This window comes from Candidatus Eisenbacteria bacterium, assembly GCA_035577985.1.
GTDB lineage: Bacteria > Desulfobacterota > Binatia > DP-6 > DP-6 > DATJZY01.
Window position 1 is genome coordinate 1 of sequence record DATJZY010000136.1, and the last position, 49,146, is coordinate 49,146.

The 49,146-nt window shown below is 72.0% G+C and carries 54 protein-coding genes; 40 read left to right on the top strand and 14 right to left on the bottom strand.

Annotated elements, in window-relative coordinates; translation table 11 throughout:
- Positions 1–468: 468 nt before the first annotated feature.
- Both VMS22_19820 and VMS22_19825 read right to left on the bottom strand, forming a co-directional pair.
- Positions 469–2,217, bottom strand: a complete 1,749-nt coding sequence (locus tag VMS22_19820) for a thiamine pyrophosphate-binding protein (GenBank protein HXJ36288.1) — start codon at positions 2,215–2,217, stop codon at positions 469–471.
- A 7-nt stretch (positions 2,218–2,224) separates the two neighbouring features.
- Positions 2,225–2,458, bottom strand: coding sequence for a hypothetical protein (locus VMS22_19825; GenBank protein HXJ36289.1), 234 nt, complete (start codon positions 2,456–2,458; stop codon positions 2,225–2,227).
- A 101-nt stretch (positions 2,459–2,559) separates the two neighbouring features.
- Here VMS22_19825 and VMS22_19830 point away from each other — a divergent pair, with 101 nt between their 5' ends.
- Together VMS22_19830 and VMS22_19835 are read left to right on the top strand one after the other, a co-directional pair.
- Positions 2,560–2,925, top strand: coding sequence for a hypothetical protein (locus tag VMS22_19830; protein HXJ36290.1), 366 nt, complete (start codon positions 2,560–2,562; stop codon positions 2,923–2,925).
- Positions 2,926–2,989: 64 nt separating this feature from the next.
- Positions 2,990–3,481, top strand: a complete 492-nt coding sequence (locus VMS22_19835) for a hypothetical protein (GenBank protein ID HXJ36291.1) — start codon at positions 2,990–2,992, stop codon at positions 3,479–3,481.
- Between the two features lies 1 nt (position 3,482).
- Here the strand turns inward: VMS22_19835 and VMS22_19840 are convergent, their stop codons facing one another.
- A complete protein-coding gene (locus VMS22_19840; protein HXJ36292.1) occupies positions 3,483–3,749 on the bottom strand; it encodes a hypothetical protein in 267 nt (88 codons plus the stop codon).
- A 132-nt stretch (positions 3,750–3,881) separates the two neighbouring features.
- Here VMS22_19840 and VMS22_19845 point away from each other — a divergent pair, with 132 nt between their 5' ends.
- Together VMS22_19845 and VMS22_19850 are read left to right on the top strand one after the other, a co-directional pair.
- On the top strand, positions 3,882–5,360 hold the full coding sequence (locus VMS22_19845; GenBank protein HXJ36293.1) for a sigma-54 dependent transcriptional regulator: 1,479 nt from the start codon (positions 3,882–3,884) through the stop codon (positions 5,358–5,360).
- 202 nt (positions 5,361–5,562) lie between these two features.
- Positions 5,563–5,754: a hypothetical protein gene (locus VMS22_19850; protein HXJ36294.1), complete on the top strand. Its 192-nt coding sequence runs from the start codon at positions 5,563–5,565 to the stop codon at positions 5,752–5,754.
- Here VMS22_19850 and VMS22_19855 read toward each other — a convergent pair.
- Both VMS22_19855 and VMS22_19860 read right to left on the bottom strand, forming a co-directional pair.
- Complete coding sequence (locus tag VMS22_19855; GenBank protein ID HXJ36295.1) at positions 5,745–6,440, bottom strand: HAD-IA family hydrolase; 696 nt, start codon at positions 6,438–6,440, stop codon at positions 5,745–5,747. The two genes, VMS22_19850 and VMS22_19855, sit on opposite strands and share 10 nt — an antisense overlap.
- Positions 6,437–7,108, bottom strand: a complete 672-nt coding sequence (locus VMS22_19860) for a metallophosphoesterase family protein (GenBank protein ID HXJ36296.1) — start codon at positions 7,106–7,108, stop codon at positions 6,437–6,439. The genes VMS22_19855 and VMS22_19860 overlap by 4 nt, the downstream gene beginning before the upstream one ends.
- Positions 7,109–7,241: 133 nt before the next feature.
- Between VMS22_19860 and VMS22_19865 the strand changes: the two genes are divergently transcribed.
- The 7 genes from VMS22_19865 to VMS22_19895 all read left to right on the top strand — a co-directional run bounded on the left by VMS22_19865 (position 7,242) and on the right by VMS22_19895 (position 11,767).
- A complete protein-coding gene (locus VMS22_19865; GenBank protein ID HXJ36297.1) occupies positions 7,242–7,847 on the top strand; it encodes a hypothetical protein in 606 nt (201 codons plus the stop codon).
- Between the two features lie 96 nt (positions 7,848–7,943).
- Positions 7,944–8,156, top strand: coding sequence for a hypothetical protein (locus tag VMS22_19870; protein HXJ36298.1), 213 nt, complete (start codon positions 7,944–7,946; stop codon positions 8,154–8,156).
- A 4-nt stretch (positions 8,157–8,160) separates the two neighbouring features.
- On the top strand, positions 8,161–9,303 hold the full coding sequence (locus tag VMS22_19875) for a DNA recombination protein RmuC (GenBank protein ID HXJ36299.1): 1,143 nt from the start codon (positions 8,161–8,163) through the stop codon (positions 9,301–9,303).
- A gap of 16 nt (positions 9,304–9,319) precedes the next feature.
- Positions 9,320–10,447, top strand: coding sequence for a DGQHR domain-containing protein (locus VMS22_19880; GenBank protein HXJ36300.1), 1,128 nt, complete (start codon positions 9,320–9,322; stop codon positions 10,445–10,447).
- Between the two features lie 19 nt (positions 10,448–10,466).
- Entirely contained in the window at positions 10,467–11,183 is a 717-nt protein-coding gene (locus VMS22_19885) for a glutathione S-transferase family protein (protein ID HXJ36301.1), read from the top strand.
- A 46-nt stretch (positions 11,184–11,229) separates the two neighbouring features.
- Positions 11,230–11,532 carry a Rieske (2Fe-2S) protein gene (locus VMS22_19890; GenBank protein ID HXJ36302.1) on the top strand — a complete coding sequence of 101 codons (303 nt, stop codon included), beginning with the start codon at positions 11,230–11,232 and terminating at the stop codon, positions 11,530–11,532.
- Between the two features lie 55 nt (positions 11,533–11,587).
- Positions 11,588–11,767 carry a hypothetical protein gene (locus tag VMS22_19895; protein ID HXJ36303.1) on the top strand — a complete coding sequence of 60 codons (180 nt, stop codon included), beginning with the start codon at positions 11,588–11,590 and terminating at the stop codon, positions 11,765–11,767.
- Here VMS22_19895 and menB read toward each other — a convergent pair.
- Positions 11,756–12,547, bottom strand: a complete 792-nt coding sequence (menB, locus tag VMS22_19900) for a 1,4-dihydroxy-2-naphthoyl-CoA synthase (protein ID HXJ36304.1) — start codon at positions 12,545–12,547, stop codon at positions 11,756–11,758. The genes VMS22_19895 and menB overlap by 12 nt on opposite strands.
- Positions 12,548–12,611: 64 nt before the next feature.
- On the opposite strand from menB, the gene VMS22_19905 reads away from it, so the two are divergent.
- The 9 genes from VMS22_19905 (at position 12,612) to VMS22_19945 (ending at position 20,085) form a co-directional block, all read left to right on the top strand.
- Positions 12,612–13,646 carry a glycine cleavage T C-terminal barrel domain-containing protein gene (locus VMS22_19905; GenBank protein ID HXJ36305.1) on the top strand — a complete coding sequence of 345 codons (1,035 nt, stop codon included), beginning with the start codon at positions 12,612–12,614 and terminating at the stop codon, positions 13,644–13,646.
- 32 nt (positions 13,647–13,678) lie between these two features.
- A complete protein-coding gene (locus VMS22_19910; GenBank protein ID HXJ36306.1) occupies positions 13,679–13,822 on the top strand; it encodes a hypothetical protein in 144 nt (47 codons plus the stop codon).
- 75 nt (positions 13,823–13,897) lie between these two features.
- A complete protein-coding gene (locus VMS22_19915; protein ID HXJ36307.1) occupies positions 13,898–15,268 on the top strand; it encodes an amidohydrolase family protein in 1,371 nt (456 codons plus the stop codon).
- Positions 15,256–15,987, top strand: coding sequence for an enoyl-CoA hydratase/isomerase family protein (locus VMS22_19920; GenBank protein ID HXJ36308.1), 732 nt, complete (start codon positions 15,256–15,258; stop codon positions 15,985–15,987). The genes VMS22_19915 and VMS22_19920 overlap by 13 nt, the downstream gene beginning before the upstream one ends.
- On the top strand, positions 15,984–17,531 hold the full coding sequence (locus tag VMS22_19925) for a long-chain-fatty-acid--CoA ligase (protein HXJ36309.1): 1,548 nt from the start codon (positions 15,984–15,986) through the stop codon (positions 17,529–17,531). The genes VMS22_19920 and VMS22_19925 overlap by 4 nt, the downstream gene beginning before the upstream one ends.
- Entirely contained in the window at positions 17,528–18,292 is a 765-nt protein-coding gene (locus VMS22_19930; protein HXJ36310.1) for an enoyl-CoA hydratase/isomerase family protein, read from the top strand. The genes VMS22_19925 and VMS22_19930 overlap by 4 nt, the downstream gene beginning before the upstream one ends.
- A 21-nt stretch (positions 18,293–18,313) precedes the next feature.
- Positions 18,314–18,433, top strand: coding sequence for a hypothetical protein (locus VMS22_19935; GenBank protein ID HXJ36311.1), 120 nt, complete (start codon positions 18,314–18,316; stop codon positions 18,431–18,433).
- Positions 18,434–18,508: 75 nt separating this feature from the next.
- Positions 18,509–19,006, top strand: coding sequence for a pantetheine-phosphate adenylyltransferase (coaD, locus tag VMS22_19940; GenBank protein ID HXJ36312.1), 498 nt, complete (start codon positions 18,509–18,511; stop codon positions 19,004–19,006).
- Positions 19,003–20,085, top strand: coding sequence for a PLP-dependent aminotransferase family protein (locus tag VMS22_19945; protein HXJ36313.1), 1,083 nt, complete (start codon positions 19,003–19,005; stop codon positions 20,083–20,085). The genes coaD and VMS22_19945 overlap by 4 nt, the downstream gene beginning before the upstream one ends.
- Before the next feature lie 64 nt (positions 20,086–20,149).
- Here VMS22_19945 and VMS22_19950 read toward each other — a convergent pair whose 3' ends face one another.
- Positions 20,150–20,329 carry an alanine-zipper protein gene (locus VMS22_19950; protein HXJ36314.1) on the bottom strand — a complete coding sequence of 60 codons (180 nt, stop codon included), beginning with the start codon at positions 20,327–20,329 and terminating at the stop codon, positions 20,150–20,152.
- Between the two features lie 307 nt (positions 20,330–20,636).
- Between VMS22_19950 and VMS22_19955 the strand changes: the two genes are divergently transcribed.
- A complete protein-coding gene (locus tag VMS22_19955) occupies positions 20,637–21,131 on the top strand; it encodes a CarD family transcriptional regulator (protein ID HXJ36315.1) in 495 nt (164 codons plus the stop codon).
- A 49-nt stretch (positions 21,132–21,180) separates the two neighbouring features.
- Here VMS22_19955 and larE read toward each other — a convergent pair whose 3' ends face one another.
- Entirely contained in the window at positions 21,181–22,014 is an 834-nt protein-coding gene (larE, locus tag VMS22_19960) for an ATP-dependent sacrificial sulfur transferase LarE (GenBank protein HXJ36316.1), read from the bottom strand.
- Positions 22,014–22,958: a cysteine synthase A gene (gene cysK, locus VMS22_19965; protein ID HXJ36317.1), complete on the bottom strand. Its 945-nt coding sequence runs from the start codon at positions 22,956–22,958 to the stop codon at positions 22,014–22,016. Before cysK ends, larE begins: the two co-directional genes overlap by 1 nt.
- Positions 22,959–23,000: 42 nt before the next feature.
- Here cysK and VMS22_19970 point away from each other — a divergent pair, with 42 nt between their 5' ends.
- The 6 genes from VMS22_19970 to mutM all read left to right on the top strand — a co-directional run bounded on the left by VMS22_19970 (position 23,001) and on the right by mutM (position 28,773).
- Positions 23,001–23,921 carry a glycosyltransferase family 9 protein gene (locus VMS22_19970; protein HXJ36318.1) on the top strand — a complete coding sequence of 307 codons (921 nt, stop codon included), beginning with the start codon at positions 23,001–23,003 and terminating at the stop codon, positions 23,919–23,921.
- Between the two features lie 244 nt (positions 23,922–24,165).
- Positions 24,166–24,588: a DUF1844 domain-containing protein gene (locus VMS22_19975; protein HXJ36319.1), complete on the top strand. Its 423-nt coding sequence runs from the start codon at positions 24,166–24,168 to the stop codon at positions 24,586–24,588.
- Positions 24,585–26,093 (top strand): DegQ family serine endoprotease, encoded by a 1,509-nt coding sequence (locus VMS22_19980; GenBank protein HXJ36320.1) that lies wholly within the window; start codon positions 24,585–24,587, stop codon positions 26,091–26,093. The genes VMS22_19975 and VMS22_19980 overlap by 4 nt, the downstream gene beginning before the upstream one ends.
- The gene (tsaD, locus tag VMS22_19985; protein HXJ36321.1) at positions 26,094–27,113 is read left to right on the top strand and encodes a tRNA (adenosine(37)-N6)-threonylcarbamoyltransferase complex transferase subunit TsaD; all 1,020 of its coding nucleotides are present in this window, start codon (positions 26,094–26,096) and stop codon (positions 27,111–27,113) included.
- Complete coding sequence (rsmA, locus tag VMS22_19990) at positions 27,113–27,955, top strand: 16S rRNA (adenine(1518)-N(6)/adenine(1519)-N(6))-dimethyltransferase RsmA (protein HXJ36322.1); 843 nt, start codon at positions 27,113–27,115, stop codon at positions 27,953–27,955. The genes tsaD and rsmA overlap by 1 nt, the downstream gene beginning before the upstream one ends.
- Before the next feature lie 5 nt (positions 27,956–27,960).
- Complete coding sequence (mutM, locus tag VMS22_19995; GenBank protein ID HXJ36323.1) at positions 27,961–28,773, top strand: bifunctional DNA-formamidopyrimidine glycosylase/DNA-(apurinic or apyrimidinic site) lyase; 813 nt, start codon at positions 27,961–27,963, stop codon at positions 28,771–28,773.
- Here the strand turns inward: mutM and VMS22_20000 are convergent.
- From VMS22_20000 to VMS22_20010, 3 genes are read right to left on the bottom strand one after another with little or no spacing between them, the layout of a single operon-like run.
- Positions 28,715–29,569 carry an ABC transporter permease gene (locus VMS22_20000; GenBank protein HXJ36324.1) on the bottom strand — a complete coding sequence of 285 codons (855 nt, stop codon included), beginning with the start codon at positions 29,567–29,569 and terminating at the stop codon, positions 28,715–28,717. The genes mutM and VMS22_20000 overlap by 59 nt on opposite strands.
- Positions 29,562–30,470 carry an ABC transporter permease gene (locus VMS22_20005; GenBank protein ID HXJ36325.1) on the bottom strand — a complete coding sequence of 303 codons (909 nt, stop codon included), beginning with the start codon at positions 30,468–30,470 and terminating at the stop codon, positions 29,562–29,564. The genes VMS22_20000 and VMS22_20005 overlap by 8 nt, the downstream gene beginning before the upstream one ends.
- Entirely contained in the window at positions 30,470–31,972 is a 1,503-nt protein-coding gene (locus VMS22_20010; GenBank protein ID HXJ36326.1) for an ABC transporter substrate-binding protein, read from the bottom strand. The genes VMS22_20005 and VMS22_20010 overlap by 1 nt, the downstream gene beginning before the upstream one ends.
- Before the next feature lie 78 nt (positions 31,973–32,050).
- On the opposite strand from VMS22_20010, the gene VMS22_20015 reads away from it, so the two are divergent.
- From VMS22_20015 to VMS22_20065, 11 genes are all read left to right on the top strand, one after another.
- A complete protein-coding gene (locus VMS22_20015) occupies positions 32,051–33,436 on the top strand; it encodes a transglycosylase SLT domain-containing protein (protein ID HXJ36327.1) in 1,386 nt (461 codons plus the stop codon).
- Positions 33,437–33,505: 69 nt separating this feature from the next.
- A complete protein-coding gene (locus tag VMS22_20020; protein ID HXJ36328.1) occupies positions 33,506–34,165 on the top strand; it encodes a bifunctional precorrin-2 dehydrogenase/sirohydrochlorin ferrochelatase in 660 nt (219 codons plus the stop codon).
- Positions 34,166–34,168: 3 nt separating this feature from the next.
- A complete protein-coding gene (gene ccsA, locus VMS22_20025) occupies positions 34,169–34,987 on the top strand; it encodes a cytochrome c biogenesis protein CcsA (protein ID HXJ36329.1) in 819 nt (272 codons plus the stop codon).
- Positions 34,987–36,285 carry a glutamyl-tRNA reductase gene (gene hemA, locus VMS22_20030; protein ID HXJ36330.1) on the top strand — a complete coding sequence of 433 codons (1,299 nt, stop codon included), beginning with the start codon at positions 34,987–34,989 and terminating at the stop codon, positions 36,283–36,285. Before ccsA ends, hemA begins: the two co-directional genes overlap by 1 nt.
- Before the next feature lie 5 nt (positions 36,286–36,290).
- Complete coding sequence (gene hemC / locus VMS22_20035; protein ID HXJ36331.1) at positions 36,291–37,205, top strand: hydroxymethylbilane synthase; 915 nt, start codon at positions 36,291–36,293, stop codon at positions 37,203–37,205.
- On the top strand, positions 37,202–38,779 hold the full coding sequence (gene cobA, locus VMS22_20040) for a uroporphyrinogen-III C-methyltransferase (GenBank protein ID HXJ36332.1): 1,578 nt from the start codon (positions 37,202–37,204) through the stop codon (positions 38,777–38,779). The genes hemC and cobA overlap by 4 nt, the downstream gene beginning before the upstream one ends.
- Positions 38,776–39,756, top strand: a complete 981-nt coding sequence (gene hemB, locus VMS22_20045; GenBank protein ID HXJ36333.1) for a porphobilinogen synthase — start codon at positions 38,776–38,778, stop codon at positions 39,754–39,756. The genes cobA and hemB overlap by 4 nt, the downstream gene beginning before the upstream one ends.
- Positions 39,753–41,186, top strand: coding sequence for a M48 family metalloprotease (locus tag VMS22_20050; GenBank protein HXJ36334.1), 1,434 nt, complete (start codon positions 39,753–39,755; stop codon positions 41,184–41,186). The genes hemB and VMS22_20050 overlap by 4 nt, the downstream gene beginning before the upstream one ends.
- The gene (locus VMS22_20055) at positions 41,183–41,983 is read left to right on the top strand and encodes an SDR family NAD(P)-dependent oxidoreductase (protein HXJ36335.1); all 801 of its coding nucleotides are present in this window, start codon (positions 41,183–41,185) and stop codon (positions 41,981–41,983) included. Before VMS22_20050 ends, VMS22_20055 begins: the two co-directional genes overlap by 4 nt.
- Positions 41,984–41,986: 3 nt before the next feature.
- On the top strand, positions 41,987–42,382 hold the full coding sequence (locus tag VMS22_20060) for an NFACT RNA binding domain-containing protein (protein HXJ36336.1): 396 nt from the start codon (positions 41,987–41,989) through the stop codon (positions 42,380–42,382).
- Positions 42,382–44,184, top strand: a complete 1,803-nt coding sequence (locus VMS22_20065) for a sulfatase (GenBank protein ID HXJ36337.1) — start codon at positions 42,382–42,384, stop codon at positions 44,182–44,184. Before VMS22_20060 ends, VMS22_20065 begins: the two co-directional genes overlap by 1 nt.
- On the opposite strand, the gene VMS22_20070 is transcribed toward VMS22_20065, so the two are convergent.
- Both VMS22_20070 and VMS22_20075 read right to left on the bottom strand, forming a co-directional pair.
- Entirely contained in the window at positions 44,185–46,851 is a 2,667-nt protein-coding gene (locus VMS22_20070) for a hypothetical protein (protein HXJ36338.1), read from the bottom strand.
- Positions 46,852–46,899: 48 nt separating this feature from the next.
- Entirely contained in the window at positions 46,900–47,184 is a 285-nt protein-coding gene (locus VMS22_20075) for a hypothetical protein (GenBank protein HXJ36339.1), read from the bottom strand.
- Positions 47,185–47,320: 136 nt separating this feature from the next.
- Here VMS22_20075 and VMS22_20080 point away from each other — a divergent pair, with 136 nt between their 5' ends.
- Positions 47,321–47,734: a hypothetical protein gene (locus VMS22_20080; protein HXJ36340.1), complete on the top strand. Its 414-nt coding sequence runs from the start codon at positions 47,321–47,323 to the stop codon at positions 47,732–47,734.
- A gap of 62 nt (positions 47,735–47,796) precedes the next feature.
- Entirely contained in the window at positions 47,797–48,858 is a 1,062-nt protein-coding gene (hisC, locus tag VMS22_20085; GenBank protein HXJ36341.1) for a histidinol-phosphate transaminase, read from the top strand.
- Positions 48,859–49,146: the final 288 nt, after the last annotated feature.

A 49,146-nucleotide genomic window follows, 5' to 3' on the forward strand; every position in this document is an offset into this window, starting at 1 on the left:
TGGCCGGCTCCTCCGTATGCGGCTCTAGCCGCGGGTGGCGAGACTCCCGAGACTAATCCGCGAACGTGCGGATGTGAGCCGGCCGTTCATTTGGTCTTAGTTCGCCGCGCGGCGATCCCAGCCTGCCGAGCATCGCGACGACGGAGCGCCGCGCGGCTCAAGGGCGCTCCGCCCTCGCCGCCCGCCCCGCGCAGCCTCGCTACGCCTCGGCAGCTCCCCCCGCCCCAGCGCACTCGCGCGAGGGAATGTCGCGCTCCGGCTTCTGCCCCGGGGAATGACGAAGGGGAAGGGGACTGACGGTGTGCCGTGCGTCGCGAGGTCGGGGGCGAAGCGGAGGCGCCTGCGAAGTGGCGCGACGAAACGTTCGGTGCTGACGTCGGGAGTGTGTTTTCGCGCGGCGTAGCCGAAGCCGCAGCTTCGCCCTCGACCTCGCGGACCCACCGGCACCGACGCCCGCCGCCTTCGCCGTCAGACCTTCGTCGATCCCAGGAGGTTCCCGCCGAGCCGCGCGTGCCCGACGCGCGGGTCGCCGATCACGTTGATGACGGACGCTCGCCCCGAGCGGAAGGCGCGTTCGAGCGCGGGCCGGATCTCCGCCGGCCTGGTCACGTGCTCGCCGTGGCAGCCGATCGCCTCGAACATGCGATCGTAGCGGAGCTCCGGCAGCATGTCGAAGGGATCGACGCGCCCGCGCAGCATCGGCATCTGATCGAAGGACGGGCCCCACGAGCTGTTGTTCCACACGAGGGTGTGGACGGGCAGCTTGTGCTTGAGCGCCGTCTCGATCTCCATTCCGCCGATCCCGAGGCCGCCGTCGCCGATGACGACGATCACCTGCTTGCCCGGTCGCGCGAGCTGCGCGCCGATGCCCATGCCGATGCCGTGACCGACCGGTGCGAGCGGACCGGCGTCGACGATCTGACCGGGAAAGCGTGCCGCGAACCACTGCGAGAGCCATCCCGAGAGCGTGAAGCTGTCGATGACGAGCGTCGCGTCGCGATCCATCACGTCGAGGAGCTCGCGCGTGAGGCGCGCAGGATGGATCGGGCTCGCGTCATGCACCTCGGCTTCCTGCACGCGCAGCGCCTCGTCGAAGCGCGTGCGCGTCGTCGCGACCTCGGCGAGCCACGCGCCGCCGCGGCGCCGCGCGCCGTCGAGACCGAGCGCTTCGGCGCGCGCGAGCAGCTGCGCCAGTACGAGCTTCGGGTCGCCGACGATCGGGAGGTCGGCCGGCACGTGCCAGCCGACACGCGACGGCGTCGGATCGACCTGGATGTACGTCGCCTCCGCGCTCCACGTCGGCGGCTCGCCGAAGTGCTCGCCGCTCCAGAACTTGAACCCGATCGCGAGGATCACGTCGGCACGGCCCGTGAAGGGCTTCTTCCAGGCACCGCGCACCGCGAGCGGATCCTCTTCGGACACGGCGCCCTGTCCGGCGCGGCGCGTGTAGACGGGGATCTGCATGCGCGTCGCGAAGGCCCGCAGCTCCCCCGCCGCGTCGGACCAGAAGATGCCGTCGCCGGCGACGATGAGCGGACGCTCCGCACGCGCGAGCCGCTCGAGCGCGCGCTCGATCGTGGCGGGATCTCCGGCGCTCCGCATCGCGTCCTGGGGATAGATCCGCGCGCCGCGTCGCTGCCCTGCGACGTCGTCCTGCTGGTACAGGACGTTGGTCGGGATCTCGACCAGCGTCGGACCCGGCGGCGGGCTCATCGCCTCGCGGAACGCCATCCGCAGGTCGACCTCGATCGTCGACCAGTCGAGCACGCGCTTGGTGAACTTCGAGAACGTGCGACAGATCTCCGAGCCGTACGCCTCCTGGAAGGATCCGAGGTAGTCCTCGGTCGTGGGATGCTGGCCCGCGATGCAGACGACCGGGCTGCCGGTGAGGCCGGCCACGCAGAGCCCGGTGACGGCGTTCGTGAGACCGCACCCGGCGGTGACCGAGAGCAGACCCGGGCGCCCGCTCGTGCGGGCGTACGCGTCGGCGGCATAGGCGCACGACTGCTCGTGGCGCATGTGGATCATCTGCACGTCGTGCTCGCGGAGGTGGGAGAGGATCGGCCAGATGTGCCCGCCGTTCACCGTGAAGAGGTAGCGGACCTCCTGCTCGCCCAGGATGCGACCGACGAGTGCGCCGCCGTCGAGCCGCGCGTCCCCGGGTTGGGGGAGCGCACGGCCGATGGAATTGCCCATGCTTCGCGTGTCGTCGGGCATCGGCGATTCACTCCTTCTTGTGCCCGCCGGCGCGGCGCTCCTGCCGGCGCTCGAACTCGTCGACCAGACGCTCGAGCCGCGCCGCGGCGTCCTCGACCTGCTTCGCGGCCGCCTCGCTGCGATCCGCCGCCGCCTCGGCGCGGGTGGCCGCCGCTTCCGCACGGTCGGCGACGTCGCCGTCGGCCGCGGCCGTGCCGGCGGTCATGACCAGCACCAGCAATCCGGACGCCGCCCAACGCATGCGCGGAGCGCTATCCGGCGATGCCCGAAGGTGTCAACCGTCTACGACCTTTGGGCCGGGGGATGACACCACCGTCGCCCCTGGCTACGATCCGGCGCGAGATGACGGGACGAGATGCGCTGCTCGACGCGTTCGACCGGCTCTTCCAGGCGGCCGCAACCAAGCTCCAGCTCACGGTCACGCCGGAGGAGCGGGCCGAAGCGAAGACGCAATTTGCCGAGCGTTTCGCGGCCATGCTCGATCTGACGGGACAGTTCGAGACGCCCCCGCTCCCGCCCGAGGTCCTGTCGGAGATGGAGGCGCAGATCGCCCGCATCTCGCCGGTGGAGCTGGCGGGCGTGCTCGCCGCGATACCGCTCGCCCAACAGGGCCACGAGATGCTGCGCTCGGTCGCTTTTCAACACGCACAGCAGAAGATGCTGGAGCACCTCGCCATGCAGGCCGACACGCGCTACGGCGGAAACTGACTACGCCGGGATATGCATCTTTCTCGTTGACGCCACCGGAGGGTGCTGGTAGCTTCGCGGCTGAGTGCAGCAGGCGCCGAGCAACGTGATCGCAGTGGATTTTGCGAGGCGTCGCCGCGCGCGCCCGAGCCCGGCGCCCGCCGCCGAGTCGCCCGGCGTCGCGACCGCGCGCCAGCTCATGGGCTCCGCGCGCGACTTCCTTCTCTTCTGGCGTCCGCCGGCCCGGCGCTCCTCGGCGGAGTACCTCGGCGGTCGGTGGGACTGGGGCTGGACCCTCTTCGTGTGGACCAACGAAGCCGCCGTGGGGCCGCTCCGCATGGACCTCGGCAGCCGCGGCTACCTCGCGCAGTGGCTCACGCGCGAAGGCTTCCTCTCGTTCCTCCACCGCGCGACCGACATCGGTGGTCTCCTGCTCGACGGCGAGCTCGAGGACGGTGGAGAGAAGATTCGCTCCGAGCCCCACCAGCTCGTGCGCCGTACCGACGCGCTCGCGGTGCTGGAAGGGCGGAACGAGGAACGGGGCGGCGTAGTCGTCCCACGCCGCCCCGTACGTTGAGCTAGTAGGTCAGCTCGTCGAGGAACGCGCCCGACGGCGAGCACGACGTGGGACTCTTGCGCTCCTTACACAGGGCGATGATCGGCTGCTTGCAGTCCTTGATGCACATCCGCTTCGCCTTGCCCTTGAGCTCGAGGCACGAAGTCCTGCAGGCGGTGAGCTCCGTGTGGCACTTCTTCGGGCATGGCTTGGCGTAGGCCCCGCTCGCGGCGAGCCCGAGGCAGAGCGTCAGCGCCGTCAGTCCTAGAACGATCTTCCGTCCGATCACTGGATGTTCCTCCCTCATTTTTCCACCGACCCAAACCGGTCGACCCAGTTCAGGGGTCGCAGTTTATCGCGCAGGAGTCAAGCTTTGTGGCCTGTTTGAGACTCGGAAGCGCGCTTCCTAGCCTCATCGTGGGTGGCGGGAATCGTGGCCGAGGGAGCGCAGATCAACTTCGTGCGGGCCATCGGGGAGGCGCTCGGCGGGGCGCATTCCCCCGAGCGGACCGCAGCCGCCGCCGTCGAGACGCTCGTGCGGCATCTCGCCCTCGATCGCGTAATCGTGTGGGGTGCGAGCGGCGCCGATGCGCGCTTCGCCCTCCTCGCCGCCACGCGCGATCTGGGCGAGCTCGTGCCGGTTGCGCGCCTCGTCCAGGACGTGGCGAGTCGGGGCGAAGCGGTCCAGCTCTGCGGGCAAGCCGCGGCACCCGGCGCGTTGCCGCCCGAGCTCGCCCGCTGCGGCGCCGTCCTCTTACAGCCGCTCCGCGCGCGGGGCGGCGTCCTCGGGGTCGTCGGGGTGGGGATGCGCGAGGCCGGCGGCATCTCGCCCGAGATCGTGGCGGCGATCGATCTCGTCGCGCCACAGATCGCGATGGCGCTCGAGAACGCGTTCCTGCGTGCGGGCACCGATCTCGCGCCGCGCGCGCACCGTGCCGACGCGCCCGGCGCCGCCGCGACGTTGGTCGGCGTCAGCCCCGCGTTCCGCAAGGTCGTGACGGCGATCGAGCGCCTCGGCGACGTCGACGTGACGGTGCTCCTCCTCGGCGCCAGCGGCACCGGCAAGGAGCGCGTCGCGCGCGCGCTTCACGACGGCGGGCGCCGGCGCGGCGGTCCGTTCGTCGCCGTCAACTGCGCCGCGCTTCCTGAATCGCTCCTCGAAGCCGAGCTGTTCGGCATCGAGCGCGGCATCGCGACCGGCGTCGACCGGCGGCCGGGGCTCGTCGAGCGCGCCCACGGCGGAACCCTGTTCCTCGACGAGATCGGCGACATGAGCCCCGGCGTACAGGCGAAGGTGCTGCGCGTGCTGCAGGAGCGCGAGATCGTCCGCGTCGGCGGCTCGCGTCCGATCGGGGTCGACGTGCGGCTCATTGCGGCCACCAACTGCGATCTCGAAGCAGCCGTCCGCTCCGGCACGTTCCGCGAGGATCTCTACTTCCGGATCTGCGTCGCACCGCTGCGCCTGCCGCGCCTCGCCGATCGCATCGACGACATCCCCGTGCTGGCGGAGCACCTGCTGGCCCGCTTCGGCGCGAAGCACGGGCGTCCCGAGCTTCGCCTCGCGCCCGACGCGCTCGCGTGGCTGGCGACGCGCCCGTGGCCGGGGAACGTCCGCGAGCTCGAGAACGTGGTCGAGCGCGCCGTCGTCATGGCGACGGGCCCGCTCATCTCGATCGAGGACCTCGATCCCGACCGCGAGGCGCCGCGCAGCGCGGCGGTCGACTTTCGCGGTACGCTGGAGAGCGCGGTCGGCGGTGCCGAGCGCGCCCTCATCGAGCGTGCGCTGGTCGCGACGCGCAACAACCGCACGCAGGCGGCGCGGCTGCTCGGCATCGGGCGCCGCACGCTGCTCTACAAGCTGAAGCGCTACGGTATCGGCGACGCGCCCATGCGCGCCTGAGCGCGCGCATGGCCGGCGGCCTGCGCCGGACGCTGCGCACCCGGCGCGTCGTCAGCCGCGTTGCCAGGTTGCGCGGGCCCCCAAGGCGCACGGCGGATGCGCCTGCGCACGCGCATGCGCAGCACGAAGTTGCCCGCTCGGCGGTTTCTGCCGCCGTTTTTTGCTGGACGCCTCGGCACGCCTCGTGCGATGACCCGTCGTCATGGAGGTGGCTACGGTGCCGGCGCTCGCGCTGGTGCCGCGAGTCGTCATCCCCGAAGTGGTGACGACGGCGCGGTACACGACCCCGTGGGTCGTGCCCCACGTCCCCTTCGCCGCCCGCCCGCCACGCCGCCCGTACGAGCCCTCGGCTCGGGCGTATGCCACGGGCGAGCTCGTCGACGTCTACGGCTGATCCGCGCCGAGCGCCTGGAGCAACCGATCGAGCGTGACGAGCGCGCCCGGCGTCCGGCCGCTGCGATCGAGGTAGAGCGCGCTCGCGCCGGCGGCGCGCGCACCGCCGACGTCGGCGCGGACGTCGTCGCCCACGTGACAGATCTCGCCCACGTCGACGCCGAGCGCCGCAGCGGCGGCCGCGAAGATGGCGACGGCGGGCTTTGCGGCGCCCACCTGCGTCGACCAGAGCACGCGATCGACGGCGCGCGAAAGGCCGAGGCCGTCCAGGAGCGACGGCAGGCGCCGGTCGAAGTTCGAGACGACGGCCGTGAGAAGACCACGTGCGCGCGCGGCCTCGAGACAGGGGCGGGCGTCGGCGTAGACGCGCCACGCACCGGGCGTCGCATAGTGCGCGAAGAGGGCGTCGAAGCACGCCTCGAACCCGTCGGGCGACGCCGCGGCGCCGAGCGCGGCCCGAACGACGGCGCGCCACCAGTCGCGCTCGCGGCGCGCCAGCTCGTGTGCCGCGACGCCGGGGAACGCCAGCGGCGGCGCCTCGGCCAGGGCGCGACGAAAGGCCGCGTCCACGTCGGCGGCGCGGACCGAGATCCCGAACCGCGCCGCCGTCCGTGCATACGTGTCGCCGACCGCCTCGGCCGGCGCGAGGAGCGTGCCGGCGGCGTCGAAGGTGACGGCGCGGATCACCGGCCGTCGTCGCGCCAGCTCCGCAGCTCGGCGCGCAGCGCCGTGCCGTCGTCCTCGACGACCACGTAGCCGCCGTCGCGGAGCGCGCCCGGATTCACGACCAGCGTCTGGCCGACGCGGTCCACGCCGCGCCCTTCGTGGATGTGCCCGACGATCGCGACCTCTGGCCGACGCGTCTCGATGAACGTTCGGACGGCGGGGCTGCCGACGGGTGTGCCGTTCATCAGGCGGTCGAGGCGGGTGTCGTACGGCGGCGTGTGGCAGATCATGAGCCGTCGCGCCGCGTCCGCCACCACGGCGTGGCCGCGCGCGAGCGTGTCCGTGAGCTCGTGCTCCTCGAGCTCGGTCGGCGTGTCCATCGGCGTGATGTTGGAGCCGCCGCAGCCGAAGACGCCGAGCGGGCCGAGCAGGCGCCCCTCGCCGTGCAGCGAGATGCCGGCGTCGCGGAAGGCGTCGATCACCGAGAGCATGTCGAGGTTGCCGGTGACGGCGAGCACGCTGGGGCAATGGGCGCGTACCGCGTCGACCACGCGGAAGGCGTCGGGCGGATCGCCGAAGTGGGTGAGGTCGCCGGTCAGGATCGCGCCGTCCGCCTCGCGGAGCACGGGGCCGAGGCGCTCGATCGCCCGAAAGGCCATGTGGATGTCGCCGAAGCAGACCAGGCGCACGCGAAGCCGTCCTAGCCGAGCCGGCGATCGAAGTGAACCCGCCCGGTCAGGGGACGAATCCTGGGCGCCGGAGCAAGCCGCAAGCGCTTTTTCCCTCGCCATCGACGAGGCGCCCTTGTTACGCTCGCCACCGATGACGAGGCTCGTCCTCGGGACGCTGGTCGGGCTGGCGGTGGCCGGCGCACCCGTGGCGGCGGCCGATCCGCTGCCGGTGCCGACCGTGGCGCTCGTGGTGAAGGACGATCCGGTCCCACCGATCGACCCCAAGAAGCGCTTCTTCAAGTTCCGTTCCGGGACGCGGCTCCAGCCCACGAACCGGATCGTGCCTCCGCCCGTCGGCAGCGCCGGCGACCCCACCATGTTCGGCGCGACGCTCACCGTCAGCAACGTCGGCGGCGACCCGCAGACGGTGACGATCGACCTGCCCGCGGCGCGCTGGAAGGTCATCGGGACGGCGACGCTCCTGAAGGGCTACCAGTTCCACGACGACGACGTCAGCGACGGGCCGGTCTTCCGCGTGTTCGTCAAGCCCGACAAGCTCTTCGTCGTCGGCGGACGAACCAACTGGACCTACGTCCTGTCGGCGACGCCGCAAGGCGGGGTCGCGGTGCGGTTCGACCTCGGCACGGGCGTCGCGTGGTGCAGCGAGGCGCCGGCGAAGACGCCGGCGACGATCTACGACACGCCGGCGAAGTTCGTGGGCGTGAAGGGCAGCATCCCGGCGGTCTGCGCGCCCTGAGCACGCGCGAGGACGTCCGTTGACCCGCGTGGGCGTGCTCGATGGGGCGCGCGCCCGCGTTGCCGCCGTGCGGTCGGGGTGGTAGGCGGTACGCGCGTGGCACAGGTGATCGTGCTGGCCGAGGTGGCGCGGGCGAGGCGGCAGCGCGCCAGGCGTGCGATGCACGCGACCTGCGTGCGGATCCTGGCGGCGACGGTCGCGGCCTCGCGCGAGGCGCTCGCCACGGCGCCGCCCGGCGAGTGGGGTGTGCGCGCGGCGCGCTTGCGCAAGCTGGAGGAGCTCGCCGCCTACGCGGCGGCGCTGGGCTAGGAGCGTGACGGCGGCGTGGTGGGTTCCGGCGGCGGCGGCGGGCGGCGCGCTCGTCGTCGGCGCCATCCTGGTGCTCCTGTGGCTGCTCCGGAGCGCGCGCGCCCGCCGCGACGACGGTGCCGGCCTGCTCCTCCTGCAACAGCAGATGGACGCGTTGCGCACGCAAATGGGCCAGGCGCTCACGGGACAGGGCCAGACCGTGGGCCAGCAGCTCGCGCAGCTGACGGCGCAGGTGAACGACCGCCTGCGCGAGAGCCTCGAGGTCGTGCAGCGCTCACAGACGAGCGTCGGGGAGCGGCTGGACAACACGGCACGCGTCGTCGGCGAGGTGCAGAAGGGCCTCGGCGAGCTGCGCGAGGCGACCGCCAAGGTCTACGACGTCGGGCGGAGCGTCCAGACGCTGCACGACATCCTGCGGGCGCCGAAGCTGCGTGGCGGGTTCGGCGAATACTTCCTGGCCGACCTCCTCGCGCAGGTGCTGCCGGCCGAGCACTTCACGCTGCAGCACGGCTTCCGCAGCGGCGAGCGGGTCGACGCCGTCATCCGGCTGGGCGACGGGCTCGTGCCGGTCGACGCCAAGTTCCCGCTCGAGGACTTCCGGCGCATGCTCGACGCCGCCGACGACGACGCGCGCGCCCGCGCGCGCAAGGGATTCGTGGCGCGCGTGCGCAAGCACGTCGACGACGTCGCGGCCAAGTACGTGCTGCCCGACGAGGGCACGTACGATTTCGCGCTCATGTACGTCCCCGCCGAGAACGTCTTCTACGAGGCCGTCGTGCGCGACGAGGCGCGCGAGCTCGTGAGCTACGCGCTCGAGCGCAAGGTCATCCCGGTGTCGCCGGGCACGCTCTACGCGTACCTGCAGGCCATCGTGCTCGGGCTTCGCGGCCTGCGGATCGAAGCGCGCGCCAAGGAGGTGCTGGATCAGCTCGCGCGGCTCGGCGGCGATCTCGAGCGGCTGCGCGACGACATGCGGCTCGTGGGCCGGCACCTCGGCAACGCTCAGCAGGCGTTCATCTCCGCCGATCGGCGGCTCGAGCGCTTCGAGCAGAAGCTCGAGCTGGCGGGCGGCATCGAGACGCAGGAACAGGACGAACGGCCGGTCGTGGCGCAGCTCGAGCTGCGCGCGCCGTCGACGCCGTCGTGACGAGCGAGGAGGGCGCATGATCACCGTACCAGCGATGCGGCTCCGGCAGTTCGGCGTGACCCTGTACCAGGCCATGCTCGGCGCCCGCGACGTCGACCGGCTCGTCCGCTTCGAGGTGCTGGGCTACGACGCCGGCGCGGCGACGAAATCCGCCAAGCGCCGAAAGGTCAAGTCGTCGCGCGTCAACTGGGAGCTGCTGGAAAAGCGGATCGCCGAGAGCCCCGAGGCCTACCAGCGTCCCGTGATCCGCAAGAAGATCGCCGAGCTCGTCGACTACTACGGCCAGTGCGCCGAGGCGGGGAACCTGCCGGCGATCGCGGGCGCCGTGCTGCTGGTCGCCGATCGCCGCCTCGACTTCACGCCCACGAGCACGCACCGCGTGCTGGGCGTTCTGCAGATCCCATCCGAGGAGGGCGTGCTGCGCGCGCTCGACGGGCAGCACCGTCTGCTGGCGCTCCATCAGATGATCGAGGACGGACGCGCCGACGACGTGCAGGTGCCGGCGATCATCTTCGACAAGCTCGCGCCGGACCAGGTGGTCGAGCTGTTCGTGACCATCAACGCCAAGCACACGAAGCTGAACCCGTCGCACCTGATCAGCCTCGCAGGACGCCGGCTCTACCCCGACAAGGCGCTCGCGGCGGGGCACGACATCATCCGGGCCTTGAACGAGCAGTCCGATTCGCCGCTGCGGGGCGAGATCAAGCTCTTCGGCGTCGGCCACGGGCGCGTCGCCCAGGCGCCGCTCGCCGAGGAGCTGAAGAACATCTTCACCGGCCTGGACGCCCTCGGCGGCAGCCAGGCGGCGCGATTCCAGGAGAACGCGCCGCGTTTCTTCCTCAACTACTTCAAGCAGATCGCGCGCGTGTTCCCGAAGGCGTGGGTGGGCCGGAAGTACAGCATCAAGACCGCCATGGCGCTGCGCGCATTCCTGCGCGTCGTGCCCGACGTGATGCGCGCCGTACGCAGCCAGACGCAGGACGTCGCCGACGCCCATGCGATCCACCGCGCCATCGCGCCGTGGAGCGACCACGTCGGCGACACGCGCTTCGAGACCGAGGGCGAGTGGCGCGCGAAGCTCGCCGGCGGGACGCGCGGCACGGTCGAGCTGCTGGCGCGCGAGCTCCGCAACGCGCTCCGCTAGCCCCCGACGCCTCCGATCGATGCACGACGAGCCGCTCCTTTACGACCTTACCGACTCGCCGTTCTGCGCGAAGGCGCGCATCTGCCTCCAAGTGAAGAGCGTGCCCTACCGGCGCGTCACGCTCACCATGAAGAAGCTGCGCGAGCTGCGCCGCCTGAATCCGCTCGCCAAGGTTCCCGTGCTGCTCGATCGAGGTCAGGTGGTCGCCGACTCGAGCGCCATCGCACGCTACCTCGAGACCGAGCACCCCGAGCCGCCGCTCCTCCCGTCCGATCCCGCCGCGCGCGCCTACTGCAATCTGGTCGAGGACTGGGCGGACGAGTCGCTCTACTTCGTGGTCGGCGCGTTCAAGTGGCTGAATCCGGCCAACCGCCCGGCCGCGATGGAGCGGACGATCGTGGAGCTCGGCGGCGGCGCCGCGAGCCCGCTCGTCGCGCGGCTCGTGGCGCGCCAGATCGTCGGACGCTATCGCGTCTGGCGGTACACGCCCGCGTCGATGGGCCACTTCGAGGAGCGCATGCGCGACAGCCTCGGCTGGCTCGCGGAGCTGGTCGCGGGTCGCCCGTTCCTGCTCGGCCGCTCGCTCACGATCGCCGACGTCGCCGTGTACGCCCAGCTCGCGTGGATGCGGAGCTACGCGGAGGCGCGCCTCCTCGAGGGCGCGCCGGCCGTGGCCGAGTGGCTCGCGCGGCTCGACGCGATTCCCGCCGTCGGCGAGGGAGCGGGCGTACGCTGATCCGCGCTTGACCCGTCTCCGCGGCGCGTGTGAAACAAGCGCCGCCATGGCCACCTTCGTTCCGCTCTGCGCGACGTCCGACATCGCCCCGGGAACCGGCAAGACGATCTCGATCCAGGGCAAGGAGCTCGCGGCGTTCAACTGCGACGGCACGTTCCACGTGATCGACAACGAATGCCCGCATCGCGGCGGGCCGCTCGGCGAGGGCGAGCTCGAGGGCTGCATCCTCACCTGCCCATGGCACTCCTGGCAGTTCGACGTCAGGACCGGCGACAGCATCACCGACGACTCGAAGGTCGCCGTCTACGAGTGCCGGGTCGAGGGCGGGCAGGTCCTGGTCGCGCTGTAGCGACCCGACGGCGGCGAGACGGCCGCTGGCCCGGGGCCGGGCTGCGTTCGACGACGTGCTGGCCACGGCGCATCGCTCGCCGGTCGTCGTGAGCCACGGCCAGCTCATCGGTCTCGTGCTGCACGCGATCGACCCGGCGTTCGGCTTCGCCGCGTGGGAGGCGATGACGAACCCCGACGTCTTCCTGGTCGAGCGCGACGCGGCGGGCCTCCGCTTCCGCCGTCTATGGGCGTGACGGGGGCTTGCGGAAGTTCGGCGGCCGGCGTTCCATGAACGCGTTCCGGCCCTCCTGCGCCTCGTCGGTCGCGTAGTAGAGCTCGAGCGCAGCGAAGCCGAGCTCCGTGATGCCGGCGATGTGCTCGCTGTCGGCGTTGAAGGACTGCTTGGCGAGCTTGAGCGCCGTCGGGCTCTTCTCGAGCAGCTCGCGGCACCACTTCTCTGTCTCGGCGCGCAGCTCGGCCGCCGGAACGACCGCGTTCACGAGACCCATCTCCTGCGCCTGCGCGGCGGTGTACTGCCGGCAGAGATACCAGATCTCGCGCGCCCTCTTCTCGCCGACGACGCGCGCGAGGTAGGCCGTACCGAAGCCGGGGTCGACCGAACCGACCTTCGGCCCCACCTGGCCGAACTTCGCCGTCTCGGCCGCGATCGTGAGGTCGCACAGGACGTGCAGCACGTGGCCCCCGCCGATCGCATAGCCGTTCACCATCGCGATGACGGGCTTCGGGATCGCACGGATCGTGCCGTGCAGGCCGTGCATGTCGAGGCCGATGCCACCCCTCTCCCCATATCCGGCGCCGGTGCGCTCGCTCTGGTCGCCGCCGGTCGAGAACGCCCGCTCGCCGGCGCCCGTCAGCACGACCACGCCCACGCTCGGGTCGTGCCACGCGGCGCGGAAGGCGTGGATCAGCTCGTCGACCGTCTTGGCGCGGAAGGCGTTCAGCACCTTCGGACGGTTGATGGTGATCCACGCAACGCCGTCCTTCGCCTCGTAGAGGATGTCCTCGTAGCCCATGGCCGGCTCTCGCGCGCCGGCTCGGCCCTTGTCAAGGCGACGAGGGGCGGGCAGCCTCGCCCCGATGGCCGAGACGGCGCTGCACGCCCACCTCGCCGCGCGCGGCGCGGTCCATGCGGACGACCGCGGCGTCGTCCTGCCGCGCCACTTCGGCGACCCGGAGGGCGAGTACGCGGCGCTCCGCCGGGGTGCGGCGGCCGTCGACGTCGGCTTTCGCACGGTCGTGCGCGCCACGGGGCCGGATCGCGCGACGTTCCTCCAGGGTATGCTGACGAACGACGTTGCCCACCTCGCATCCGGCTCGGGCTGTCCCGCGTTGCTGCTGACGATCCAGGGGCGTGTCACGGCCGACCTCCGCGTCGCGGCCACCGACGACGCGCTGCTGCTCGACGTCGACGTCCGGGCGTGCGACGCGATGATCGCGGCGCTCGGGAAGCTCATCATCGCCGACGACGTCGATCTCGAGCCCTGCGCGGATCTCGCGCTCGTCGGCGTCGAAGGGCCGACGGCCGCGAGCGTCCTCGGCGCGACCGCCCTCGCGCCGTTCGCGCACGTCGAGACCACGATCGGCGGCGCGCGCGTGCGCGTGCTTCATACGGGCGAGGTCGGCGGGTTCACCGTGCACGCGCCGGTGGCCGATGCGGCGCGCGTCTGGGACGCGCTCGTGTCGGCGGGCGCGCGGCCCTGCGGCATGGACGCGCTCGAAGGGCGTCGCGTCGAGCTGGGCGTGCCCCGCGTCGGCCTCGACATGGGCGAGAGCACGCTCGCGCTCGAGGTCCCGGTCGAGTCGGCGATCAGTCAAACGAAAGGCTGCTACCTGGGACAGGAAGTCATCGCGCGCGGCACGGCGCGCGGGCACGTGAACCGCCGCCTGGTCGGGCTCCTGCTCGATGGTCCGGCGCCGCCGCCCGGCGCGCCGCTCGTGCGCGACGCCAAGGAGGTCGGGCACTTGACGACGGTGGCAACGGCATTCGGCGCCGGCAAGCTCGCCGCGCTCGGCTTCGTGCGCCGGGAGGCATGGGATCCGGGCACCGAGATCGCCGTGCGCCACGGCCACGCGGTCACGATCGCCCGCGTCGCCACGTGGCCGCTCTCTTGAGCGCCCGCGGCGCCCTTGCTACGGAAGGCCCCATGCCCACGCAGCTCGGAAAGCGGTACCTCTGCGAGAAATGCGGCGTCGAGGTACTGTGCAACAAGCCCGGCACCGGCGCGCTCGTCTGCTGCGACGGTGAGATGAAGCTGAAGGAAGCGAAGCCGCTTCCGTCGTCGGATTGAGCCGTCAGCGTCGTCTTCGACAACGCTCGCGTCCGCTCGCTCGACCCGCAGCGGCCGATCGCCGAGGCGATCGGTGTGGCGGGCGGCCGCGTCGTCGCGCTCGGCACGCGCGCGGCCGTCGTGCGGGCCCTCCCGCGCGCCGAGCGGATCGACTGCGGCGGCCGCACGGTGCTGCCGGGCCTCATCGATCCGCATCTGCACCTGTTCGCGGTCGCAGCCCGTCACGTCGAGCTCGACTGCGCGGGCTTCCGGCGGGTGCGCGATCTGCTCGCAGCGGTGGCGCGTGCCGCCAAGGGCGCGCCGCGCGGCGCGTGGGTGCGGGGCGGTGGGCTCGACGACGCGCGGCTCGACCGGCTCCCGACGGCGGCCGAGCTCGAGCGCGCGGCGCCGCGAAACCCGGTGCGGCTCCGTCATCGAAGCCGTCACGCGTCCGTGTTGAACACGCGCGGGCTCGCCCGGCTCGCCGTGGCGACGCCCGGCGCCGATCGCACGACCGGGCTCGTTGCCGGCGCCGAGCCGCTGGTCAGCCGCGCCGTGGGGCCGCTCGCGCACGACGCGATCGAAACGGGACTCGTCGCCGCCGGGCGCGAGCTCGCGTCGCTCGGCCTCACGACCGTCGCCGACGCCACGCCGCGCACGTGGGCGGGACTCGCCCCGCTGCGCCGCGTGATGGCGCGCGGCGAGTTCCCGCTCCGCGTCATCGCCATGCGCCCGCCGGGTGCGCGGCCGTGGCGTCCGTGGAAGCGGCTCGTCCCGGGGGCGGTGAAGGTCATGGTCGAGGAGGGACCGGACGGCCTGCGACCCGATCCCGCCGGGCTCGCGCGCCGCGTCGCGCTCGCGGCGCATCGGAGCGACCAGGTCGCCGTGCACTGCGTCGGCATGGCGACGCTCGTTGCCGCGCTCGACGCATTCGCCGCCTTGCCGGCCCGCGTGCGGGCGCGGCGGCGGCATCGCCTCGAGCACGTGGCCGAGTGCCCGCCGCCGCTGGTGCCGCGCATCGCGGCGCTCGGCCTCACGGTCGTCACCAATCCCGCCTTCGTGTACTGGAGAGGCGACGTGTACCGCGCCGAGACCGAGCGCTCCCGACACCCCTGGCTCTATCCGGCGCGCAGCCTGCTCTCGGCCGGCGTGCGCTTGGCAGGCGCGTCGGACGCGCCCGTCGTGTCGCCGAATCCGTGGCTCGGCATGGGTGCGGCCCGCGCGCGGCGCACCGCGAGCGGCGAGACGTTCGGCACGCGCGAGCAGCTCGTCGCCGACGAAGCGCTCGCGCTGTTCACGACCGGCGCGGCCTGGGCGCTGCACGCGGACATGCTCGGCCGCCTCGTTCCCGGCGGCCCCGCGGACCTCGTGGTCGTCGACGACCGGTGGCTCTGCGGCCGCGGCCCGCATCACGCGGCACGCGCGTGGCTCACGATGGCGAACGGCAGGATCGTATGGCACGCGTGAGACCGTACCGGACGATTCGCTTCGAGAAGCGCGGGCGCATCGCGACGGTCACGCTCGATCGTCCCGAGTCGCTCAACGCCTACGACGTCGCCATGCGCGACGATCTCTTCGCGGCGTTCGGTGCGATCGACGAGGATCCGGAGGCGCGCGCGATGGTGTTGCGCGGGGCCGGGCCGGCCTTCTCGACCGGCGGCGACCTGCGCGAGTTCGGCAGCGCGCCGTCGCCGGTCGTCGCGCGCGCCGTTCGCTACCAGCGCGACGTGTGGGGACGCCTCCTGCGCCTGCGCGCCGCCACGATCGCGGCGGTCCACGGCTACGCCGTGGGCGGCGGCATGGAGATGGCGCTCCTGTGCGACGTGCGTGTGGCCGCGTCCGATGCCGTATTCGCGCTGCCAGAGACGGGGCTCGGCATGATCCCGGGCGTCGCCGGCACCCAGACGCTGCCGCGGGTCGTCGGGCTCGGGCGTGCCCTCGCGACCATCCTCGGAGGCGAGCGCCTCGATGCGCGCGCGGCCGAGCGCATCGGTCTCGTGCATCGCGTCGTGCCGCGCGCGCGGCTCGACGCGGCGGCCCAGGCGATCGCGCGCCGCCTCGCGGCGATCGCGCCGGGGCGCGTCGCGGCGCTTCGCCGCTGCGTGCGCGCGGCGCACGACGTGCCGCTCGGCGACGGCATCGCGCTTGAGCGCCGACTCGCGCTCGGGCTAGAAGCCGTCGAATGAACACCGTCAGCTTCCTCGCCATTCCGGCCGGCATCGTGCCGGATCAGGAGGCGATCGTATCCGGCTCCGAGCGCTTCACGTATGCCGAGACGTTCGCGCGTGTGCGCAAGCTCGCCGGCGCGCTCGCGGCGCTCGGCGTCGGGCGCGGCACGCGGGTCGCGGCCCTGCACACGAACACGCATCGCTACGTCGAGGCCTACTACGCGACCGCCATGCTGGGCGGCGTCTTCATTCCGGTGAACTACCGGGCCAAGCGTCCCGAGCTCGAGCACATGCTGAAGTCGAGCCAGGCCCGGGTCCTGTTCGTCGGCGAGCGCTATCTCGGCGAGGTCGACGCGCTGCGGGGCTCGCTCCCCGAGCTGCGCACCCTCATCGGCTTCGACGTCGAGCGCGGCGAGGTGCAGGGCTACGAGGGCGCGCTCGCGGCCGCGCGAGAGCACGAGGAAGAGGCGGAGGTCGACGACGACGACACGAGCATCCTCATGTTCACGAGCGGCACGACCTCGCTCCCGAAGGGCGTCATGCTGCGGTACGGCGACTTCTCGGCGTACGTCACCGCCAACGTCGAGCTGGCCGACGGCACGCCGCGCGGCGCCGCGCTGCTCTGTGCGCCGCTCTACCACATCGCGGGCGCCACCAACATGATGACGACGCTGTGGACCGGTCGCCGCCTCGTGCTGATGCCGCAGTTCGAGCCGCGGGCGTGGCTCGACCTCGTCGAGCGCGAGCGCGTGACGCACGCCTTCGTCGTGCCGACGATGATGAAGCATCTGCTCGACCACCCCGACCTCGAGCGGCGCGATCTCTCGAGCCTCGAGATCTTCTCCTACGGCGGCGCGCAGATGCCGTTCCCCGTGATCCGCCGTGCGATCGAGCGCTTGCCGAAGACGATCGGGTTCGTGAACGCCTTCGGGCAGACGGAGACGACGTCGACGCTCACGATCCTGGGTCCGGACGATCACCGCCTCGAGGGGACGCCGGAGGAGGTCGAGCTGCGCACGAAGCGCCTCAAGTCGATCGGCCGCCCGCTGCCCGACGTCGAGGTCCGCATCGTCGACGAGGACGGCAAGGCGTTGCCGCCGGACGAGGTCGGCGAGATCCACGTGCGCACGCCGCGCGCCATGAAGGGATACGCCGGCGCGAAGGATTCGCCCTTCACGGCCGACGGCTGGCTTCCGACCCGCGACATGGGCTGGGTCGACCAGGACGGGTACCTCTACATCGCGGGGCGCAAGGACGACATGATCATCCGCGGCGGCGAGAACATCGCGCCCGCCGAGGTCGAAGCCGTGCTCGTGTCGCACCCCGCCGTCGACGAGGCGGCGGTCGTGGGCGTGCCGGACGTCGAGTGGGGGCAGCGCGTGGCCGCGTTCGTCGTGCTGCGGCCCGGCGCGCGCGCGACCGAAGCCGAGCTGGGCGAGTTCTGCCGCGCGCGGCTCGCGAGCTTCAAGAAGCCCGAGATCTTCCAATTCCTCGCCGAGCTGCCGAAAAACCCGATGGGGAAGGTCCTGCGACGCGAGCTCCGGGTGCAGCCGGCGTCGTGAGGGCGCGTGGCGGGCGTCCGGCGGTCACGGCGGCGATCACGGACGCCGTCGCGTGGGTGACCCTGTCGCGCGGCGAGCGGGGGAACCGTCTCGATCTCGACGTCATGCAGGGTCTCGCCGACGCCTGTGCGGCGATCGCGCTCGACCCGCAGGTGCGCGTCGTCGTGCTGCAGGCGTCGGGACGCGACTTCAGTCTCGGGTTGCCGGCGCGCCTCGCGTGGCCGCCCGCGTCGTGGCCCGACGGTGTGGCGGCGGTCGCGGCGCTCTCGCAGCCGGTCGTCGCCGCGATCGACGGCGAGGCGCGCGGCTGGGGTTTCGCGCTCGCGCTCGCGGCCGACGTCCGGATCGCCACCGCGCGCACCGTCTTCTGCGCGCCCGAGGTCCGCGACGGCCGGCTGCCGGGCGGCGGCCTCACGCAGCGCCTCCCGCGGATCGTCGGGGCGGGAAGGGCGCTGGCCCTGCTGGTCCTCGGGGAGCGCGTGCGCGCCCGCGAGGCGGCCGCATGGGGGCTCCTCGCCGAGGTCGTTCCGCCGGCGCGGCTGACGCGTGCGGCGGCAGCCCGGGCCCGCGACCTCGCAGCGCGGGGACCGGTCGCCCTCCGCTATGCGAAGGAGGCGGTGTACCGCGCGCTCGATCTCCCGCTCGAGGACGGCCTGCGCTTGGAACACGATCTGTACGTGCTATTGCAGACCACGGCGGACCGCCGGGAGGGCATCGACGCCTTCCTCGCACGGCGCCCGCCGCGGTTCGGCGATCGATAGACCCCACGACGAGGAGACGGCATGGCGGCCCAGATCGGGAAGATCTACATCTGCGCGTCCTGCAACGCCCAGGTCATCGTGACCAAGGGCGGCGCGGGTGTGCTCAAGTGCTGCGGGCAGGAGATGCAGCAGAAGAAGTGATGCGGGTTGCCCCGGCGCGCACCGCGTGGCTATAGACCTGCTCGTCGCAAGCACCCGCGTTCGACAGGAGGCTACGTGCAGCGCGTTGCAGTCTATCCAGGCTCGTTCGATCCGATCACCAACGGCCACGCCGATCTGGTTGCGCGCAGCCTGCAGGTCTTCGACAAGGTGATCGTGGCCGTCGCGTTCAATCCCCACAAGGACGCGTCGTGGTTCACGCCCGACGAGCGCGTCGCGATGATCCGCGAGGTCTTCAAGGCCGAGGGCGCCTGCGTCGAGGCCGACAAGTTCTCGGGTCTCCTCGTCGACTATGCTGTGTCGAAGGGCGCCAACGTGATCGTCCGGGGCCTGCGCGCCGTCGCCGACTTCGAGTACGAGTTCCAGATGACCATGATGAACCGCCATCTGGTGCCACAGGTCGAGACCATCTTCATGATGACGAGCGAGTCGCACTTCTACACGAGCTCCCGGCTCGTGAAGGAGGTGGTGGGGCTCGGCGGCGACGTCGCGGGGCTCGTACCGGACGCGGTGCTGCCGCGTCTCAAGGCGCGGGCGAAGCAGCCACGCGCATGAAGACGATCTCGTTCGCGCGCGGCGTCCCGTCGGCGGACCTCCTGCCGGCGCAGGCGATCGCCGCGGCCGCAGCCCGCGCGCTCGAGCGCGACCCGGCGGGCGCGCTCTCGTACGGGGCGCCGGAGGGCTACCTCCCACTCCGCGAGTGGTTCGCGAGCCGCTACGACGTGCCGGTCGAGCGCGTGCTGCTCACCAATGGGTCGCTCCAGGGCGTGGCGCTCGTGATCGAGCACCTGTTCCGAACGCCGCCAGACGGGCTCGCCGTGGTCGAGGCGCCGACCTACGACCGCACGATCCTCCTCTTGAAGCGCTTCGGCGCCACCGTCGAGGCGCTCTCGCTCGCTCCCGACGGCATCGACGTCGAGGCTCTCGAGCGGCTGTGCCGGTCGGGGCGAATTCCGCGGGCACTGTACGTGATCCCGAACTTCCAGAATCCCGCCGGCGTCACGACCAGCCGCACGAAGCGCGAGCGCATCGTGGCGCTCGCGGCCGAGTACGGGTTCATCGTGATCGAGGACGATCCGTACCACGACGTGCGCTTCGAGGGCGCCGACGAGCCGACCATGCTGTCGATGGACCGGCAGTCGCGCGTGCTGCACATGACGTCGATGACCAAGACGGTCGCCCCGGGCGTCCGCATCGGCGCGCTGATCCTTCCGCCCGATCTGTGGGGGAAGATCCGCACGCTCGCGAACGACACCTACATCGGCCCCACCCATCTCGCGCAAGTGACGGTGGCCGAGTACGTTCGCGCCGGGTCGTACGAGCCCGGGCTCGCGCACGTGCGGGCGCGCCTGCGGGAGCGTCGCGATGCGATGGTCGCGGCGCTCGAGCGTCACCTGGGCGGGCGCGCCAGCTACGTCAGGCCGTCGGGCGGCTATTTCTTGTGGGTGCGCCTCCCCGGCGTCGACACCGACCAGCTCGCCACCGCGGCCGAGGCGGCCGGCGTGCCGTTCGTGCGCGGATCGTCGTGCTATCCCGACGGGCGCGGGCGCGATGAGCTGCGGCTGGCGTTCTCGGCCGTGACGCCGCCCGACATCAGCGCGGGGATCGAGCGCCTGGCTGCCCTGGTCCCCTGAGGGCAACAAAAAAGGCGACCGTCTCGCGACGTCGCCTTCTTTGATCGAGAGGGTTTTGGACCCCCTATTTCCGGGTGTGCTTTTCGAAGAGCCGCTCGCACTTGTCCGCGGCAGCCTCGGCCCGCTGGGCCGCGGCCTCGACACGGCTTGCCGCAGCCTCGGCACGCTTGGCCGCGTCCTCAGCGCGCGTCGCAGCCTTCTCAGCCTTGTCCGAGCACCCGATCGCCAGGGTGCTGACCACCATGAGGGCCGCTAGGCCCGCTCGCAACGACCGTACCGTCATTCCACTCACCTCCTTGCGAATGATCCCCCTCGCGGGGGTCCCGTGTGCGAATTTGCGAGATCTTGTTTCACAGATGCGGTCCCCTAGCAATCCACGACGGGCAGAAAGCCCAACAAAATCGTGGGGCGGGTCACCCGGGGTCGCACGGCGTCGCGCGCAGCGTCATGATTCGACTGGGAATCTCCGCCGTTAACGCTCGTTGACGGGTCGGGACCGGATACGTACAATCGCCCCCCTGTTACTTGGTCCGGAATCGGAGGCCGGCTGAATGGTTTCGACGACGTTCAAGGTGGGAGAAAAGGTCGTGTATCCCGCGCATGGCGTGGGCGTCATCGAGGGCATTCAGACGAAGGTCGTCTCGGGGTCGGAACGGAAGTTCTACATGCTCCGGATCCTCGACAGCGACATGACGATCATGATCCCGACCGAGAACGTGGCTTCGGTCGGCCTGCGCCGCATCATCGGCAAGGACATGGTCGCCAAAGTCTACAAGATCCTGCGCGACAAGAAGGTCGAGATCGACCAGCAGACCTGGAATCGGCGCTACCGGGAGTACACCGAGAAGATCAAGACCGGCAGCGTGCTCGAGATCGCCAAGGTGCTCCGCGACCTCTTCGTACTGAAGGGCGACAAGGAGCTGTCGTTCGGCGAGCGCAAGATGCTCGACACCGCCCGCAATCTCCTCGTGAAGGAGCTCGCCATCGCGAAGTCCTTCAGCGAGGAGAAGATCATCGAAGAGCTGAAGACGATCTTCGCCAACTGAGACGAGCCGTCACCTCCCGCGTGCCTAGCGGAGGCGAAGGGCCGGAGGGTCAGCCCTCCGGCCCTTTGTGTTTCGGGGCGCCGAGGACCTCGTTCAGGCTGCCGCTGCGGAAGCCGACGAGGTCGAGCGTGACGTACGCGAAGCCGAGCCGGCGGAGCTCCGCCGTGACGGCGTCACGAACGACCGGATCGATCAGACGTGCCATCGCGTCCGGCGGCACCTCGATGCGCGCAACCGCGTCGTGCGCGCGCACGCGGAGCTCGTGGAACCCGAGCGCGCGGAGGACGCGCTCCGCTCCCGCGACGCGCGCGAGGCCGTCGTGCGTGATGCGCGTCCCGTACGGGAAGCGCGACGACAGGCACGGGCTCGCCGGACGATCCCAGCTCGCGAGCCCCAGCTCGCGACTCGCGGCGCGGATGTCGGCTTTGGTGAGCCCGGCTTCCACGAGCGGGTGGCGGACCGCCTGCTCGGCGGCGGCGAGGAGGCCGGGCCGGTGATCGCCCAGGTCGTCCAGGTTGGCGCCGTCGAGGATCGCGTCGAGCCCGCGCCGCTCCGCCTCGTCCCGGCAGATCGCGAACAGGTTGTCCTTGCAGAAATAGCAGCGATCCACGGGGTTCTCGGCGTACCCGGGAATGGCGAGCTCGTCGGTCTCGCGCACGACGTGCTCGACGCCGAGCTCGCCGGCGAGACGGCGCGCGTCGTCGAGGTCGCCCTCGGGCGTCGTCGCCGAGACGGTCGTCAGCGCGACGCACCGCGGGCCCAGGACCTCGGCCGCGACCCGGAGCAGGAAGCTCGAGTCGACGCCGCCCGAGAACGCGACCAGCGCCGTGTCGAGCTCGCCGAGCAGTTCGCGGAGCCGCGCGACTTTCGGCTCGGCGCTCATCAGATGCCCTCGGCGCGGAAGAGGCCGGTCGTGAGGTAGCGCTCGCCGGTGTCGCAGAAGACCGTCAGGACGACGGCGCCTTTGCCGAGCCGCCGGGCGACGTCGATCGCGGCGGCGCAGTTGGCGCCCGACGAGATGCCGACCAGGTGTCCCTCGTAGCGGGCCAGCGCGCGCGCGTGCGTGGCCGCGACGTCGTCGGAGATGCCCATGACCTCGTCGTAGATGCGAGTGTCGAGGATGTCCGGCACGAAGCCGGCGCCGATTCCCTGGATCTGGTGGAACCCGGGTGCGCCGCCCGACAAGACCGGCGAGGCGGCCGGCTCCACGGCGACGATCCGGACCTGCGGATCGCGGTCGCGCAACACCTCGCCGACGCCCGTGATCGTGCCGCCGGTGCCGACGCCGGCGACGAACGCGTCGACGCGCGGAAGCTGCCGCAGGATCTCGGGCCCGGTCGTTCGCCGGTGGGCGTCGGGGTTGGCGGGGTTCGTGAATTGCTGCGGCATGTACCAGTCCGCGTGCTCGGCGAGCAGCTCCTCGGCCCGTCGCACGGCGGCGTGCATGCCCTTCGTGTCCGGCGTCATCTCGAGCCGCGCGCCGTAGCCCATGAGAAGCGATCGGCGCTCCTCGCTCATCGTGTCGGGCATCGTGAGGACCAGGCGATAGCCCTTCACCGCCGCGACCAGCGCGAGGCCGATGCCGGTGTTGCCGCTCGTCGGCTCGATGATCGTCCCGCCGCGCACGAGCGCACCGCTGCGCTCGGCCGCTTCGATCATGGAGAGGCAGATGCGATCCTTGACGCTCCCGCCGGGATTCCTGTTCTCGAGCTTGGCCCACACCTCGGCCTGGAGGCCTTCGAGCTGTGGGAGCCGATTCAGGCGGACGACCGGCGTCTGGCCGATCAGGTCGAGCACGGAGTGGGCGACGTGGCAGGGGAGCGGCATGGCAGCGTTGCGATCGCCTCGACGAGGCACGATAGACATGGCGTGAACGAAGGGTCAAACCCGCGCGTCGTTCTGCTCTTTCCGGGCGCGCTCGGAGATTTCCTGCTCGCGCTGCCGGCGTTGCGCGCGCTCCGCAGCCGCCACGCAGGCGTGCATGCGACGCTCGTCGTCGCGGGCTGGCTGCGCGCGCTCGCCGGCCACGCGGGCGTCGCCGACGCGTGCGCGAGCCTCGACGACGCCGATACGGCCGGCCTCTTCGCCGGCACGCGCGTGCCGGGCTGGCTCGCGGACCGTCCGCTCGTCCATAGCTGGCTCGGTCGCGACGATCCGGGATTCCGGGCGCGACTCGCCGCGCTCGCGAGCCGGGCCGAGGTCCACGGCGTCGAGCGGGGTGCGGGCCCCGAGCATGCGGCCGTGGCCTACGCCCGAGCGGTCGGGCTCGGTGCGTCGCTTACGGAGCTCGCAGCCGGAGCGCGACTTCGCCGTCCGCCCTCGCCGCGCGCCGAGACGCTCGTCGCCCGTCTTCGCCGCCCGATCCTCGTCGTTCATCCGGGTGCGGGGAGTCCCGCCAAGCGCTGGTCGCTCGGCGGGTTCGGTGCGGTCACCACGGCGTGGCGCGACGCCGGAGGGGAGGTGGTCCGGCTGGTCGGACCCGCCGAGGCGGAGCTCCCGGCCATCGCCGGGACGCACGAGGCGGCGGGCTGGGAGCTGCTCGACGTCGCCGCGCTCCTCGCAGCGACCGACGCCTACCTGGGCAACGACGGCGGCGTCAGCCACCTCGCGGCCGCTGTGGGCGCGCGCGGTGTCGCCGTGTTCGGGCCGACGTCGGCGCGGCGATGGCGGCCGCTCGGGGACGCGGTGGTCGCCGTCCAAGGACACGGCGACGCCAGCGGCATCGCGCTCGAATCCCTGCCCGCTCGCGTCGTGCTGGACGCGCTGCGAGGCGCGACGCGGCTGCCTTGACAAGGCGGAGGGGGCGCGAATAACTGTCCGACCGGCCGTCGTATCCGCCTCGGCGGCTATCCGGCCGGGTCGAGAATAGGCCAGCGCCCTGATCGTCCAATCGATGCCCGTGCCGAGCGCCGAACCCCGCCCATCCCCACGCCGTCATCCGACGGGCGTGACATCCCGTTGTTAGCCATCGGCGGCGAGACGATCGGCGGCCGCGTGGTTACGTCACCTCCTGTCATGTAGGAGGAGAGCGTCGATGGACGAGCATCAGGACAAGCCCGGCGGATTCCGCGTCACCGATCGTCGTCGGTTCACCGACGCGGGCCAAGAGCGCGAACCGGGGGACGAGACGCCGGGTGAGGGCGGTGCGGCCCCGGCGGGCGGCCCCGCCGGGTCGCCGGACTCGGAGCCGGCCGAGCCGGTCACCTTCTCGACGTTCCTGCTCGGCCTCTCGACCCAGGCGCTCCTGCACCTGGGCGAGATCCCCGATCCCACGAGCGGGCAGACCGAGCGAGACCTCGTCGCTGCCAAGCACGTGATCGACATCATCGGCATCCTGCAACAGAAGACGAAGAACAACCTCGAGCAGGCCGAGACGGGGCTGCTCGAATCGGTCCTGTACGATTTGCGCATGCGGTACGTGGCGCTGGTGCGCGGGACGAAGAAGGAGGGTTCATGACTTCACGATCCAACCGGCGGGCGGTGCTGATCGCGCTCGCCGCGGGTTTCGTGATCGGCGTCGGCGTGAGCATGCGGTTCGATCTGCTTCCCCGCGGCGAGGCGGTGAGCCTCTTCGGCGGTGACGGCGCCTCGTCGCCGCCGACCGTGACCCTGCCGAGCTTCGCAGATCTGGCCGAGCACGTCTCGCCGGCGGTCGTGAACATCTCGACCACCCAGGAAATGAAGAGCCCGCACGGCCTGGGCGGCCCCGGTGCCCCCGGCGGCCCGGGTGGCCCCGGCGGCGACGACGACGATCAGTTCCAGGAGTTCTTCGGACCCTTCGAGCGCTTCTTCAACATGCCGCGCCGGCCGTACAAGGCGCGGAGCCTCGGCTCGGGGTTCATCATCGATCCGAAGGGCTACATCATCACCAACAACCACGTGGTCGAGAACGCCGACGAGATCGTCGTGAAGCTCTCGACGGGCAAGGAGTACAAGGCGAAGGTCGTCGGGCGCGACGCCAAGACGGACATCGCCCTCATCGAGCTGAAGGGCGCTTCGGATCTCCCGGCGGTCAAGCTGAGCGACTCCGAGGGGATTCGGGTCGGCGACTGGGTGGTCGCCATCGGCAACCCCTTCGGGCTCGAGAACACGGTGACCGCCGGCATCGTCTCCGCGCTCGGCCGTCACATCAATCAGGGACCGTACGACAACTTCATCCAGACCGACGCGGCCATCAACCCGGGCAACTCCGGCGGGCCGCTCCTCAACACGAAGGGCGAGGTCGTCGGCATCAACACCGCCATCTTCAGCCGCGGCGGCGGCAACATCGGCATCGGCTTCGCGATCCCGATCAGCCTCGCCCACGAGATCGTCCCGCAGCTGAAGGAGCGAGGCCACGTCACCCGCGGCTGGCTCGGTGTCATGATCCAGAAGGTCACGCCCGACATCGCCGAGTCCCTCGGTCTCGAAGACACCAAGGGCGCCCTCGTCGCCGACGTCGTGAAGGAAGGGCCGGCGGAGGCCGCGGGCCTGAAGCAGGGCGACGTGATCGTCGAGTTCGACGGCAAGCCGGTCGTCGACTCGGCGGAGCTGCCGCTTCTGGTCGCGCGCACCGGCGTCGGCAAGAGCGTCAAGCTCAAGATCATCCGCGACAAGAATTCGCAGGAGGTCACGGTCAAGATCGCCGAGCTGAAGGACGAGGAGCAGGCCGAGTCCGGCGGCAGCACGAGCGACGATCTCGGCCTCGCAGTGCAGTCGCTCACGCCGGACCTGGCGGAGAACCTGAACCTCGACAAGAGCCTCAAGGGCGTGGTCGTGACGCAGGTCGAGCCGGGTGGACCGGCGGCCGAGGCCGGGCTGCGGCGCGGCGACGTCATCCTGGAGGTGAACCGCAAGCCGGTGAAGAACGCGGCCGCCTTCCAGAAGTCGATCCGTGAGGCCGGCAAGGGCAAGAGCCTCCTCTTCCTCGTGCGCCGCGGCGACAACACGATCTTCCTCGCGCTGAAGCCGCCTGCAGGCTGAGTGGTCGTCCTCGGCATCGAGACCTCGTGCGACGATTCGGCGGCCGCCGTCCTGCGGGACGGCCGGCTCGCCGGGTCGGTCGTATCCTCGCAGCACGCGGTCCACGGCCCCTACGGCGGCGTCGTGCCGGAGCTGGCGTCGCGCGAGCACGTGCGTCACGTCCTGGCGGTGATCGACGGCGCGCTCACGCAGGCGGGCGCGACGCTCGACGACGTCGGCGGCATCGCCGTCACGCGCGGCCCCGGCCTGATCGGCTCGATCCTCGTCGGGCTCTCGGTGGCCAAGGGGATCGCGCTCCGGCGGCGCCTGCCGCTGGTCGGCGTGAACCACCTCGAGGGTCATCTCGTGGCGGTGAACCTCGATCGTCCCGCCGACGATCCGGTGCCGTTGCCGTTTCTCGCCCTCATCGTGTCGGGCGGGCACTCGGGGCTCTACCTCGCCCGCGCGCCCGGCGACTATCGCTGTCTCGGCCGCACGCGGGACGACGCCGTGGGCGAAGCCTTCGACAAGGTGGCGAAGGCCCTCGGGCTCGGTTACCCGGGCGGACCTGCGATCGATCGCCTGGCGGTGGGCGGCGATCCGAAGGCCGTGCGCTTCCCGCGCGCGCGCCTGAAGCGCGGCCGCTTCGACCTCAGCTTCAGCGGTTTCAAGACCGCCGTGTGGCAGCACGTGCGTGCGAACCCGCCGAGCGAAGCCGAGCTGCCCGACATCGCCGCCAGCGTCCAGGAGGCGCTGGTCGACATGCTGGTGGACACCACGGTCGAGGCGCTCGAGGCGACCGGGGCCGAGCGGCTCGTCGTGTCGGGCGGCGTGTCCGCCAACCGGCGCCTGCGCGAGCGGATGACGGCGATGGGCGCCGAGCGCGGCGTCGAGGTCCTCATCCCGCGCCCCGCGCTCTGCACCGACAACGCCGCCATGATCGCGCTCGCGGGATGGCCGCGCCTCGCCGCGGGCGAGGACGACGGGCCCGGGGTCGAAGCCGACGCCGCGCTGCCGTTCGGCGCGCCCTGGGCCGCCTGATGGGGGTGCGGCGGGACGCGCGCGACGCGCTCGCCGCCTCGGGTCTCCGACCCCGCAAGCGCTGGGGGCAGCATTTCCTGTGCGATCCCGGGGTGGCGCGCCGGATCGTCGAGACGGCCGGAATCGGGCCGGGCTCTGCGGTGCTCGAGATCGGCCCCGGTCTCGGGGCGCTCACCGGTGCGCTCGCCGAGCGAGCGGCACGCCTCTACCTCGTGGAGATCGACCCCGGGCTCGCGGTGCGCCTGGAGGAGCGCTACGCGGATCGCCCCCAGGTGCGAGTCGTCGCCGGCGACGTCCTCGAGCTTCCGCTCGCGACGCTCGTCCGCGAGCCCGAGGTCACGGTCGTTGCGAATCTGCCGTACAACATCACCACGCCGATCCTCTTTCGCCTCCTCGCTCTACGCGAGCGCTTTCCGCGCGCCGTCGTCATGGTGCAGCGCGAGGTCGCGACGCGCCTCGCCGCGAAGCCGGGCGGCCGGGACTGGGGCGTCCTCCCGGCGCTCGTCCAGACGTTTGCCGAGGTGCGCGTCGCCTTCGGCGTCTCGCGGCGAAGCTTCCTGCCCCCGCCGCGCGTCGAATCCGCGGTGGTCGACGTGCGCTGGAGTCTGGCTCCACGGGTCGACGTGGGCGACCTCGAGACCTATCGTCAGGTGGTGCGCGCCGCCTTCGGACAGCGACGCAAGACGCTGCGGAACGCGCTCGGCGCACTCGCAACCGCGCGCGGACTCGATGCGCGCGCGCTCACGGCGGCGTTCGCGACGGCGGGCATCGATCCCGCGACGCGCGCCGAGCGCCTGTCGACGGCCGACTTCGCACGGCTCGCGCGGGCCTTCGAGGGCTAGGAGCCATGCCCGAGCTGCCCGAGGTCGAGACGATCGTACGCGGGCTCGCGCCCGCGCTCGACGGCCGCATCGTGCGCGAGGTCGTCGTGCGCGAGCCGCGTCTGCGCGTGACCCTCGCGTCCGACTTCGCGACCCGCCTCGGCGGGCGGCGGCTCGGCACCATGCGGCGCCTCGGCAAGTACATGCTGACGCCGCTCGACGACGGCCGCGTGTGGCTCGTGCATCTCGGCATGACGGGGCGCCTGACGCTGGCCGGCGCACGGCCGCTTCCGCTCGTGCACGACCACGTCGTGCTGCGCCTCGACGACCAGCGGACGCTCACGTACAACGACCCGCGCCGCTTCGGCCGCCTCGACGTGCTGGAGCCCGGCGCCGTGCCGGGCGTGGTCGGCCCGGGCGTCGACGCGCTCGACGACGCCCTCAGCGCCGCATGGCTCTTCGCCCGCTCGCGCAAGCGGCGTACCAGCGTGAAGGCGCTCCTGATGGACCAACGACAGGTCGCCGGGCTCGGCAACATCTACGTGAGCGAGCTGCTCTTCCGCGCCGGGGTACGCCCGCGGCGTCGTGCCGCGCTCCTCACGCGGGACGAGTGCACGCGGATCGTCGAGGCGATGCGCGCCGTGCTCGGCGAGGCGATCGGGCGCGGCGGCTCGTCGATCTCCGACTATCGGGACGGCTTCGACCAGGCCGGCTCCTTCCAGGACGAGCACCTCGTCTACGATCGGGCCGGCGAGCCGTGCCGCCGCTGCGGCGGTCCGATCAAAGGGGTCGTGGTGGTCGGCCGCTCGACGTTCTACTGTCCGCGCTGCCAGCGCTGACGTCGAGCCAGTCGCGCAGCCCGTCGCCGACGAGCTGGAGCGCGAGCACGGTCAACGCCAGCACGGCACCCGGAAAGATCACGAGGTGCGGTGCAACGAGCAGGAACTGCCGCCCCTCGTCGAGCATGGCGCCCCATGACGGCAGGGGCGGCGGGACGCCGAGGCCGAGGAACGAGAGGCTCGACTCCGCGATGATGACGCCCGAGAAGCCGAAGGTCGCCTGCACGAGCAGGGTCGGCAGCGCGGCCGGGAGCAGGTGGCGGACGAGCACGCGGGCGGGCCGCGCACCGAGCGCACGCGCCGCCTGCGCGAACTCGCGGGTCCGGAGTCCGGTGATCTCCGCCCGCGCCAGACGCGCGTAGCCCGGCCACCCGAGGGCCGCGAGCGCGATCACGACATTCGCGACCCCGGGCCCGCGCACCGCTGCGAGGGCGATCGCGAGGAGGAGGCCCGGGAAGGCGAGCACGATGTCGATCGCGCGCGCGAGGAGCGTATCGACCCATCCACCCGCGAGCGCCGCGCCCGCGCCGACGGCGACGCCGACGGCGAGCGAGATGGCGATCACCACCGTCGCGACGCCGAGCGACACCCGGGCCCCGTACGCGATGCGTGCGAACAGATCGCGCCCGAGCCCGTCGCAGCCGAAGACGTGCGCCGCGCTCGGCGTCGCGAGCCGTCCGGGCAGGTCGGAGCGGTACGGGTCGCCGGGCGCGACGAGCGGCGCCGCCAGCGCGACGATCACGAGCACGGCGAGTACCGCGGCACCCACCTGCACCGTGCGTGGCGCGCTATGCATCGTCGCGCACCCGGGGGTCGAGCCACCCGTGGACGACGTCGGTCGCGAGATTCACGACGACGTACGTCATCGCGATCATCAGCACGCAGCCCTGCACGAGCGGGTAGTCGCGGGCGCCGATCGCCTGCATGAGGAGTCGCCCGACGCCCGGCCACGCGAAGATGGTCTCGGTCACGACCGCACCGGCGAGAAGCGCGCCCGCCTGGAGGCCGATCACGGTCACGACCGGCGGCAGCGCGCTGCGCAGCGCATGCACGATCGTCGTGCGCAGGGGTGACGCCCCCTTCGCACGCGCCGTGCGCAGGTGATCGGCCGAGAGCGCTTCGAGCATGGCCGTACGCGTGAGGCGGACGAGGATCCCCAGCATCCCGAGCGCGAGCGTCACCGCCGGCAGAACCAGCGTCGCCGGGCCCTCGCGGCCGGAGATGGGAAGCCAGCCGAGCGCGATCGAGAAGACGAGCACGAGCAGCGGTCCGGAGACGAAGCTCGGAACCGACACGCCGATGAGGCTCACGCCGCGCGCGACGCGATCGACGAGCGATCCGGGTCGCGTCGCGGCCACCGTGCCGAGCGGAATCGCGATCCCGACCGCGAGCACGAGGGCCGCAGCCGCCAGCTCGAGCGTGGCGGGGAAGCGGGCCGCGACGAGGCCGGCGACCGGGGCCCGGTACGCCAGCGAGGTGCCGAGGTCGCCCCGCGCGAGCCGCCCGACGAATCGCGGCAGCTCGGCCGGCCAGGGCCGATCGAGCCCGAGCGCGTGGCGCATGGCGGCGACGTCGGCCGGCGCGGCCGACTCGCCGAGCATGATCTCGACCGGATCGCCCGGGACGGCATGCAGGAAGGCGAAGACCAGGACGGCGACACCGAGCACCGTCGGCACGATCGTCGCGAGGCGTCGCATCAGTCCGTCCAGGCGCGCGCGAGGCCGGAGAGATCGCCGCTCGCCTCGGGCGTGAAGTCGTGGAGCCGGGTGGTCGCAGTCACGACGCGATCCTCCCACCACAGCGGGATGGCCGGAAGGTCGTGCGCGGCCCAACGCTGGACGCGCGCGTAGATCCGGCGGCGCGCCTCGGGGTCGGTCGTGGCGCGTCCCTCGTCGGTCAAGCGATCCATCACGCGGCTCGCGTACCAGCCGCGATTGAAGCCGGTAGGCGGCGTCATCTTCGAGTTGTAGGCGAGGCGATACAGATCGGGGTCGCTGACGCCGACCCAGGTGAGCGCCGCGACCTCGAAATCGCCCCGCCGCACGTCCGCGAAGAGCGTGCCCCACTCATAGGTACGGACGTCGAGCGCGATGCCGACGCGCGCGAGGTCGGCCTGGATGGCCTCGGCGAGACGCCGCCGCGCGGGCTGGTTCGACGTCTTGTAGACGAGGCGGCAGCGCGGCTGCGGACCCGACCCATCCGGATCGACGAGGCCCGCGCGATCGAGGAGGCGGCGCGCACGCCGGGGCGAGTGGCGGATGCGAGGCACCGCGGCATAGGCCCAGTGCTCGGGAACGAGCAGACCGGTCGCCGGACGACCCGCGCCCCCGACCAGCCAACGCAAGAGCGCGTCGTCGTCGATCGCCATGGCGATCGCCCGCCGCACCCGGCGGTCGCGGAGCCGGGGATCGCGCAGGTTGAGCGCCAGGTACGCGAAGCTCGACCCGGGGTTTTCGCTCACCGCCAGCCCGGGCTGGGCGCGCAGTCGATCGAGCAGCTCGGGTTCGAGGATGTCCTGCAGCAGGCCGACACCGCCGCGCTCGAGCTCGAGCACCCGGACCACCGCATCCGGCACGATCCGCAGCACGAGGGGATCGATGCGGGCGGGTCCCCCGGGATAGTGGGGGTTCGGCGCCAGGACGATGCGGTCGCCGCGTCGGGCCAGGGCGAGGGCGTAGGGCCCGGCCCCGACGGTGACCTCGGTCGGGTCGCGGGCGTGCCCGGCCGGCAGGATCGGCAGGCCCGTCGCGTCCAGGAATGCCCCGTCGGGGGTGCGGAGGCGGACGGCGACCGTCAGATCGTCGGGCGTCTCGATGGCGTCGACCTCCTGGAGGGTAGCCCGGCGCGGGGACGCCACGGCGGGGTCCCGCACCGCCTCGTATGTCGCCCGCACGTCGCCCGCGCGCACGGGCTCGCCGGTCGTGAAGCGGAAGTCGTCGCGCAAGTGGAAAACGATCGTGCGGTCGTCGGGCCGGGTCCACGAGCGGGCGAGCTCGGGCGCCCGCTGGAAGTGCGCATCGGTGCGCGTGAGCGCCACGTGGAGCAGATCGGCCAGGCGCGAGGTCGCGGCGTCGACGCCGAAGCGGGGATCGAGGCTCTGCGGATCGCTCTCGAGCGCCACGACCAGGCCGCGCGCCGGTGGAGGCGCCGTCTGGCACCCGCTGGCGCACACCTCACAGGCTACGCAGAGCGCTGCCACGCAGCCGATTTGTTTGACTCTCTTCAGAACGCTTTGGTACGATCCACGTGGGTGCAGGTGGATGGGCTGGAGGCCAGCATGCGTGTCGTATCTTCTGCGATTCTAGCAGCCATCATATTCCACCTGGCGCCCGCCGCCGGCGCCGAACCCTTCCCTCGTCCGGCTTCGCTGGAGTCGCAGGTCCGCTTCTGGCGCAACACCTTCGGCGTGTACTCGCGCTCGCAGGCCGTTGTGCACGACACCGCCGACCTCGACAAGATCTACTCGGTCGTCGACGTGAGCGCGAACGCCGAGGGCATGAGCCCGGGCGAGCTCGACGACTACATGCGGTACGCCTCCGAGGTCGAGGTCACCCGCGTGCGCGGCATCCTGCGGCGCCTGCACCAGGCCGGCTCCAACCCGAAGGACCTCTCGGCCGAGGAGCAGGGGATCTTCGACCTCTTCAAGGGCGATCGGAACCCCGACAAGTTCCTCGACGCGGTCGAGCGCGTGCGCAGCCAGCGGGGCCTGCGGGAGAAGTTCGCCTACGGCATCCAGGTGGCGCACGGCTACTTTCCGGAGATGGAGCGTATCTTCCGGGAGGAGGGCCTGCCGACCGAGCTCACCCGGCTGCCCCTGGTCGAGTCGTGCTTCAACGTCGAGGCCTACTCCAAGGTGGGCGCGGCGGGGATCTGGCAGTTCATGCCCGCCACGGGGCGGATCTACTCGATGAACGTCGGCGCCCTCGTCGACGAGCGCCGCGATCCCATCGCCTCGACGCGCGCGGCGGCCCGCTTCCTGCGGCACAACTACGAGCAGCTCGACGAGGCCTGGCCGCTCGCCATCACCGCCTACAACCACGGCCCCGGTGGCATCCGGCGCGCGATCGAGGAGACGGGCACCACCGACATCGGCGTGATCGTCGAGCGCTATCACGGCCCGGCCTTCGGCTTCGCGTCGCGCAACTTCTACGCCGAGTTCGTGGCCGCGCTCGACGTCGAGAAGCATCATGAGGCTTATTTCGGAAAGCTCGAGCCCGAGCGCCGGGAGCCCTCGCGCGTCGTCTCGCTCGACCGCCCGGTCGGCATCGAGGTCGCGGCGCGGCTCGCCCACACCGAGCGCGAGACGCTCGTCGCGCTGAACCCCGCCCTCATGGACCCGGTCATCGACGGACGCCGGAACATCCCGGGCGGCTACGACCTACGCGTTCCGGTGAGCGGCGCATCGGGCTTCGAGGAGCGCGTGGCCGAGTTCGGGGCCGAGCAACGCGTGGTCCGGGTGTCGGCACCCGCCCCACCGTCGCGCCGCAGCAGCAGCAGCAAGAGCGGTATGGCCACCGCCCACCGGGTGGGCAAGGGTGACACGCTCTCCGAGATCGCGGCGCGCTACAAGGTCAGCGTCGCGAGCCTCAAGACCGCGAACGGCCTCAAGGGCTCCCAGAGCATACGCCGCGGGCAGGTCCTCAAGATCCCCGGCCGGACCTGAGACCCCGAGCGCCCGGAGCCCGCAGGGCACCGGCTGCCTCGGGGTGACGCATCTGGTAGCATTTTGGGGATGCGCACCCACCCGGTCTTCCTGCGTCTCGAGGGGAGGAAGTGCGTAGTGATCGGCGGTGACGTGGTCGTGGAAGCCAAGGTCGACGCTTGCCGCGCGGCCGGGGCGGAGGTGGTCGTGATCGCCGAGTCGGTGACCCCCGGGCTCGCCGAGCTCGCCCGCACCGGGGCCGTGACCCTCGAGCGGCGATCCTACCGGGAAGGCGACCTCGCCGGGGCGTTCGTGGTCTACGCCTCGCTGCGCGACCCGGGGACGATCGCACGCCTGCGGGCCGAGGCCGATCGCGAGCGGGTGCTCCTGAACGTCGTCGACGCGCCCGAGGCGTGCACGTTCATCTCGCCGGCGGTCGTGACGCGGGGCGAGCTGCAGGTCGCCGTCGGCACCGGCGGAGCGAGCCCCGGTCTCTCGGCCCGCGTCCGGCGGGATCTGGAGCGCATGTTCGGACCCGAGTACGCCCCCTACGTGGCGATCCTCGGTGCGGTCCGTCGCACCCTGCACGGGGCTCCGGATCGAGCCGACGTGATCGTGCGGCTCATCGACTCGGATCTCCTGGACCTCGTCCGCGCCCGCGAGCGTGAGGCGGTCGACCGGCTCCTCGCCCGCGTCGCAGGCGAGTCGTGCACGCTCGAGCACCTCGGCGTCGCGCTCGGGGAGGGGTGAGACGTGGAGCTGCTCCTGCTGCGCGGTGCCGCGTTCTTCTACCTCATGGCCACGGTCGCGGCCCTGGTCGGCATCTCGGTGCGCCACGATCTCCCGGGACGGGCGCTGCGGTGGCTCCTGTCGGCGGGCTTCGTCGCGCACGCCGCCGGCCTCGCGCTGCGCAGTCAGACGGTCGGCAACGTCCCGGTCACGAACTTCGGCGAGGCCCTGTCGTTCCTGGCGCTCCTGCTGGTCGGTGTCTTCCTCTTGGTCCAGCTCCGGGCCCCGCTCGTCGCCCTCGGCGCCGTCGTGTCGCCCCTGGCGTTCGGTCTCACGTTCAGCGCCGTCGCGTTGAAGGGCGGAGCGCAGCCGCTGCCGCCCGAGCTGCGCAGCGTCTGGCTGCCGGTGCACGTCGGTCTCTCCTTCCTCGGCGACGCGGTGTTCGCTCTCGCCTTCAGCGCGAGCCTGCTCTATCTCGTCCAGGAGCGGCGGCTGAAGGTTCATCGCGGGCGGCGCGCCCTGCGGCATCTGCCGTCGCTCGAGACGCTCGATCGCGTGAGCCACACGTGCCTCAAGTGGGGCCTCGTGCTGCTCACGCTCGGCATCACCAGCGGCATCGTGTGGGCCCACGAGGTCTGGGCCGGTGTGTGGGCGCGCGATCCGAAGCTGCTCTTCACGCTGTTCGTGTGGGTGCTCTACGTCGTGCTGCTGCAGGGCCGGATGACCGCCGGCTGGCGCGGCCGCTGGGCGGCCCAGCTCACCATCGCGGGCTTCGCGGTGCTCGTCATGTCGCTCGTCGGCGTCAACGTCCTCGGGCTCGGTATCCACGGCAAGGCGTTCTAGTGTCGCAAGAGATCGTCCTGGTCGGCCTCTCCCATCACACCGCGCCGGTCGAGGTGCGGGAGCAGGTCGCGTTCGCGAACGGACGACTCGAGCCGGCCCTGCGCGGGCTCGTCGCCCATCCCGCGATCCAGGAGAGCGTCATCGTCTCGACCTGCAACCGCGTCGAGGTCGTCGCGTGCGGGCCCGCCGGCGACGAGGTGGCGGCGGCGATCCCCGGCTTCCTCGCGGCGGAGCACGGCGTCGCGCCCGATACGCTCGCCGGACGGCTCTATACGTACCGTGGCCGCGAGGCGGTCCGGCACCTCTTCCGCGTCGCGGCGAGCCTCGACTCGATGGTCGTGGGGGAGCCGCAGATCCTGGGGCAGCTGAAGGACCAGTACGCCCTCGCGGCATCGGTCGGCGCGTCGGGACGCGTCCTGCACCGGTGCTTCCATCGCTCGTTCTCGGTGGCCAAACGCGTCCGGAGCGAGACCGGCATCGCGGCGCGCGCGGTCTCGGTCGGATCGGCCGCCGTCCAGCTCGCCAAGGAGATCTTCGATCGTTTCCAGGACAAGACGGCCCTGCTCGTCGGCGCCGGCGCCATGGGCGAGCTCACGGCCCGGCAGCTGCTGCACCACGGAACGGGCACGCTCATGGTCGCGAACCGCACGTTCGAGCGCGCGAGCGAGATCGCCGGGGAGCTCGGCGGTATCGCCGTGCCGTTCGAGAAGCTCGGGCGGACGCTGCCGATGGCCGACCTCGTGATCGGCGCCGCCGGCGGCGACAGCTACCTGCTGGGCTCCCGTGACGTCGAGGGCGCGATGCGCGAGCGCCGGCGCCGATCCATGCTCCTCATCGACCTCGCGGTGCCGCGCAGCTTCGACCCGGCCATCAACCAGATCGACGGCGTGTACCTCTACGACATCGACGATCTCGAGGGCGTCATCGCCGACAACAAGGGCGCGCGTGCCCAGGAGGCGACGGCGGCCGAGCAGATCGTCGAGTCCGAGGTCGACAGCTTCTGTCGCTGGCTGGAAGGGCTCGACGTCGTGCCGACGGTGGTCGCGCTGCGCGAGAAGATCGAGGATATCCGTCAGGGCGAGCTCGAGCGTTACCTCGCCTCGCTTGGCGCGTCGCTCGATCCGCGCCAGCGCGAAGCGGTCGAGCGTCTGACCCGGGCGATCGTCAACAAGATCCTGCACGCGCCGCTCTCCGAGCTACGCCGCCGCGGCTCGGATCGGGACGAGGCACTCTACGTCGAGGTGGCGCGGATGCTCTTCCGTCTCGGGGGGGATCGCGATCCGGACGAGGACGCCTGAGCCCGATGGCGGCGCGGTCACTTCGTCTCGGCACCCGGGGGAGCGCGCTGGCGCGCGCCCAGGCGGATCTCGTGCGTCGGGATCTCGAGGCACGGAACCCGGGGCTCGCGGTCGAACTCGTGCTCATTCGCACGACCGGGGACCAGCTCCAGCAGGGGCCGCTCGCGCAAGTCGGTGGCAAGGGGCTGTTCATCAAGGAGATCGAGGAGGCCCTCGTCGCCGGGACGATCGACTGCGCCGTGCACTCCATGAAGGACGTGCCGGCCGCGCTGCACACGGGTCTCGTCGTCGGCGCGATCCCGCGCCGCGAGGACCCGCGCGACGTCCTGGTGAGCCATGCCGGGTCGCTCGCAGGGCTCGCGCCGGGCGCGAAGGTGGGGACCGCGAGCATCCGGCGGCGCGTGCAGCTCCTCGCGCGGCGCCGCGATCTGGACGTCACGATCCTGCGCGGGAACGTCGACACGCGCCTGCGGCGCTGGCGCGACGGGGACTTCGACGCGATCCTGCTGGCGGCGGCGGGTCTCGCGCGGCTCGGGATCAGCGAGCCCGCGGCGCGGCCGCTCCCGACCGACGTGCTCCTGCCCGCCGTGGGGCAGGGCGCGCTCGCGCTCGAATGTCGAGCCGACGATGCCGCGACCCGCACCGTGCTCGCGGCGGTCGATGACGCGCGCTCGGCGCGCGAGGTCGGCGCGGAGCGCGGGTTCCTGCATGGCATCGGGGGCGACTGCAACACGCCGCTCGCGGCCCACGCGATCTCGGTCGGTGATCGCATCCGGCTGCGCGGGCAGGTGAGCGACCCGGACGGGACGCGGTGGCTCGAGGACGAGGTCGAGGGCTCGGCGGACGATCCAGTCGCGATCGGGCGCGCGCTCGCCGATCGGCTCCTCGCCCGTGGCGCGGGGGCGTTGCTCGGGCGATGAGCGGGCGCGTCTATCTCGTCGGTGCGGGTCCGGGCGATCCCGGCCTCCTCACGCTGCGCGGCCAGCGTCATCTCGCCGCCGCCGACGTCGTCGTGCACGACGACCTCGTCGGGCGCCGGCTCCTCGTGCACGCCCGACCGGACGCCGAGATCGTCGACGTGGGCCGCGCGCACGGCGATCCGGGACGTCTCTCGCAGGAGGCGATCGGGGCGCTCCTCGTCGACCGCGCGCGCGCCGGCAAGACCGTCGTGCGGCTCAAGAACGGCGACCCGTTCCTGTTCGGGCGCGGCGCGGAGGAGGCCGCCTTGCTGCGGCGCGCGGGCATCGCCTTCGAAGTGGTCCCCGGCGTGAGCTCGGCGCTCGCGGTGCCGGCGTACGCCGGCATCCCGGCGACCGATCGCGATCACGCGTCGCTCGTGACGATCGTCACGGGTCACCTCGCGTGCCGCCCGGCGGACGGCGCGGACGCCGCGGCGGGCTTGCCGTGGGACGCGCTCGCGCGCCAGGGCGGCACCCTCGTCTTCCTCATGGCGATGAAGCACCTGCCGGCCATCGGTGCCGCGCTGGTCTCGCACGGGCTCGATCCGGCCACGCCCGCGGCGGCGATCGAACGTGGCACCACCGGCCGCCAGCGTACCGTCGTCGCGACGGCGGCGACGCTCGCATCACGCGTCGCGGAAGCGGGCCTGCGGCCCCCCGCCGTCGTGGTCGTGGGCGCCACGGTGGCGCTCCGGGAGCAGGTCGCCTGGCTCGAGGAGCGGCCGCTCGTCGGACGCCGCATTCTCGTCACCCGTCCGCGCGCACAGGCGGGCGAGCTGGCCGCACTGCTCGAGGACCTCGGGGCCGAGGTCGTGGTCGCGCCCACCATCGAGATCGCGCCGCCGGCCGACGCTGCGGCCCTCGACCGGGCGGTCGTCGCCGCGAGCAGCTACGATTGGATCGTTCTCACGAGCGTCAACGGCGTGCGGGTGCTCTTCGATCGTCTGGCGGCGCTGCGGCGCGACGTGCGCGAGCTCGCGGGCACGCGCTTCGCCGCCATCGGTCCCGAGACGGCCGCCGAGCTCGAGCGCCACCTCGTGCGTCCCGCCGTCGTCCCCGAGGACTTTCGCGCCGAGGGACTGCTCGATGCGCTCGGCGATGCCGACGTGCGCGGACGGCGTGTCCTCCTGCTGCGCGCCGCCGGCGCGCGCGCCATCCTGCCCGACACGCTGCGCGCGCGCGGCGCCGCGGTGGACGAGGTGATCGCGTACCGGGCGATCGTGCCGCCCGCGACCGACGCGGCGGGGCTTCGTGCCGCACTCGTGGAAGGCGGCCTCGACGTGCTGACCTTCACGTCGAGCTCGACGGTCAGGAACTTCGCCACGCTGCTCGGTCCCGAGGCGATCGCGACGCTCGGCCTGCACGGCCGCCCGCTCGTCGCGTGCATCGGTCCCGTCACGGCGGAGACCGCACGCGAGGTCGGGTTGCGCGTCGACGTCGTCCCCGCGTCGTACACCGCGTCGGCCCTCGCGCACGCGATCGCGGCACATTTTTGCAAAGCCGGGAGTGATCCACTAAGCGGAGGCGTTGGATGAGCCGCTTCCCCCTGTACCGTCCGCGCCGGCTCCGCCGCACCGAGGCCCTGCGGCGACTCGTTCGCGAGACGCACGTCGTGGCCGAGCAGCTCGTACAGCCACTCTTCGTCGTTCCAGGCACCAAGGTCGAGAACCCGGTCGGCTCGATGCCGGGCGTGGCGCAGCTCTCGATCGACCGCGCGGCCGAGGAGTGCCGCCGGCTGGTCGACCTCGGCGTGTCCGCGGTGCTGCTGTTCGGCATTCCGGAGACGAAGGACGCGCGCGGCAGCGGCGCGGTCGCACCGGACGGCATCATTCCCCGCGCGCTCGAAGCGATCCGCAAGGCGGCGCCCGGGCTCGTGCTCGTCACCGACGTCTGCCTATGCGAGTACACCGACCACGGCCATTGCGGCGTGCTGCGCGGCGACGAGGTCGAGAACGACCCGACGCTCGAGCTGCTCGCCGCCGAGGCGCTCGCGCACGCGCGCGCCGGCGCCGACATCGTGGCGCCCTCGGACATGATGGACGGCCGGGTCGGCGCCATCCGGCGCGCGCTCGACGGTGCCGGCCTGTCGCACGTGCCCATCCTCTCGTACGCGGCCAAGTTCGCCTCCGGGTTCTACGGCCCATTCCGCGAGGCCGCGGAGTCGACCCCGGCGTTCGGCGATCGCCGCGGCTACCAGATGGATCCGGCCAACGGCGACGAGGCGCTGCGCGAGGTCGCGCTCGACATCGAGGAAGGCGCCGACATGGTGATGGTGAAGCCCGCCCTCCCGTACCTCGACGTCATCCGCCGCGTGAAGGATCGCACGGGATATCCGGTCGCGGCGTACCAGGTGAGCGGCGAGTACGCGATGATCAAGGCCGCCGTGGCGAACGGCTGGCTCGACGAGGCGCGCGTCGTCGAGGAGACGCTGACCGCGATCCGCCGCGCCGGCGCAGACGTCGTCATCACGTACTTCGCGAAGGACGTCGCACGGGGCGTCTATCGGCGATGAGACGCCGCCGTCCGGTCCTGGCGCTCGCGTGCGCCGCGGTGCTGCTCGCCCAGCCGGCGCTCGCCGGCAACACCGAGCGCGACCTCGGCCGTCGCTTCCTGCTCGAGGCGCGCTCGCAGATCCCGCTGATCGAGGATCCGGCGGTGACGGCGTTTACGGAGGGGCTCGGCAACCGCCTGGTCGCGACCCTCGGGCCGCAGGAGTTCGACTACCACTTCTTCGTAGTGGCGTCCCCGTCGATCAACGCGTTCGCGGTGCCCGGCGGCTACGTGTTCGTGTTCGCCGGGCTCCTCGAAAAGGCCGCGAGCGACGACGAGATCGCGGGCGTGCTCGGCCACGAGATGGGGCACGTCCGCGGGCACCACATCGTGCGCCAGCAGGCCACCGGAACGGTGTGGACGGCGGCGGCGCTCCTGGGCGTCCTGCTTTCGGTCGTGAACCCCGTGCTCGGCGCGGGTGCCATCGCGGCGGCGCAGACGGCGCAGCTCAAGTACTCGCGCGAGTTCGAGCAGGAGGCCGACTACCTCGGGCTCGGTACCATGAGCCAGGCAGGCTACGACCCGCATTCGCTCGCGAGCTTCTTCAAGCAGCTCCTCGTCGAGCAGCGCGTGAACCCGGCCGGCGTCCCGCCCTACATGCTCTCCCACCCGGTCACCGAAGAGCGCGTGGCGCACGTCGAGAGCATCATCGACGCGCAGAAGCTGAAGACGCCGCGCGGCCGCCCTGCAGCGAGCCCCGAGCTGGCCGAGGTGCAGGCCGTCGTGCGCGCCAAGACCGATCCGCCCGACGTCGTGATCGCCGAGTACCGGCGGCGCGCCGAGAAGGCTCCGAACGACGCCGAGGCGCAATTCCTGCTCGGCCGCGTCTATCAGTCGGTCGGGCAGTTCGAGGCCGCGCGCCTGGCGCTCGAGCGCAGCCGCGACCTCGGCTTCGGGCCGCGCGTCGACCGCCCGCTCGGCAGCGTGTATGTGGCCCTCAAGTCGACGGCCCAGGCGCAAACCGTGCTGAGGAAATACCTCGCCACGCATCCGAGCGACGCCTTCGCACACATGGAGCTGGGCAAGGCGCTCGCCGACGCCGGTGACGACGCCGGCGCGCTCAAGGAATTCCAGCGCGCCGTGTCGCTCGATCCCGACCGCGAGGAGGCGCAGCGGCTGCTGGGCCTCAGCCTCGGGCGCAAGGGCGAGCAGGCCGACGGGTTCTATCACCTGGCCATCGCCGCCCGTGAGAGCGGCGATCTCGAACAGGCGCTCAGCCACTTCCAGAAGGTCGACGAGCTCGAGCCGGCCGGCACGCCGCGCAAGAAGGAGGTCGCTGCCGCCATCGACGAGCTGCTGCCGCTCGTGCGCGATCGCGAGATGGAGCGGCGCGAGCGGGCGCGGCGGCGCGGCATCCTGCAGGAACGTCTCGAGCGGGCCGAACGTCGATGACGACCTCGCTCGCGGGCCGCACCGCGCTCGTCACCGGCGGCGGGCGCGGGATCGGGCGCGCGATCGCCCTCGGGCTGGCCGACGCCGGCGCCGACGTCGCGGTGACCGCGCGCACGGCGAGCGAGCTCGAGAGCGTCGCGGACGAGATCCGGTCCAAGGGACGTCGCGCGCTCGCCGTGCCGGCCGACATGATCGATCGGGCGCAGGTCGCCGCCGCCGTCGAACGCGCGGGTCGCGAGCTCGGGCGCCTCGACGTCCTCGTGAACAACGCCGGCGGGCCGGTCGTGCTCTCCTCGGACCCGCGCGCGCTGTGGGTCGAGACGCACGACGACGCGAGCTGGGACGCCACCGTCGTCCTGAACCTCACCTCGTGCTACTGGGCCGCGAAGGCCGCCCTCGGCCCCATGCTCTCGCGCGGCTACGGGCGCATCATCAACGTCGGGTCGGGCTATTCGCTCGTCGGTGCCTCGGGCCTCTCGGCCTACACGGCCGCCAAGCACGCGCTGGTCGGGTTCACGCGCGCGCTCGCGATGGAGGTCGGCGAGCGCGGCGTCACCGTCAACTGCCTGCGACCGGGATGGACGAACACGCGCCTCGTCGACTGGCGCATCGTGGGCGCCGCGACCGGGCGCACGGCGGACGAGGCGAAGGCGCACGCCGAGGGTCTCGCCGCGCAGCGCCGCATCCTGGAGCCCGAGGAGGTGGCGCCGCTCGCCGTCTTTCTCGCGTCCCCCGCGGCCGGCGGCATCACGGGACAGGTGCTGTCGGCCGACGGCGGCTACTTCGTCGGCGTGTGACGGGTGGCCAGCAAGGGTAGACCGTATCGCGCGCTCGAGGTCGAGGGCTTCACCGTGCTCGTCGGCAAGGGCGACGAGCAGAACGACGTCCTCACGTTCGACGTCGCCGAGCCCGAAGACTTCTGGTTCCACGTGTCCGGGCATTCGGGCAGCCACGTGGTCGTGCGCAATCCGGACAAGCTGCCGGCGCTGCCGGGGCCGGTGCTCGAGAAGGCGGCGGGACTGGCGGCGTGGTACTCGAAGGCGCGCGACGCCGGCAAGGTGGACGTCCACTGGTGTCGCGCGCGTGACGTGTCGAAGCCGCTGCGGTTCCCCGCCGGCAAGGTGCTGCTCGCGCGCTGGAAGCGCATCCGCGTCCACCCGCGCGATCCGAGCACGCTCGCGGACGAGAGCGGGTAGTGCTCGTCTCCGCAGTCGTCCTCGCGCTCGTCGACTGCTGGCAGGTGGCGTTGCGGGCGCCGGGAAGTCTCACGGCGGCGTCCGTGAGCTGGCTGCTCGGGCTCTACCTCGCCGCGACCGGCGTGGCGACGCTCGTGCTGGCCGGTGTGCTTCGTCGCTCGCGCGGGACGACCCGCGCCGCGATCCTCGCCGCGGGCGGATGCCTGTTCGTCGTCGAGACGTGGCTGCGTGCCCTCACGCCGCTCTCGCCGTGGCGACCGTGGATGGTCGCCGGATGCATCGCCGCGGCGGCCCTCGCGTTCGTTCCGCTGCGCGCCGTCTGCGCCCGGCGGGTCCCGGTCTCGGTCGCGGTCATCGGCCTCGCGCTGCTCGCCGTCGGCGCTTTCGGTGCCGTTCGTCCGCTCGCTGGAACGCGTCCACCCGGCACCTCGGGCCCGGCGCCGGATCGTGAGCTGCCGAGCTTCCTCGTGATCGTGATCGACACGCTGCGCGCCGACCACCTCGGCTGCTACGGCTACGGTCGTCCCACCAGCCCCGCGCTCGATCGGCTGGCGGGGGAGGGAACGCTCTTCGAGCGCGCGTTCGCGCAGTCGAGCTGGACGAAGCCGTCGACGGCATCGCTCTTCACGGGGCGCTTCCCGGTGCAGCACCAGACCCTGTACGAGCGGTCCAGGATCCCCGACGCGGAGCTGACGATCGCGGAGCTGCTCGCCGCGAACGGGTATCGAACGGCCGTACTCTCCGGCAACCCGTGGGTCACGCCGGAATACGGCTTCGACCAAGGGGTATCCGACTTCTACTCGCTCTACGACGAGCGCTTCACCCGGGTCACGCTCTTCATGACGGTGCTGAAACGTCTCTCGCAGCTGCCCGGCGGGCGGATGCAGGTCTACAACCGGGTGAAGTACCTCGTGCTGGGCGAGCTCTCGACGACGGCGCGCGACACGCGGCTCGTCGACGAGGCGGAGCGCTGGCTCGCCGCGCACCACGATCGGCCGTTCTTCCTCTACGTCCACATGATGAGCCCCCACCACCCGTACGATCCGCCGCCGCCGTTCGATCGCTTCGTACCCGATCGCTCGCACGCACCGGTGAAGAACTACCCCCGCAAGAGCTACCTCTTCTTCGAGGAGGGCGAGCCGCTGCCCGCCGCCGACCTCGCCGACCTGGTGGCGCGCTACGACGGCGACGTGCTGTACGCCGACACCGAGGTCGGGCGTCTCCTGGCGGCGCTCGACCGGCTCGGCCTCGCGCGCACGACGGCCGTCGTCGTGACGGCGGACCACGGCGAGGAGTTCTACGACCACCGCAACTGGGGCCACGGCCAGTCGGTCTACAACGAGCTGATCCACGTGCCGCTGCTCCTGCGCTATCCGGCGCACGCTGCGGCGGGCGCGCGCGTCGCGACGCCGGTGATGCACGTCGACCTGCTGCCGACGCTGCTGGGGCTGGCGCGGATCCCGCTTCCGCCGGCGGCCGCCGGCATCGGGACGAGCCTCCTGTCGCCGCCGCAGGAACGCGACGACGTGCTGAGCCAGCTCATCTACCGCTATGGGGAGGCCGACGCGCTCGTCACCGGCGGTCGGGCGCTCGTCGCCATGCGCCGCGGCGACGACGAACGCAGCGTGGCGTACGACCTCACGACCGACTTCGGCGAGCAGCACGGGCTGCCGGCGCCGCCCGATCGCCTGCGCGCACTGGCCGAGCTGCGCCGGCGCCTCGAGGGCACCCGGAGCGCGGCGAGCGAGTCGTCGGACGACGCGGATCGCGACCGGCTGAAGGCGCTCGGCTACGCGGAGTGATCAGCTCCCGCAGGCGCGGCGGGCGACGTAGATGTCGCGGTCGCCGTTGCGGTCGTCCTCCCACGCGACGTAGCAGGTGCGCTTGGCCCCCTTGCCGCCGATCGCGAGGCTCGGCCGCGTCTGCTCGCTCGTGCCGGTGCCCGTGTCGTCGACCCGCTCGGAGGCGAGGAAGGTGTTGCCGGCGTCGAGGCTCGTCGCGAAGAACACGTCGTTGTTGCCGAGCCGGTTGTCCTGCCAGGCGACGAACAGGTTGCCGCGGTCCGCGGCGAGGCTCGGATACCACTGGTTGGTCGGCGTGTCGGTGTCGGGGAGGAACCCCTGCTTCGAGTCGTCGAGCTGGCGGTTCGGCGAGAACGTCTGCCCGCCGTCGGCGCTGCGGGCGTAGAACACGTTGGTGTCGGGCTCGCGGGCGCGCAGGTCCGTCCACGCCACGTGGAGTCGCCCGTCCGTGTCGGCGGCGATCGACGGCCGCTCGTTGATCCGCTCGAAGCCGGCGAAGTCGTCGACACGGACGTTCGGGGCGAAGGTGCGGCCCCCGTCGATCGAGTGCGCGGTGAACACGTCCCAGTTGTAGTTCCGGAAGTCGGTCCACGCGATGTACACCGACGACTTCGTGGCCGTGATGGCCGGCGACCACTTGTTGTCGTTGTGCAGGGCGAGCGGATCGCCCACGCCGCCGCCGTCGACCCGCACGGCGGGCTCGAAGGCGCTCGCGCTGGGGAAGCCGCGGGCGGCGTAGACGTGCTCCAGTGGCTCGCCCTCGGGGCCGAGGTCGCGCTCGTCGATCCACGTGACCACCGGCCGCGTGCCGGCGAACGCGACCGCGGGCATCCACTTGCCCACGCCGTCGACGTCGTCGACGCGGACGTCGGTCCCGCGCTTGCGCCCGCTGCCGGACAGGCGCGCCAACATGATCCGGCCGGCGTCGTCGTCGCCGCGCGACACGAACTGCTGCCAGACCACGATCACGCGGCCGCCGCGAACCGCGATGGCCGGGTTGAGCTCCGTCGTGGATCCCAAGTCGTTGTCGCTCACCCGGACGGGCGGCTTGAAGCTCTGTCCGCCGTCGTGGCTCGCGGCGAGATAGATGCCGCTCCCGACGCCCTCGTCCTGGTGCCAGACGACGTAGACGTGACGCCCGCGCGTCGCGATCCGCGGGGCGTGTTGGCCGACCGGCATCGCCTGCACGCCGCTCGCCAGGACGGCGGGCGAGAAGGCCGGCGGCGCCTCGCGCACGGGGTCGATCTGGGCGGTCACCGCCGACGTCGGCACGTCGACGTCGGCCCACACCACCGCCTCGCGGTAGCCGTTCCTGCACGCGCCGGCGGCGAGCGGGCCGCTGCACGCGACGGCGGAGGTCGGCGGGAGCAATGCCCCGTCCGCGGCCAGCGCATCGCGCCGCGCGGCGAGGCCGAGCCCGGGGCTCGCGATGCCCGGATCGTCCTCGATCCACGGCCCGATGGCGCGGAAGCCCGTGTCGGGATTCTGACCGATCCACGCGTTCGAGCTCGAGAGCGGGCCGGGGTCGGTCTTCTGCTTGCGTCCGATGATCGCGCTCTGGCCGTCGAAGGTGATCTCGAAGAGGTTGCCCGTGAGGCTCCCGTCGAGGTTCGCGACCCACTCCGGGTTCTTCTGCAGGTTCGCGAAGCCGCCCTCCTTGAAGACATCGGGCGACCATTCGGTGGTCGTGAAGCCCCAGGAATCGAACGCCTCGGGCTGCAGGATCACGTTCGCGCCCTTGGCGACGAAGCGATCGTTCACGTCGATCATCCAGGCGTCTTTCGAGATCACGATGCCGAGACGGCCGACGGGCGTCCCCAGGACTTCCATGTCGCGCACCGGCCCGGTGGCGAGCGCGAGCCCGGCGGCGTTGCCCGGCGGCGGCTGCTCGATCGGCGTCAAGTACGCCTTGTTCGTCGAGCCACGGAGCTGCCCGCCGGTTTCCGACGGTGCGCGCAGCGTGCCGCCGGCGCCGTCCGGAACCAGCACCTCGCCGTCGGGGGCGAAGACGAAGGTCGTGTTGACGGCGAGCGGCGACGTCGCCTCGTACGCGTACGTGCGCGTGGGCTCGTCGGGATCGCGCAGCAGCGCCACCAGCGCTGGATCGTCCGCTTCCTCGACCCGGCGTGCCGGCGCGAGGTTGGCCCCGACCGCGAGATACACGCCGTGGGTCATGGCGAGCTCCCGGAAGGTCTCGTACACGCCGCGATAGAAGGTGTCGGTGATCGCGAGCACGCCGTAACGGATCTGCGGCTGGCCGGGGAACTTGGTCTGGTAGTAGCTGAACTGGTTCGCGTAGCTGAGGATCAGGTTGAAGATCGCGAAGGTCGTGTTCGGCTGCGCGCGCGGGACGGCGCCGCGGCTGCCGATGAAGGCGGCGAGCAGGCCCGTGTCCTCGGGGAACACGACCAGCGCGTTCGGCGGCGCCGTGGGATCCACGGGTGCGAGGTGCGTCGCGACGTCGTCGACCCCCGCCTGGACGAGCGACGAGCGGCCGGGAAAGGTCGCATCCATCATCGCGGCCATCTTGTCGTGGAACGTCTGGTAGGTGAGCGAATCGTCGAGCCGGAGCTTGTGCCCGACGACGAACATGCGCACGGGCGTCGCGAGGGCGCCCTGTGCCATGGCCCCTGCGAGGATCAGCGCGACGAGGATCGGGTGCCGCATGCGCGCAGCGTACCCAGCGGTCGCGGCGCGGAGCAAGGAGAAAGACGCTCAGTGCAGCGGGTGGTACGGGCCCTGGAGCACGCCCAGCACCGTCAGGCCGTCCTCGTCGTCGACGTGGTACAGGATGTAGTAGTCGTCGATCGCGAGGTAGTGACACCCGCCCACGCCCTGCAGGACCGCAGAGCCCGGAGGATGGGGGTCGTCGGCCAACCCGATGATCGCCTCGCCGATCGCGCGCAGCGGAGACTGGGGGATCATCTCGAGCTCGCGGTACGCGCTGTACGTGATGTTGAGCTTGGCGGGCATCTCGGGCGTCTGCAGGCTTATCGGCACCGTCCCACCCCCACTTGAGGAGCGTTGCGCCCCCGCATGGCGGACGCGCTTGCGTGGCTCCGAGCGTGTCATTACGTTGACATCCAGTGTGGAGGTGCCGCGGTCGTGCAGTGCAGCACGAGGAGGTGAGCACCAAATGCCAACGAAGTCGTCCGAGGTTCTCGTCGGGCGCCGCTACCTCGATCGGGGTTTCCTGGATGCGGCCATGCGTCTGTTCGTCCGCAACGCGGAGGCCGTCGAGGCGACCGACTGGACGCTGCTCGCGGAGCGTCTGATGGAGCGCAGCCGCATCCCCGACGTCGTCCACGTGTGCGAGGTGGGCGGCGTGCCGCTGCCGCGCGAGCGGATGCTCGCGATCGCCGACGACCATCTGCGCCGCAAGGACGTCGACAACGCGATCCGGCTCTACGAGCTCGCCAGCGCCGATCGCGAGCGGTGGGTGCAGCTGGTCGACGTGCTGACGGGTCTTCCCGATCGCGAGCGGCTCGCCATCGAGGTGACGGAACGTCACCTGAAGCCGGCGGCGGGATCGCTTCGTCGCGCGAGCTGACCGAGTGCCGCACGGCCGGCGCAGCGGTTGCGCCGGCGCCGACCGCCCCGTACACGAGGCGCATGCCGCGTCCCGCCGACTGGCTGCGCCCCGCCGTTCGGGCCGTCCCGCCGTACACGCCCGGCGAGCAGCCCGCTGCCGGGCGGAGGGTCGTGAAGCTCAACACGAACGAGAACCCGTACCCGCCGTCGGCGGCCGTGCTGAGCGCGCTGCGCGACGCCGTCGACGAGCGCGTGCGCCTCTACCCCGACCCCGAGGCGACCGCGCTTCGCGCCGCGGCGTCACGGCTCTACGGCGTTCCCGTGGACCACGTCATGGCCGGCAACGGGTCGGACGAGCTGCTGGCGCTTCTCTTGCGCGCGCTCGTCGATCCGGGCGAGCGGGTCGCGTTTCCCGTCCCGACCTACAGCCTCTACGAGACGCTGGTCGCGGTGCAGGGCGGCGAGCCGGTCGAGATCCCGTGGCCCGACGACTGGTCGCTGCCGGCCGGTCTCGCCGGCGCCGGCGCCAAGCTCACGTTCCTGTGCAACCCGAACTCGCCGTCGGGCACGCTGGTGCCGACGGCGGAGATCGAGGCGCTCGCGCGCCGGATCGCCGGCGTGCTGGTCGTCGACGAAGCCTACGTCGACTTCGCTTCCTCGCACGCGCTCGGGCTCGTCGGACGGCTGCCCAACGTGGTCGTGCTGCGCACGCTCTCGAAGTCGTACTCGCTGGCGGGCCTGCGGGTGGGGCTCGCGTTCGCCGATCCCGAGCTCCTGCGCGGCCTGCGGACGGTGAAGGACTCCTACAACTTGAACCGTCTCTCGCAGGCCGCGGCGACGGCGGCGCTCGCCGATCAGGAGACCGCACGCGCCAATCTGGAACGGGTGCGTCGGACGCGCGCGCGGCTCACGAGCGCGCTCCGCGCCCTCGGCTACGCCGTTCCCGACAGCGCCGCGAACTTCGTGCTGGCGCGCAGGAAGGGCATCGACCAGGGGCCGATCGCCCGCGCGCTCGCCGCACGTGACATCCTGGTGCGCCACTTCACGTCGCACGGCCTCGGTGACGCGCTCCGCATCAGCGTCGGCACCGACGAGGAGATCGACGCGCTGCTCGCGGCGCTGGGTGAGGTCGCGGGGCGCTAGGGCTCGGTGTCGGTGCCGCGAGGTCGGGGGCGAGGCTTCGGCTTCGGCTTCGCCGCGCGACAACACACACGCGGCGTCTCGGTCCGGCATTTCGTCGCGCTGCTACGCAGGCGCGTCCGCCTCGCCCCCGACCTCGCGTCGCGGCGCCGCTGCACCGCCGCGTGACGTCGCCCAGCGCAGAGCGCGCGTTTTGCGGCAGAAACCCTACGCCGTCACGACGAAGCTATTCGCTAGAGAGCGAGACGCCGAAGGCGGGAGCGTTGCGGCGCGAGGTGGGGGACGAGGCGG

Bases quoted from the DNA above. Each gene is read 5' to 3' on its own strand.
- VMS22_20020 (HXJ36328.1), top strand. From the start codon at position 33,506: ATGCGCACCCACCCGGTCTTCCTGCGTCTCGAGGGGAGGAAGTGCGTA.
- VMS22_20005 (HXJ36325.1), bottom strand. From the start codon at position 30,470: ATGCGACGCCTCGCGACGATCGTGCCGACGGTGCTCGGTGTCGCCGTC.
- cysK (HXJ36317.1), bottom strand. From the start codon at position 22,958: ATGCCGCTCCCCTGCCACGTCGCCCACTCCGTGCTCGACCTGATCGGC.
- VMS22_19920 (HXJ36308.1), top strand. From the start codon at position 15,256: ATGGCACGCGTGAGACCGTACCGGACGATTCGCTTCGAGAAGCGCGGG.
- hemB (HXJ36333.1), top strand. From the start codon at position 38,776: ATGAGCCGCTTCCCCCTGTACCGTCCGCGCCGGCTCCGCCGCACCGAG.
- menB (HXJ36304.1), bottom strand. From the start codon at position 12,547: ATGGGCTACGAGGACATCCTCTACGAGGCGAAGGACGGCGTTGCGTGG.
- mutM (HXJ36323.1), top strand. From the start codon at position 27,961: ATGCCCGAGCTGCCCGAGGTCGAGACGATCGTACGCGGGCTCGCGCCC.
- VMS22_19850 (HXJ36294.1), top strand. From the start codon at position 5,563: ATGGAGGTGGCTACGGTGCCGGCGCTCGCGCTGGTGCCGCGAGTCGTC.
- VMS22_19865 (HXJ36297.1), top strand. From the start codon at position 7,242: ATGACGAGGCTCGTCCTCGGGACGCTGGTCGGGCTGGCGGTGGCCGGC.
- VMS22_19975 (HXJ36319.1), top strand. From the start codon at position 24,166: ATGGACGAGCATCAGGACAAGCCCGGCGGATTCCGCGTCACCGATCGT.
- VMS22_19825 (HXJ36289.1), bottom strand. From the start codon at position 2,458: ATGCGTTGGGCGGCGTCCGGATTGCTGGTGCTGGTCATGACCGCCGGC.
- VMS22_19925 (HXJ36309.1), top strand. From the start codon at position 15,984: ATGAACACCGTCAGCTTCCTCGCCATTCCGGCCGGCATCGTGCCGGAT.
- hemC (HXJ36331.1), top strand. From the start codon at position 36,291: ATGGCGGCGCGGTCACTTCGTCTCGGCACCCGGGGGAGCGCGCTGGCG.
- larE (HXJ36316.1), bottom strand. From the start codon at position 22,014: ATGAGCGCCGAGCCGAAAGTCGCGCGGCTCCGCGAACTGCTCGGCGAG.
- VMS22_20015 (HXJ36327.1), top strand. From the start codon at position 32,051: ATGCGTGTCGTATCTTCTGCGATTCTAGCAGCCATCATATTCCACCTG.
- VMS22_19890 (HXJ36302.1), top strand. From the start codon at position 11,230: ATGGCCACCTTCGTTCCGCTCTGCGCGACGTCCGACATCGCCCCGGGA.
- VMS22_19910 (HXJ36306.1), top strand. From the start codon at position 13,679: ATGCCCACGCAGCTCGGAAAGCGGTACCTCTGCGAGAAATGCGGCGTC.
- VMS22_19885 (HXJ36301.1), top strand. From the start codon at position 10,467: ATGCACGACGAGCCGCTCCTTTACGACCTTACCGACTCGCCGTTCTGC.
- VMS22_19950 (HXJ36314.1), bottom strand. From the start codon at position 20,329: ATGGTGGTCAGCACCCTGGCGATCGGGTGCTCGGACAAGGCTGAGAAG.
- VMS22_19935 (HXJ36311.1), top strand. From the start codon at position 18,314: ATGGCGGCCCAGATCGGGAAGATCTACATCTGCGCGTCCTGCAACGCC.
- VMS22_20080 (HXJ36340.1), top strand. From the start codon at position 47,321: ATGCCAACGAAGTCGTCCGAGGTTCTCGTCGGGCGCCGCTACCTCGAT.
- VMS22_20000 (HXJ36324.1), bottom strand. From the start codon at position 29,569: ATGCATAGCGCGCCACGCACGGTGCAGGTGGGTGCCGCGGTACTCGCC.
- VMS22_19955 (HXJ36315.1), top strand. From the start codon at position 20,637: ATGGTTTCGACGACGTTCAAGGTGGGAGAAAAGGTCGTGTATCCCGCG.
- hisC (HXJ36341.1), top strand. From the start codon at position 47,797: ATGCCGCGTCCCGCCGACTGGCTGCGCCCCGCCGTTCGGGCCGTCCCG.
- cobA (HXJ36332.1), top strand. From the start codon at position 37,202: ATGAGCGGGCGCGTCTATCTCGTCGGTGCGGGTCCGGGCGATCCCGGC.
- VMS22_19945 (HXJ36313.1), top strand. From the start codon at position 19,003: ATGAAGACGATCTCGTTCGCGCGCGGCGTCCCGTCGGCGGACCTCCTG.
- VMS22_19880 (HXJ36300.1), top strand. From the start codon at position 9,320: ATGATCACCGTACCAGCGATGCGGCTCCGGCAGTTCGGCGTGACCCTG.
- VMS22_19905 (HXJ36305.1), top strand. From the start codon at position 12,612: ATGGCCGAGACGGCGCTGCACGCCCACCTCGCCGCGCGCGGCGCGGTC.
- rsmA (HXJ36322.1), top strand. From the start codon at position 27,113: ATGGGGGTGCGGCGGGACGCGCGCGACGCGCTCGCCGCCTCGGGTCTC.
- VMS22_19830 (HXJ36290.1), top strand. From the start codon at position 2,560: ATGACGGGACGAGATGCGCTGCTCGACGCGTTCGACCGGCTCTTCCAG.
- VMS22_20050 (HXJ36334.1), top strand. From the start codon at position 39,753: ATGAGACGCCGCCGTCCGGTCCTGGCGCTCGCGTGCGCCGCGGTGCTG.
- VMS22_20055 (HXJ36335.1), top strand. From the start codon at position 41,183: ATGACGACCTCGCTCGCGGGCCGCACCGCGCTCGTCACCGGCGGCGGG.
- VMS22_19980 (HXJ36320.1), top strand. From the start codon at position 24,585: ATGACTTCACGATCCAACCGGCGGGCGGTGCTGATCGCGCTCGCCGCG.
- VMS22_20070 (HXJ36338.1), bottom strand. From the start codon at position 46,851: ATGCGGCACCCGATCCTCGTCGCGCTGATCCTCGCAGGGGCCATGGCA.
- VMS22_19820 (HXJ36288.1), bottom strand. From the start codon at position 2,217: ATGCCCGACGACACGCGAAGCATGGGCAATTCCATCGGCCGTGCGCTC.